Here is a 57,671-nt window from a genome sequence, read left to right as displayed (position 1 = left end):
TTATTCAAAAACCTAAAGTTAAACATTTTTATACATCCTTTGATTTATACTACAAGAATGATATGTACTAATTATGTTATTTTACTAATAAATCATGCAGGATAAGGCATATTATAATATTATTTTATCAATAAAAAATCATTTTTATTTAAAATTATGCTTTGGGCTCAGATCTCTTTTTTAATCTAAATAGGCATGTGTACTTTTTAGAAAAAGAGAAAAAACACATTAAAAGGACTAAATTAGAAAACACCAAAGAAAAAATATCAGAAAACTAGGGTTAAGATATTGCAGTACTTACTTAAAATTACATTCGAACATCTTAAGAAAATTTCGAATTCAGAATAATTTCTATTAATTTACATGATATTTGTATATTTATACATTTACATTTAGCTTGATTTAATATAAAATTACGGAACAAAAATTAAAAAGGAAAAATTATGAATATTTTAATTGTATTAACATCTCATGATAAATTAGGAGATACAGGCTTAAAAACTGGATTTTGGTTAGAAGAATTTGCTGCTCCTTATTATACATTACTTGATGCAGGGGTAAACATTACCTTGGCTTCGCCAAAAGGAGGTCAGCCGCCATTAGATCCTACAAGTGATTTACCTGATTTTCAAACAGCTTCAACAAAAAGATTTAAAGCAGATGAAAAAGCGCAAAAAATATTATCAAATACTCTTCTTTTAGCAGAGGTAAAAGAAAGTGATTTTGATGCTGTAATGTATCCAGGTGGACATGGTCCATTATGGGATTTAACAAATGATAAAAATTCAATTGCACTTATTGAAGCATTTATAGCAGCCAATAAACCTGTTGCTTCTGTATGTCATGCACCTGCTGTTCTTTTAAATGTAAAACTAAAAAATGGAGATTATTTTCTCAAAAATAAAAAAGTAACTGCTTTTAGTAATTCAGAAGAAATAGCTGTAAAATTAGAAAAAGTTGTGCCTTTTTTATTAGAAGACAGTCTAATAGAAAAAGGAGCTACATTTTCTAAAGGTGAAGATTGGAACCCTTATGTAATTACGGATAACAAACTAATTACAGGTCAAAACCCTGCATCATCTGAACCTGTTGCACAAGAGTTATTAAAACTCTTAAAATAACAAAGTTCCGGAGAGCAAGTTATTATTTAACTACTTAATAATTTAGTATCCTGTCTCCGGAATTCCCTTTGAGAGAAATGTTGTTTTCTTTTAAAAATCACCCATTAATTTATCATCATTACTTAAATAGCCCGTCATATATTCATTTTTTATTTCTAATAAATTGGAAGCATTATGAATAACATTTTCATTAGATGTAATGATGCTTTGAATACCCATTCTGTTTAACTCATGTATGGCCTTATAAATACCATCTTCATAGCTGTTTTTATTTTCATCAAAAGGGCTATCAAAAGCAACAAATTTGATAAGTCTTTTTTGTACATATGTCTCAGCTAATGCAGATGCAAAAACGAAACATAAAAGTTTTTTTATAGTAACGTCATCATTTAATCTGTCATTAGCTTTATCGTCATTATTTATTTTAAGGCTAAACTCTATATCATTTGAAGTATTTAATTCAATTAAAAATTTTAGCTCTTTATCTAATATAATTTTTCCATATTTAGAAACACTGTTTTGCAATCTATCTATAAAGTGACTGCTAATTAATGTTTTATTTTCTTCTATAACTGTTTGCAAGTCTTTTTGTACACTGTTTAAAGATGGGGATTCAAAATCTGATTTTTTAATTATTTCATCTAGTTCATACTTTTTTCTTATTTTACGTCCATCAATACCAAGAAGATTTGATACCAGTGTTTTGTACTCTATTTCATGTGCAGATGAGTATTTGTTTAATATAAATACATCACTTTGGTTGTTTTCCTCTCTTAAAAAATACCTTATATATGTTCTAAATTTATGTATAGAATAATTAACTTTATTTTCAAAATAAGATTTAGCTATACCCAGACTACCTTTTTTATTAAAATCCTTTTCATCAAGCAAGATAGATTTTTGTTTTGTGATTTTTAATTCGATATTTTTATTACCTCTGGTAGGTCTTTTAATCGTTATATATCTATTTGAAGAAATTTGAAGTTCTATATAAAAAATATAATCTTTAAAATGCTCCTTCCCTAAAAAGCTCTTATCGCCTAACAAACAAAAATCTATTAATTTAAAAAGACTACTTTTTCCGACACCATTGTTGGAAGAAAGGATAAAGTTTATACCTTTATCAAATACTATTGTTTTAAAAGTATCATTGTTTGAATACAATTTTGATATTTTCATTTAATTTCCTTATTTTCTGTATCAGAACATTCACTCTAATATTATTTTCGTTTACATATTTGTTTAGTTTTCTTGACAGTATACCTATTTAGAAACTTAGTCAATTAAGTATCGTGCCTACGGTATTTAAAAGTACATTTTTTAGCACTTCGATCTAATTTTTAATAAAATCATGAAAACTATACATATAGTACTATTACTTACCAAAAGTAGCGTAAGCAATACTTAAGATAAACAGGATTATACTGACATCAGAAAAACTGAAATGAATAGTTAGTCTTTTAGGTATTTGTTTATGCATTATACTTCTAAGTAAATTTTTATTTTGAGTATTTTAACAATATTCTAATGATTAAATAAAAAATTAATTCATTAAACAAAGGATTAGAATGAAAGCCATAGGATTTAAAACATCGCATGATATTGAGCATGAAGAAAGTATAATAGAAGAGAACATACAAAAACCAAGCGCAGAAGAGTATGACCTTATTATTGAAGTAAAAGCTGCATCAATAAACCCTATTGATTTAAAAGTACGTTCAAAATCATCTCTAAATAAAACGCTAGAACAGATCAAAGTCTTAGGGTATGATGGTCTTGGAATTATTGAAACTATGGGAGATAAGGTTGAAGGTTTTCAAATAGGAGACAGAGTTTTTTATGCAGGAGATGTCACAAAAAATGGTTCAAATGCACAATATCAAAAAATTGACTCGCGTATTGTTGCAAAAGCACCAAAATCCTTAAGTGATGCCCAAGCTGTTGTTTTACCTCTTACTTCTTTAACCGCATGGGAGGCTATGTTTCATAGAATGAATATACAAAAAGATGAAAATAAAACTATTTTGATAATAGGAGGAGCTGGTGGGGTTGCTTCAATTGCTATTCAGCTTATCAAAACACTCACCAAGTTAACTGTAATAACAACAGCCTCAAGAGAAGAATCAAAATCTTGGTGCAAAACGATGGGTGCGGATTATATTGTAAATCATAAAGATTTAGTTAATGAAGTAAAAAATGCAGGTTTCCAAAGCGTAGATTATATTTTTAATGCTGCAGATACAAGTAGCCATTGGGACGCTATGGCTGAGTTAATTGTAGCTCAAGGTAAGATTTGTTTATTAGTAGATGCAAAAGAACCCTTAGATATTAACAAATTTAAATTAAAGTCAGTAAGTATTAACTGGGAATCTATGTTTACACGAACAATGTACAAAACAGAAGATTTGATCAAACAACAAGAAATTTTAATACAAATTTCAAAACTAGCAGATGAGGGAAAAATAAAAACGACTTTAAACAAAACCTTAGAAGGTTTTTCAATAAAGACAATAAAAGAAGCTCATATACAAACCCAAAAGGGTACAAACATAGGTAAAATAGCGCTTACTTTTTAATCTCTTTTATAGCCTTACTAACATCACCCAAGCAACAGATTCCGCTTGGGTTTAGAATTTCACATTGACATCCTATCGTATCCATTTTATATTTTATATCAGCAAGTGCGATAGAACTGCCATTTTTTTCAATCTCTTTTGTAATTTTTTCTTTACTCCATTCAAAGCAATAACATAAAATTGAAGGTTTTGCACCTTTTTTAGCTCCTAAAATAACACTTATATCTTTTTGCGTAAGTATTGTATTCTCACTAAAATAAACAACTTCACAAGAGGGTGTTTTGCAATAATAAAATCCATCAAAACAAGATAATTTTGATTTTGCTTTAGGGGTGAGTAAATGCTCTACAGTTTTACCTAAAACAACTTTTGTTTTTTTCTTACATTTAGGACACTCTACTTTACCCTTTGGAGCAGAAGTGGAATTGCTGTCTTCATTATTTTGCTTATCTATTGAGCAAGTTACAAAATTATATTTTTTTGGTTTAATACTACTAAACAAAACGAACTCCTTATATGAAACTACATTAATTAAAGCCTTGTAACTAAATGATTTAAGCTAGCTGTCATCATTTATTCTTAACAATTAAATAAATTTTTCCATAACAAAATTTTTTAGTTTTTGCCCTCTAATTTCAAACTCTTGCTCTTTTTCAAGATGGAAACCAAAATGTTCATAAAAAGGTCGAGCGGTAATACTTACTTCAGAATACAAACGTTTTATACCACGCTCTTTTGCAAGAACTAAAACATGTGTCATTAATTTACGCCCAATACCTTTTCCTTGATACTCATGGTGACAAAAAAAATGATCAATCAGTCCATCGTTTTGAAGGTCTGTATAACCAACTATTGTTTCATTGATTTGAGCAACAAAGGGGGATAAACCCTTAAAACGTTTTTGCCAAAATTCTTTATCAAAGGAAGAAGGAGCCCAAGCTTCAACTTGCTCTTTGGAGTAATCCCTCGTATTAATATTATGAATAGTATTAAAATGAATACTTCTCAATGCTTGGGCATCACTGGTTATATAATTTCGAATCGTAATCAAGTTTTGTCCTTTTTAATTGTTAATTATTTATTGTTATTTGGGGACTGACATCTTTTCTATTAAGTATACTGTCTCAAAAATGCTAAAAGTTTACTTGTAAATTGTACTAAAGTAACTTATACTAGCAATACAGAAGAAAAACAACCATGACAAGTGCTTACCTCGAGTAAATAAAAATGAGACAATACCACTAATAGTAAAAACAACAGTTATTACAATAAGAATTTCAAAACGATTATTCAAACTTGGATTAGACAAAAAATATAATATTGCAGAGAATCCCCACCACGATACAGTAGTCAAGTGCCAAGCAAATCGTAATACTCGTTTAGTGAAATGATCACTCCCAAATAGTTTAGGAAGATTGTCATTTTTAAAAAGGCGTATTAAAATGTATTTCTCACCAAGATAAGAATGCACAAAACCAATAAAAATAAGTAAAAATGAAGCGATTACTAACAAATAATCCTCCAAACGTAAAAGCTTAGAAAATTTATTTCAAGGTGGCGATTGGCCACTTTTCTAGCTATTTTCAATAGATTTAACTGCTGTTGCAACTACTTTTATTTTTCCACCAAAAGGCAAAGCAGCTGCTTCATAAATTGTCCTAGCAGGTCTTTTTCCTTCAGGGAATAAATCCATATATAAAGCATTCACCTCTGGCAGTTCACTTAGATCTGAAAATGCAATATCAACATATACAATTTCAGATTTATCAAAGCCAGAAGCTTTTGCTGCTGCAAAAACATTAGCAAAAGCGAGTACTGCTTCTTCTTTTATAGTGCCAGCAACATATTGACCTTCAACATTAATGGATAATTGTCCGCTTATAAAACACATGTTATTTACAACAACAGCATGGCTAATTGGATTTGACCATTGAGGTAAATCAGCTCCACTTGTAATGAATTTTCTATCTTTCAAAATATCTTCCTTTTATAATGATTAATACTATTTTGGATCAAACCTTTTTTTAAGCTAAAGGCTGAATTCTTTTAATGCTAAAAGTGCCTTTTGTGCCTTAGATGATTGTACAAAAATATGGTCATGATAATAAGCTGCAATTACATTAGCACTTATACCTTTTTGCGTTAATTTACTAGCTACTGCGGCTGTTAATCCAACCGCTTCAAGACTTGAATGAACACTTAATGTAATTTGTTTAAAAGAACCTTCAAAGCTCAAACCAGCCCTGAGAGCTTCTTTTTTTTCTAATACTAAAGTAAGTCCCTCAGACTCACGAAATGTAGCTATTGGATTAAAAGAAACATAATCAAGTAAAGAACCTTCTACTGTACAAAATACAAATTCTGCCTCCAGTAATTTAGGCTCCATTGATTTTAATAACTCATCTAATGCTTTTATTCCTGACATATATATAATCTCCATTTTTTTAAGTATTTATTGAATACTTTATCACAATTATTTCAATATATTAATACGTGAGGAATGTAAAGTCTTTTTATAAAAGAAGAAGTATTTATTAGTAGCACTTAGTAAAAAAGAAACGCAAAATATTTTCTGTACTATTTTTAAATTGCCCCTGAGCTCGGTAATTCTTATTAAATGGATTTACTATCTCTTGGGTGCATTTCAAAGATAAAATATTATGTATTAATTAGATACTAGTTTTAATCCTATAATAGAAGCTATTAAAGTAAAAAGAAAAAAGAGTCTTAATACACTAGCTGATTCATTATAAAAGAAAATTCCAATTAGTATTGTTCCAAAAGCTCCAATACCTGTCCAAATCGCATATGCTGTACCTATAGGAAGTGTTTGAACTGCTTTTGTAAGACAATAAAAACTACTTACTGCAAAAACGGTAAATATTAGTGTTGGTACTAATTTTGTAAAACCATCTGTTAGTTTAATCATAGAAGCAAAACCTACTTCTAATACACCTGCTAATATTAAATATACCCATGCTGACATTATTTATCCTTTTTCATTAATTCAAATAAAGTATCCAAGAATTCAATAAATTCTTTTTTTATTTCTTTTTTCTCTGTCCATAATAAAACTAAAAAACCTTTTTCAAGTGCTAATAATCCATTTACTAATTTAATCGAATTATCTTTTAATTCATTTTTATTAATGCCTTCTTGTATCATTGAACTTAGAATATTTTTTAATAAAAAACTGCACTCTTTATTAAAAACAGCCATTTTCTCATTTTTACTAGTAAAACTAACACTTAAGTATTCTTTGTAAACATTTCTTTCTTGTACACTTTTTTCAGTCTCACTTAATACAAAATCAAAAAAATAAAGTACTTTTTCTTTTGTAGACGTATTTTTATTAAACTTTTTTACAAGTGTTTTTTGAAAATCTCTTAAGTCATTCATGATTATTTCAAAAACAATATCTTCTTTTGTTTCAAAATAATCATAAATACTACCTCTTGATATTCCGGCTTTTTTTACAATATCTGTAATTGATAAGTTTTTAATACCTTTTTCTAAAAGCAATTCTCTAACACTAAGCGCGATATCTCGTCTTTTTTTATCTTTATCAACGATAATTGGCATGTTGGTCCTTTATTATGAATGAACGTCGTTCATTAAAAGGATTATAATTGTTTATGCCTTAGGTTTTGCTTATGAATATAATATTATTATTTGGGATTACATCCCTTTTCTACCGAAATGTTTTTCTCTCGTAAGTTCTAGTGACAATATACCTATTTAACCACTTAGATAATTAAGTATGCTGTCATAGGAATTCTAATTAGTTTTACGTTTAAGAGCTCATACAAAGTGACCTTTGCGCTTTTTTTCTTTTTCTTAATTGTCAGAAAAAGAAACAAAAAGAAGCAACTGACGAGTTGATAAAGCCCTTCGGGTTCCTAAATATTTTTATTGTTTAACTAAGCTGCGGAACTCGTTAAAATGTGCTAAAGAGCACATTTCTTTACACTCACACAGTCCTCACTTTTTTCCGTTAAAAAATAAAAAGATTTAGCTTTATCAAAGTCAGAAGAAGAGCCGTTGAGAATGTTGTCTTACTTCATAAACACTTTTATTTAAGTTTTAACTAAGGAATTTACTATTTGGGGGGAAGGCCCCTTTTCTTAAAAGTGGAAATTCTTTCTCAGGGATGTCACTTTTAACTTTTTAAAAATTCCATTGTCCAATTTGTTTCCCAAGTTTCACCATTGTCTTTTGAAAAAGCTTGTTCCCATATTGGCTTGCTTGGATTTAAGGAAATCCACTTAAATCTAACTTTTATATTCACTCCATTGAGTACATCATCAGCGAAAAACACTCCTATACCGTCAGTAAAACTACCTACTACTGGCACATCTAATGCGTCAGGGAATCTCCCATCTAACCACCAGATAGACCATGTATTAGATACTGCATTATAAGAACGAAGAGCAACTGCTCTAAATGATGATTCGGGAAAGTGAAGATGATTGTCTTCCAAATTACCAAATCCACCCATAGTTTTTCTTGTAGATGAACTTCCTTCAAATTCAACCCATTCATCACTGCCATTTAGTGAATCTTTCAAACGACGATGTTTTACGCTCCAATCACCAATTATAAAATCAAAGTCCTTTGGTGCGTTATCTTCTATATTTTTTAACATAAATTTCCTTCGTATTAATTGCAAAAATTATATCACAAAATAAAAGTGGATTTCTTACCTTGGGGTGTAATTTTTTCACGTTTGGGAAGTCCTCGCCTATTTACGTTAAAAAATGAGAAGATTTAGCTTTATTAAAGTCAGGAGAAGAGCCGTGGTGAAGGTTGTATTATTTCATAAACACTTTTATTTAAGTTTTGACTAAGAGATTTACTATTTGGGCTTAAAACCTTTTCTCATGGCGCTAATATGCACTCCAATTCTTGAATATCTATTAGGTCAACTTCACGTCCAAGAATACGTTTGTAAGCGATTAATTCAGCTATAGAAATTACTGGTACTTCTACACCACAATAGCTTTTTATGACAGACTTCGAAAAATCAGTTTGTAGTTCATACCATAAGCCATTTTCAGATGATTTAATTTTTGTGCCAGGAAACAACCCAATTTCTATCTTTTGAGATTTATAAATTACTTGTAAGTATTCTAAGTCCCACGAACCTTCAATGCAATGATTTAAAGGTCTCGATATATAAGGAGAAAGCTGTGGTAAAATTTTTTTAACATCTGATTTTTGAATGTATAAATCAATATCTGCTACTTCACGACTTCCCCCATGAATTGTTGCTGCAAGGCCACCAACAATTTGAAATTCTACTTGCTTCAAATCACATGTGTCTTTCAACCATTCTAAGGCTATTTTTACTCTTTCATTCATTCTAAATCCTTAGATGATTAGTCCTTGAAAGGTTCTACTGACAGTATACCTATTTAACCACTTAGTCAATGAAGTATATTTTTAGAGGGTAAGACTACCTTATATCATTTTAGCGTTCTGCTGCAATTAATTCATCCGCTACAATATATGAACCCATTCCAAATAATATTGAAGAAGATACCCGTTCTTGTATAATTTGAGCTTTTTTATTTTTTGTTAACCATGATGAAACTTTACTGGAAAATAAAGCAACAGAAATATCACAAGGTATTGCAACTATGATAACTATTAAGCCTAGAATAAAAAGTTGTAAGGGAATTGAACCAGCTTCAGGTGTAACAAATTGAGGTAATAAAGCAATGAAAAAAAGTGCTGTTTTAGGGTTTGTAATTTCTACAAGAATGCTTTCTTTAAAAATAGTTAATAAAGATTTTATTTTAGGTTTTTTAACATCTTCTTTATTAGTATTTATTAAATTACTATCCTTCCAATAAGAATATCCTAAATATATTAAATAAGCAGCTCCCATAAGTTTTACTATTGTATAAAGAGTTGGTGAGTACTCAAATATTGCCGATAATCCAAGTACCGTTGCAAAGACATGAAACATACCACCAACAGCTAATCCAATAGCAGCAACAATTCCACCTTTTGCACCTTGCGCAATTGCTCTAGCAATTATATATAACATGGATGGTCCTGGAGAAATACTCATTAATAGAGCAGCCGCTGTAAATGTTAGTAAAATTTCAATTGGAATCATATTAACCTCGTCATTTTTTTATATTATTATATCCAAATATACCACTGGATTAATGCAGACAGTTGCCACCTTTAAATAATAAACTTTAAGAATTATGGGTGCCAATAAAAGGTGTTTGTTCCCATTTATTTAGTTTTATTTTTAAGAGCTCATACAAAGTGACCTTTGCGCTTTTTTTCTTTTTCTTAATTGTCAGAAAAAGAAACAAAAAGAAGCAACTGACGAGTTGATAAAGCCCTGAGGGTACCTAAGTTTTTATTGTTTAACTAGGCTGTGGAACCTACTAAAATGTGTTAAAGAGCACATTTCTTCACGCTCGGGCAGTCCTCGCCTTTTTCCGTTAAAAAATAAAAAGATTTAGCTTTATCAAAGTCAGAGGAAGAGCCGTTGATAATGTTGTACTACTTCATAAACACTTTTATTTAAGTTTTAACTAAGAAATTTACTATTTGGGGGATACCCTCCCAATTCTAAAAGTGGATTTCTTACCTCTAGGGTGTAATTTCTAATTTTTAGTTTGTTAAACGTACTCATTAACTCTTGGTTTAAAATATCATAGTTCTTCTTAGCTTTTTTTAGATTATCAATTATAATATCATATGGTTCAACAAAATGATAGTTTCTTCCCAACTTATCGTATATAGGATTATTTTCACCCGTATAGTCATCTTTGAGTTTTTGAATAAAGTCAATTAATGTATCTGTAATAAAGTTTTTATACTTTTCGCTAGAGTTTTTATCAATATTAATATCACCAGTAAAAGTAAAGTTACTGTTTGTACTGGGATATTTAGATGGATTACGTTCTAGTTCTTTGACAAATTCATTGAGTTTATTTTGGAAAGAACTACCATCGGGACCAAAGAGATGTTCATACAAAACACCTTCAAATGTACTACTATATCGTAAACCAATACTATCTAAAACTGCTTGGGATAAGATGTCATTTTTTATATTTCTAAAAATATAAGTAGCCTTATCTGTTTGATATAATTCAGTAAAAAGAGTTTGATTTCCTTCCTCTATTAATCCTAAATTTACTGCAAGGGAGATTTTTCTATACAATCCATTTAAATCACTACTTTTCCACTTTTCCTCATTTATATAGTATTCAAATTTTTCTGCATTTTCAAAAGATGATTCTATGCCGTTAAGTTCTTTATAATAAACGCTAGCAGCATGGTCACTTTCTCTATTCAATGTTGCTTTTTCATAAAGATAATTCAGATAAATAGCATAATGTCTGTCGAATTCATCAGCATCAATTTCAATGTATTCACCATCTATTCTAACTATTCCAAAAGCATCTCTTTGTCCAAAACCTCCCATTCCTATACCTATATCTATTAGTATACTATTATCATGACTTACTCGGTAATTAAACTCAGTATATTCAGTTCTAATGAAATGTTGTATTTTTTTATATCTTTCTTCTAAATACTCTTTTGTGATTGGTTTATCAGATACTATTTCCGTATAATTATCCATTATCGCTATATGTTGGAATTCTCTCCGCTTAAGTCCATAATCACCCATAACAAGTGTATATTTTTTTGTATCTGGATTATAAGTTACGCCGTCTACAAGATCTTTATTGAGCATTTTTTTATTCTCATTATGTTGCAATATTTTCTTTTCATTTTCTTCTGTTATATTCAATAAACTTTCAGAAAAGTCCATTGCGTTTTTATTCTGGGAGGAATCTATTTTTTTATTTGATGTATTATCTGTTGAGTTTGATTGAACATATTCATTATGTGATGTTATTGAGTTTAAAATCTTCATTTTAGATCCTTTTTAAATATGCTTTATCAAGATAAGTACTTATTAGTTATACATTTTATATTAATATTACTTAATAATAACTATTATTATGCATTTTTAATGAACTATTTATATTTAAGTATTGTAAAAAGTAAGGTGTTTAGTAGGTATAATATTCATAATGTACTACTAATGATTGTTTTCTGTTTAATCTAACAAAAAAGGATACATTAAGGGATAAAAACTACTTGATAGAATAATAAAGTAAAGGGGACAGGCAACTTTAACTTATACTGTCCTCTGAATCCCGTGGTCTTTTTGGCATAATAAACCCTTTAATAAATTACATCATAAATTAAAAGTGGATTTCTTACCCCTAGGGTGTAATTTTTAATTTCAAACTTTTTATATATTCCGGTGTAGTAATATAACCATCTTTTTTTGGGTCTAACAAAGCAGTCATCATTTTTTTGTATTCTAAACTTTCTCTTAAATTACTATGTCCTGCACCTTTTAACTCAATATTTTTTACATCTATACCCGTAAGCTTTAATTTATTCATGCACTGATTGTTTGATTTTTCATACAAAGATTTTTTAATATGTCTATCTTTTGTCCCTCTTCCAGCAATCACTTTTATTCCTGGTCGAATTTTATTTACATGATTAATTGGATCATAAAATTCACTTGAATATTCACCATATCCAAATTCTTTATAGACTATTTGTCTACTACAAGCACTGTTAAATCTATATATACTATCTACTGGAATTTTTAGTCCATAGTTTTTCCATATATTATTTGACAGAGCAGCCACCATTAATGCTCTATCACCCCCTCCTGAGTGTCCTACAAAATCTATATAAATTGGATTTGTTTGCTGTATGGTTTGCGCCACTGCATATGCCAAAGCTTCAAGTGGAGGTTTTCTTAAGTCACTTTGATTATATTCTTGAGGATGTTCATAATTAGCAAATATTGTATTTGCTTTTTTATATTGAGATGATCTTTTATTTTTTAATTCAGTTATTAATTCATTAAAATATTTTACACCTCCACCCCAACCATCTCCATGAAAAAATACTACTAATCTTGGATTTTTTAATTCTTCCTGTGTTTTCCAAATGACTCCTTTTACACAAAAAGGCTCACCTTCTTTAGATTTTATAGGTGTGGATATATCTACATTTCTTCGTAACTCTGATGTATTCGATGCTAAATTATTTTTACATTCTGCACCTAGTAAACTTGTACTTAATAAACAAGCACTTACTATTACTTTTGGACTTCTCATAAACGATAATATGCCATTCACTACCATGTCCTCTTTTCATGTATATATTATATAGATTATAAATTCGGGAGACAGTATTCTTATTTAACCACTTAGTCAATTAACTATACTGTCCTCGGAATTCTAAGAATTCTTAAAAAGTGGAAATTCAACCCCATGAGTGAATTCCATTTATTATTTCTACTCAATTTTACTTTTAAGAGCTCATACAAAGTAACCTTTGCGCTTTTTTCTTTTTCTTAATTGTCAGAAAAAGAAACAAAAAGAAGCAACTGACACATTGATAAAGCCCTTCGGGTACCTAAATATTTTTATTTGTTAACTAGGCTGTGGAACCTACTAAAATGTGCTAAAGAGCACATTTCTTCACGCTCGAGCAGTCCTCGCCTTTCTCCGTTAAAAAATAAAAAGATTTAGCTTTCTCAAAGTCAGGAGAAGAGCCGTGGGGAAGATTATGTTACTTCATAAACACTTTTATTTAAGTTTTGACTAATAAAAGTTACTATTTGGTGCCTGACACCTTTTCTATAAGTATAAATATAAGTGGTGCTACCAATCCTGGTAAATAAACACTGGTTAACAACAAAATTACTCCTTTTAATTTATTTTCATATAACGTTTGACTTCAGCGACGCTCTGCGTTCGCTGCTAGACTTTGTTATATTTTTATTTATTCTTTTAATAATTTGGTATTGTGTCCCCGTTATTTTTATTGCCATAATCTTTTCTTAGACCTATAATGTAGTTGTATGATAGTTTTTTGTATAAATTTCTTTTGCTTTAGTTAAATAATCTTTTTGATATCTTTCAAACTCATTTTGTATATTTTGTATATTTATATTTAGAAGAGGCATGATTCTTTCCCTAACCTTTGAATTTGCCCAATGTAAATTAGTCATACTAACAAGAAGAGCTATGCCTTCTATCCCACGTATAAGATTAATGATTCCTTCACAATTATTTTGAATAATTGAATAATCATCAATTGAAAATATTTGACCTTTAACTATTAAGGAATTTAGCTCTGCTATATTTTTCTTAGAATCTTTTAAATCGTCAAAAAGATTTTTTCCATAATCTTCACCCTTCTCTTCTAAGAACTTTGTAATAGCCTCATAATCTGAATTGCCAACTTCTTCTGATCTAGTAAGATATGAAGATATCTCAATATTCATAACTTCCATTCTACTTATAGGTTTAGATATTGATTGTAAAAGTTCATGAACTTTATTTGTTAAATCATCAATAAAATATGTGACATGATTAGCATTCTGCTGTTTCTGCCAACTATTTAAGGCTACCCATGCAATTATAAAAGCTCCAAGGGCAGCACAACTTTGTATTATTCCAGACCAATTCCAATTAGCTATATCAATCATCATGCAATCTAATTATTAGTATTTTATAGGTCATTATTTTCATTTAATTCTTCCTTTTCTCGTAGTTCTTTAATTATTTTACTTTTTTCTAAACTTTCTATAGAAGGTGATAGATTATATTCAATAAAGTCATTTACTATTTGTGATTTAACTGTTCCTTTACATGTTTTAACTTTAGTATTTAATTTTTTCAATAATTTTTGTAATAATTTTTTTTCAGAAATCAAACTCTCTTTATAAAAGTTTTTTAAATATCTTTATTCCAATATATTAACCTTGAAACTCTCTAATATTATTATATCTGTTAGATACGAGTATACCTATTTAACCATTTAGTCAATTAAGTATACTGTCCCCGGAATTCAATTCCTTTATCTTCTTTATTTATTCTTTTAATAATTTGGTATTGTGTCCCCTTTATTTACGTCCCCTTTACTTAAAAGCAAAACTTCAGTTTTAATGTGTTTAATTTGGATTGTATGCCATTCCTGTGCCATAATATATATTTCCACGACCTGTTGTAAATTTTATCCAAAAACGCTGAGCTTTTTTAGTATCTTTTACAGAAAAATGGAATAAACCACCTTCAAATTCTTCATATTGTACTGTATTTCCATAATAATCAATTCCTTGTTTTCCCAATACTTTCATTACTAATATATCAGTAAGTGTCGCATTTTTGTCCAAAGAAGATAATATTTTGTATGCTAATGGTGGTACAGTGATACCGACAAAAATATATGCAAGTCTACTTTCTCCAGGATCAAGTATAAGGGGGAATTCGATAACTTGTAATTTTTTATTTATAATTCCACCATCTATTCCTGAATAGTAGAGAGATTCTGGAGAACCTCCTCTAGTGACAGAATAATCAGTTATCGATAATTTTTGATTTCCTGTATTTGAAATAATAATCTTCCAAGAAATTTGGACTACATGTCCTAAATGACCCAAATTATAGTTCGTTAATCGTATAGAACCATCAACATTTGGATTAACTTTAATAGTAAGTTTTTCTTTTTGAAGAATTTCAAATTGTTCTTTTTGAAATTCTTGTGCTAATACTTGCTGGTAATATGAAACTACTATTGCAACGATAGCAAAAGTAAGTGATATTAAAGCAGTAGTTCGTGCAAAATAATCTGGCTTTCCAGTCATATGTTTCATCCTTGTTCTTAACGTCGGTATTTAGGGTCAAAGTAAGTAAGAGTCAACTCCATTAAATTGTAAGTATCACTTGCGAACAATAAAATCTAAAAGTTTTCTCAACTACTACCTCATTTGCCTCCAATTTCTTGTTATGTCTATTACTTTACAATTATTAGTGCAAGTACAGCAATTATGCTAGTCCATAGCCATTTCCAGTTATTTAAGTAAAATTTCCAAAAAATATGTACAGTTTTTGATGTCCAATGAAGATTATAACGAATACCTGGAAGTACACCTTCAATATAATATTCTTCACCTCTCCACCAGTTTTTAATTTTTTCTAACATCATTTTCCTTAATCATAATTTATATCATAGGCATATAACGACTGACTTGAGAAACAAGGCGATTTAACATCTTAAACTATTTGAATTTTTAAATATCTTACTGTGACACTTGAAAATTCGAATTATTACCGTGTTAGCCTTGTTCTCTCCTAGTATTTGTTATGTGTAATATTAGTAGTACTTTACGTCTATGAGTTTAAATTCGCCATGAAATTGATCTGTGTGAAAATTTGTATCCCCTTTGTGCCGTAAAGAACCAGCCATTGTGTAACCAGATGCTAAAGACTCTTGTTCAAGTTTCTCGAATGTCCCATTTGAAATATAGGAATGTTCTGTCAGCTCAAAAAATTTGTTTATTTTCACAGCATCATATTGGAGGTTGTAATCCCCGATATACATTTCCTCTCGACATTCTTCTGTGCATTCATCTATAATTTCATCATGTTTATCTATGTGAAACTGTATATAGTTAGTATCACCATCACTTGCATCAATAATATGGCATAAAGTACCTCCATCTATAATTGGTATATTCACTTCCGGAAAGAACATGCCAATGCTTTGTGATGTTATGATTAATTTATCTTTAATGACACAAAAACCATGAGGAAAAAGGCTTTTTAGATTCAACTCTTTGAAGTTAATCCTTATTAAATCTACTAAATATCTCTCACCCTGTTCAGTACTTAAAAACTCATCTATTATATCTACCTGTGAAATAGCTTTTGTAATATAACCATTTTTGGAAGATGCCTTGAGATAATCTTTAGCCCATACGGCTGGTAAGTTATTTTTCACCTCTCCTATAAATAAATGGAACCCTAGCGAAGGTTCATAAGATATTGCCAATATATCGATATCGGGTAATTTTAAGTCGAATTTGTTTAATTTAACATCACAGAGCACTCGGTAATTTTCATGTTGTTCAAAAGACTGTTTTAGTTTTAAAACCAATCCCTTACCGATGATGTGTGCAATATTAGATGAGAAATTATCTGGTTCACTTTGAGCATGTAATCGTAAAAAGTTACTAATAATATCAATTAATGTGAAAGAAAATGATGATAAGTAATATTTAGACTCTTTTTTTAAGAATATTAGCGTTGAACGAGATGATAATGATATATCTGAAATTATTTTATTTATCTTTTTAATCGATATCTCAGGGGTCTTCTGTTGAATTGCATTGGCTATCTCTTCTTCTGTGTAAGTAATAACACTTGATATACTATTAGCCATTGAGTAATGTCTTTCAAATAGGGCATAAAATATTATAACTTTGTAAACACTAATAAATTCAGAGTACAAATACCCTCTAATTTCTATTGAACTATCTTCAGGAATATACGAGAAGTAATAGCTCATTTTCCATTCAATTTCTGATTCGATGGATTCTGTAGCATCGATGACATTTTGGTCTGAAAAATCAAAGGCTATAGTATCCTTTAATAAATCAGTAGCATTAGAAAAAGTATTTTTTTTGTTTTTTGACGAAATTGAATTGAGTCTAAATGTCTGCCTTTCTGAAACAAGTTGCCGAAATATTGATTTATCATTTAATTCGATACAAATATTATTATCAGTTTTTTTCCATTTTATTGAATCATGATTTGCATAGGAATAATAAACTTTATCTCTAACTGACCAATAGTGTGCTCCAAGGAATAAGTCTGGTAAAAGATTTTCAATATCTGTTTTTTCAGAATTAGTATTTAATCCAATATTTTTTAATAGCCTTTCAGAAATAATTTCATTTCCGCAACGTAATTCTTCACCTAAAGAAAAATTACCTGACCTATAAGCTGATTCAACGGCTTCAGATAAATATAATAACGGGTCACTAGTTTTAATTAATCTATCAGTTATTTTGTTAAGTTCAGACTCAAAAGCATTTTCAATTAACTTCCTTACTTCATTCTTTTCTGGCATTATTTATTCCTTTGTAAATACTTAGGTTAAATGTTGATTTTAGATTCTGACAACTTTACATATAACGTTTGACTTCAGCGACGCTCTGCATTCGCTGCAAGATCTTGTTATATGAATATTTATTATATACTCACCGGTTTTAAAAACTCGGGAAAATCGATAAGTTCTTCTTGTTCTGACTCTGGAACTTCATCCTTCATAGGCTTAAAGGTTTTCTTAACAATTCTATCGTTATCAGACCTTTTGTAGCTATGGAACATCTTTGTTATATCTGATTCAAAATCACCTTCTATATCCAATACTTTTACATCTGATTTATTAGAATAATCAAACTCGGAAATATTTATCGACCTTATTCTTCTATTTCCCTTAGTCTTGAAATGTATTTTTGACTCACTCAAGTCAAAAACTATTTGCCAAAATGTTTGGCTTGGTGGAATCCTTTTTCCAATCCATTTAAATAATGCCTTAAATCCTACTTGGAGACTAACAGCATCCAATATATTGAATGAATTACTTATTGCATCTTTGCTGTCTTTCGAATCATTGAATTCTTTAGTCATATGAAATGCTTTTGAGGCTCTATCAAGTATTGGTTCATCTATAGAAATATCCTTAGAGTCTATCCCTTGGTGTTTTTGAGCGTGTTTTATTGAATCTTCTATACCAGCATTACTACAAGCATAATTTTCAAAAGAATGATAAGCGTATAATTTACCATTTTTGAACTCAATAATAGCATTATTGCCTTTTCTATCGCATATATTGTAATGCATAGGATACATTTCAACTTTAACACTCAGCTCAGAAAGGTTATCAATAACTTCATTAACAGTTGTATAACAATCTAATTGATACTGAATCCATTGAAGCTCAGTGATGCTATTATCAGCTTTGCTTTTATTATAATCTTCGGTGTCATGCCACATCGATGCAATTGCCAGTCCGGCTTCATTCATGCCACAAGTAGGAATTTCTCGAGCAAACTGATTGAAAGTGATACTTCCATACTTAGAAATCCATCGTGGTGTTTTTAGAGAGTCATCATAAAGATTTTGTTTGGTTAGCGAATCGCACAATGCTACTTTTTTAATGCCTCGTTTATTGACTATAACTAAACCATGCCCATAGTAAAAATCGTAACCCTGAGCCAATGTTATTTTTTCTGAGTTCTGAAGTTTAAATGTAGTGCACATTATTAATGACTCCTTTCATATAACGTTTTACTTCAGCGACGCTCTGCGTTTGCTGCAAGGTTTTGTTGTATTCTAATATTATTACTTATTGTATACGATTTTCTGAACCTTTTTTAGAAGGACTTATTTTTGGTGTACAATCAATAATTAGTGTTTTTATTTTTAACCTTGGAGGAATCTCTTTAACTAAACTATCTTCTAGTTCCTTTACTGATTCATACTTTATTGGTTTCAAAAACTTATCACACTTGTACCATAAAACTAAAAATATTCCTTCTTTTTTACCTACATCTTTTATATATAATGGTAATTGTGTATTTATTCCATGATTAAGTAAACCATGATGCGCATTTTTAAGTTCAACACATACATTCATTGAAATATCATCTTTTGTATAGTGAAAATGAAAATCTAAGCTTCCATCTGCAGCAATTGTTTCTCTAGATACACGGATACCTTTGATTTCTGCAATATCTTTTATTTGATTAAATAAAACTGCTTGTGCATTAGGTTCTGACACTGGAACTTCATTCCCCTCTTTATTCGTCCATAAAGATTTGTATAACCCAGATAATTCAATAGATTTTTTTATTGTTAATTCTAGTAGTTTATAACAAAAATCCAAAAAAATTCTATTATTTATAATTTCAACATTATAAAGTAAATCTCTTATAGGTAAAAAATCATCTTTCATATATAGCTCATTAATTTTGGTCAAAAATCTTTTTTTAATATGAAAATATGAATTAATGTTTGTTATAGTATTAAGTTTGTGATGAATTAACTTATTCTCTGGAGTTATATACGAAACAAGATAATTAGATATTAAATTAGAATTTATATCTTTTTCTTCTAATTCAAAAGGAATGAGTTTTTTTTCAAATAGATTGAAGATTATATCAATAATATAATCTTTATGAGGATAATATTTACCACCATGTTTTGCATCTTCTTTTTTAAAATCTTTATAAACAACTTCATTGTTAATTATATCAAAATCAGGATGATAGATATTTGGTACTACTATGTTAACAACAGTTGTCATCCCTACATTACCAATTGAATCAGATAAAAAAGTTAATGGCATACCGTTTATATTTAAATTAGTGCTATCCAGAAAAGAATAAATAGGGTCATCGAATAGATTATCTATTCGTATAAATTCTACATTTATATTATTTTCAATTTCGTGTGAAATATATTTATCATCACTTTGTTTTAATACAACAAAAGAAATCAAAGTTTTTATTTGTTGTATATCTTGACTTTTAAAATCTGGTTCCGCTATCTCAATACTTGTATTTCCTAATGTAAAATTTTCAGGATTGAAGTTTAATGATTCTTCTAAAAAAGACAATTGTTCTTCATTAATAAATTCTTTATATTCTTCTAATATATATTCAATTTCAACTTTTGTTTCAAATTGAAAAAGATTATTATTTAATATTAACTCATTTAATAAAGAATTAACAATTAGATTTAAATTAGCATTTTCAATATCTTTAATTGTCTCAAGACTTTTCATTTCATCTTCTAAAGTTTTAAATATATCCGTTATGTGATTATTAGAAATATGAACTTTTATTGAAAACCTTGTGTAAAATATGTATGCTTGATTTAATGAAATTATAAAATCATCTAAATTTAATTCACTTACACATACTAATGGATTCTTTAAAACTTTAATTATTAAATCTTTTCTAATCTGAAGACTTTTTTGAGCTAACTTTTCAGGTATTAATCTAATTAATTTATCCCATTCATTTGGAAAAGATAAATTTTCGCTATTTATTAAAAATATTTTTTGTTGAATTGAAATGCTGCCATTTACTAAAATAGAATTTAATAATATAACTAACTGTTCAAAGAATTCTATAGTAATACTTTTTTTTATCTCTTTTATAATATCTGTAATAAAATTTTCAGAAATATCAATAATATCTTGTATAATTTGATTACCATTGTTATCATAAGCATTAATATTTGTTGTGTAAAGTATTCCTTTTATTTTTACAGTACACCTTCCAGTTGAATATTTTTGATAATATAGAACTGTTTCAAAATAAGTTTTAATTAAATTAAGTAGTCTTTCAACATTAGTGATTGTATCCATTTTCTTTTTTACTTGAAAAAAACTATTTATTTCATTTAAATTCTCAATATACTTTGATGCTTTACACTCTTTAATCATTAATATAAATCCTTATTTATTAATAATACAACTATTTATTAGTCATACATAATATATGAATTAGTCTTAATAATAACTATTATCATACACTTTTAATGTATGTTTCTACTTTTATAGAAAGCTCATAAATAAGGTGATAATATAGATAACATTACAATGTGACATATAATTTTAGATTATTTATCATTTGTACTATTATTTGAATGTTAGATTAAGACCTATTTTAGTAGGTAAATCATACATTATGTACTAATAACAACTCGTTTCTGGCCTAATCTAACATAATGTTAGTTTACAAAGGAGATTTTATGGCCAAAAAACTACTTGATATTTTACGAGATACAATCAGAATGAAACATTATAGTTATAGAACTGAGCAGGTATATGTGGGATGGATTAAAAGATACATTTTATATCATAATAAAAAACATCCTAAAGACATGGGAAAAATCGAAATCGAACAATTCTTGAAGTTTCTTGCTGTTGAAAATAAAGTAAGTGCATCAACTCAAAATAAGCTTTTAATTCAATCCTCTTTTTATATAAAGAAATTTTAGCTATTGACTTGAAAGATCAAAACATTCAAGCTCTTAGAGCAAAAGAGAGAAAACATATTCCAGTAGTATTAAGTATTGAAGTAAAGGGGACAGGCAACTTTAATTTAATAGCTTGCAAGTAACTTTAAATTCAATAGTGATACTTCTTGCAACAAGAAATATATAATGCAAATATAAAAGTTCTATATTTAAAGTTGCCTGTCCCCTTTAATATTATTTGTGGCACTATAATTTCAATTATCCATAACTACAATTTCATTAGATAGATAACGTTTGACTTCAGCGACGCTTTGCGTTCACTGCTAGGACTTGTTATATTCTAAATAATTTTGTATCATGTCCTTATTATTTGAAATAACTATATGTTCGAAAACTTCCTTCATTTTTTTATTAATAATATCTTCAGATATATCTCTTGCATTATCAATATAATCAAGAGAACCACTACTTACTAAAGAAATATAAATTTTGTCATTTATTTTATCAAAATTTATTGCTAAATAATTTTCATTATAAGAATCTTCTTTTTTAGGTATTGTAAATTTACATTCAATAGTATCTTTGAAAATAGAATGTTGTCCTATTTCTATTTTCAATATTTCTAAATTATTAAATGTTATACATTCATCTATATTTGAATTAAATAAGTTAGCAGGAAGTTTAGGCTTTTTCCAAAAACAATTATTTTCTGAATTATCAATACCTATAATAATATGATTTACAAAGTCTAATAAATCAATAATAAATTGACGTAAAAAATCGGATAAATATCCAACCTCTTCATTTTTTTTTGAAATCTTTTTGTTAACTCTACTTTCTATTTTTCCTAAATCATTATTTAAGTCTTCAACCCATTTACTTACATCAGACCTTATACTGATTATCTCATTTCTTTGATTTTCTGATAAATTAGTTAAGTCGATATTAGAAACTTGTTTCTTTATTGACTCAAACTCTGTCTTAACAAGAATAGTTTTTCTTTGATTATCCTTTTTAATTTCTAAAAGTTGTTTTTCGTTATCCTTTCTAATAGCTAAAAGTTGTTTTATATTATCTTCCTCTGTTTCTTTCTTTTGCTTTTTATAAAAAAAATAACCAATAATAGCACTAATTAATGCCCCTCCAACTAAACCAATAAATAAATCTAACTCCATTATCTCTCCATTTTTTTATTTAATTAAATAAAATTTAAAAATAGTTTACAAACATTCTTTAAAATTACTTTTTTTGCTGATACCTTTTCTAAAAGGGATATAACTATTTATTCACGGAACACTATATCAACATTAGCATTAATTTTCATTATTAATAGACACAATTTATGTCCTTTTAATAACACAAACATTACAGTTAGTAATATTTTTACTTATTTATTCTAAAATCACTATATAGAATATGTCCTTTTAAAGGGATATATACTCTAAGTGTCTGTTAATTGTTGAATACAGTGTTAAAAGGGCATTATGTCCTTTTATAAAAGGATAAATTATGGAAAGTAAAAGGAAATTATTAGATATTGTTAGAGATAAAATCAGATTCAAGCACTATAGTATTTAACAGAAAATGTATAGAAAAATTAAAATTATCAAATCATAAATTATTAGTAAAAAGTGGAGGAAAGTATTAGCTTTTTGTTTTAATCAAGGCGGAGATTTAAATTAAAGCGGAGCGTACACGTAGTACAAGAGTTTTTACTTTATGCCATAGGGCATAAAATAAAGACGAATCATTTTATTTTTCTATCCAACGCAGAGTAAAGCACAAAGATGATGCTTTACTCCACCTTTTTTTTAGTGTAGGTCTGCGTTTAGTTTAACTTCTCTTGTAGATCTCATAGCAATAGTTTGCCCTGTACTTGAATTAACTCTGAAATGTACTCCATTAACACCTAAAAAGTCCATTCCTTTCATTACTTCTTTAATCTCTTTACCAGGATTAATTTCTGCAATTGCAGTTACTGCTTTTGCACTTAAAGTAATTTTAGTACCTGGTAAGATTGTAATACCTGCATCTAAGATACAAGAATCACCAATAGCTGTACCTGTACAAGAATTAGCTCCAAGTAGTGTATTTTCACCAATTGAAACAGGAATACCATCTGTTCCTGAAAGAACACCTAAAATAGAAGCTCCTCCTCCAACATCAGAACCAGCTCCAACAATAGCAGAAGAAGAAATTCTTCCCTCAACCATAACAGAACCAAGAGTTCCTGCATTAAAGTTAATATAAGAAGCTCCTGGCATTACAGTTGTTCCTGGTGCAACTTGTGCTCCAAATCTAACTTTTGAAGTTTCTAGGATTCTTGTATTATCTGCTAAAATTACATGAGATAATAATCTTGGAAATTTATCAACAAAAGAAATTTCTGGATATCTTCCTGTTAATTTTAATGAAATTTCATTTTCTCTTAACCAATCTAATTCAATAGGCTCATTTCCAACCCATGCACAATTGTGTAATTGACCAAAAACACCATCAAGGTTTAATGAACGTAAAGGTGCTTTTCCACTTGATAATGCATATAATTTTAAGTATGCAGTTTCTACACTTTTAACAGCAGCGTCTTCAAAAATAAATACCACTTTATAATCATCAGGTGTCATACCAGCATCTATAGGTAAAGAAGCCAATTGAGAGATAACTTGTACATTTTTGTGAGCATCTCCTTTAGCATCAGGAATAAAGGGTCTAAATGCTTCAATACAAGAAGTTAAAAAATTATCACTTAAAGAACAAACCAATTCAGATTCACTTGTATTTATTTCAATACCTGAATCTTTAAGCGCTTTTAAAAATATAGCTGCACTTCCTTGGTTTTCGTTCCAGTTAACCACAGGGTACGTTGCTTGTAAGATTTTAGAAGTATTTAGTTGGCCTCTGTCAATTCGTGTAATACCAAAACCAATTGGGTCTTTATACCAAGCCTCTGCTTTAATACTTATAACTAATTCTTTAAATTCTTTTTGTGTATAAATCATTTTTTCTCCTATAATATTCTTTTAATTTCCGCGATTATATCTAATTTTGCATAAATTTCTTATGAGATTGTATCCATATCAATGCTAACAATATTTGAGTTTATACTGTGTAAAGCATTTAAAAGCACTTTTACTTTTACAGAGCGTAAAATTATTTCAAAACGGTATTTATTTGCGATTCTCTCAATTACGCAAGGTCCAAAACCAACGACTTCTAAGTCTTGCATGTTTTTGAAAAACCTTGCATTAGCATGCATTTCATCTTGTGCTTTTAATCCATTACTTGATGCAAAAATCACTTTTGCCATTTTTAAAAAAGGAGGATAAAAATCTTCTCTTACTTCTAATTCTTCTTTCAAAAAATCTTCATAATCAATATTTTCTAAGTGATGTTGGAAAAAATGGGCATTTTTACTTTGCACAATTATATCCCCCTCGCCTTTTCTTCCACTTCGTCCAGCTATTTGTATTAACAAAGACAAAGCACGTTCACGTGCTTTATAAGAATTCATATTCAATACAGAATCAATACCAAAAATAACAGCCAGTTTAACATTGTGATAATCATGGCCTTTTGATAACATTTGAGTTCCCACTAAAATATCAATCTCTTCTTTGTTAAATTCATCCAAAACGGCTCTTAGTTTTTTATCTGTTTTTATAACATCTCGATCAAAACGTTTTATGTTCTTACTTGGAAAAATTTCTTTTAATTCTTCTTCTATTTGTGCTGTACCCACTCTTAAATTAGTAATTATTCCATTTTTACAAGAGGGGCAAGTATCAGGAATCTTTTGAGCATACCCACAATAATGGCATTTTAAGGCTTTGTCAAATTTATGTAAACTCATAGAAACAGAACAAAAAGGACACTCAACACCTTTTCCACAGCTCATACATACTTGGTATTTATAATTAGCACGCGTAGGCAAAAAAACAATGACTTGATTTTTCTGCTCCAAAGTATCATGTATTTTATTAATAATATTAGTAGATAAACCTTCTTCTTCATCAAAATAATAGTTTTTACGGCTTTCATAGAATGTTTGGGTAAGTCTTACAAAAGGCAATTTATGAAAAGAAGACAAAGATGGCGTTGCAGAGCCAAAAATAGCTTGAATATTGTGTTTTTTAGCTATATAAATACACAAATCTTTTAAGTTATATCGCGGTTTAGAATCCGCTTTATAGGATTCATCGTGTTCTTCATCCACAATGATACAAGCCAAATTAGAAAAAGGTAAAAACAAAGATGACCGTGCACCTGCAATTAATTTAATACTGCCCTCTAATAAACCTTCAATGATTTGCGTTTTTCTTTTTTTGCTTACTTTTGAATGCCAAATAGCAACAGAAGATCCAAACGCATTTTCTAAGCGTTTTTGCATTTGAGGGGTTAGTGAGATTTCAGGCATTAATAACACGGCTTGTTTATTATTGTTTAAATGTTTTTCGATACTCTTTATATAAATTTCAGTTTTTCCAGAACCTGTATTTGCAAATAACAAAGCTTGTTGTTTTTTTTGGCAAAAATCATAGGCTTTTTCTTGTTCCTTTGATAAAGTAATCTTAGAATCAAAAACATTGTTTTGATCTGTATTTGAAATATTTTTATCAAAAGGGTTATATAAAGAAAGAGCTTCTCCCAAAGAAGAGACATAATACATAGAAATAAAAGAAGATATTTCCAACATCTTTTCATCGTAATAAAAAGAAGTTATTTCTTTGATATCCACGCATTTAAAAGAAGGTTTAGAGACAACTTTCACAATAACACCAGGACTTAGTATTTTTCTATTACGAAGTTTTACTTCTACTTTGATTCCTAAGTTTAATGTTTTTTCGCATTGGTACGTAAGTGGAGATAAGGGGGATTTTAATAAGGCTACTTCATAATAATTCATTCACTAAGCTCTTTGCATAATTTTTTATCATAATTACAAGAAAAATTTCCTGTATTTTTATTGTACGTAAATACAACAGACACACCTTTTATAACTACCATATAAGTATATTTAGCTGTTTTAATCCACCTTGCATCTTTTTTAAGATTAATTGCAGAAGAGAGAATAATTTCTTTCAATAAAGGCTCTGTTTTTGTTCCTATAAACAAATACTGTTTTTCTTTATTATTAGGACTCATATCTAAAACATCAATGTATTTATTTTCTTGTTTTGATACTATTTTTTGGTGATAATTTTGATTAATTACAGTTCTAATTAAAAAAACTTCGCTTTTTATTTTGGCGATATTACTCTTATCAATACTTTGAAAAAAAACAGTATTTAATAAAACAGAAGACAAAATTATTACAATAATTACTACAAATATTAATTCTAAAAGAGTAAAACTCTTTTTCATTATAACTTAGGAAGTAAAGACGATATCTCTTCTAAATCTTGCTGTAAAGCAGTGTGTTCATTGGCTAATCTAATATATGCCAATAAAAGTTCTTTGGTAGAAATATTAGCATCTGTATTAACAAATTTAACAAGATTTTTTTCTAAACTAGGCTCAACATTAAAAGAATAAGATAAGTTATCAATATGAAAAACGAGCTCTTTTTGCATTATTTACCTTTTGTAAGTGTTAGAGTACTGTCAATTTTTAGAAGCATGTCTTGATTGTGCCTTAAAAATTCATCGTTTTTATTTTCCATGTTTTCAAGGCGTTTTCTCAATACTTCATTCTCTCCTTGGAGCTTTGAATAATCGTATTTAAGTTTATTAATTTGTTTTTGAATTTGCTCAACTATATTCATATGCAAATTTTAGCTAAATAATTCTTTGGAAAGCAATAAATAATATATTTTTTTCTTATTTGAGTAAAATAAGTGAAAATATTAATCTATTAAATTTAATGCTTGTTCATGCAAGGCAGAAACTGCTTTACCCCAAGATGAAAAATGTTTGATTTCATCGTAATGCATTTCAAATGCATCCATAATTTTAGCAAGTAAATCAACTTCTTTTATATCAAAATGATTGTCACTGTGTACTAAAATCATTAATTCTAAAACAACAATTTTTTGTGATTTTTTACTTTTAAATTTACTAAGAGTATATTCTAAATCAAATTCATTTAAATCAAAAATTTCTGAATTTTCAACACCCATTTCTGTACAATATTCTAAAATAATATGTTCTTCTGCTTCCACATAAAAACCATCTGCTCTTGCTAAATAATGTGCCAATTGTAAAAAAGCGAATTTTTGGGAACTTTCTAATTTCATCAATAACATTTATGAATCCTTTTATAATAAAAGTATAAAGAATATTAGTTAATCAATATTAAATCAGAGAAAAAAATATCGTTTTATAAAGAATTTAAACCCAAAACAGGAAAAACACTTAATAAACCAGAAGTAATAAATTCAATAGAAATAGAAGCAAGAATAAGCCCCATAACACGCGATATAATATTTATGCCAGTAATTCCTAGTTTTTTACTAATATACGTAGCCATCCTAAGCATTACAAAGATATACACAGAAATTAATACAATAATAAGTCCCATCATTAATAAATGAGAGAAAGAATTTACTTTTTGGGAATAAATAATAATAGTAGAAATAGCACCAGGACCTGCTATTAATGGAATAGCTAAAGGTACGACTGCAATTTCACTGATATTAACACTCTTTTTTTTAGCTTCTTTTCGTTCAGGTTTGGTGCTTTTTGCTTTAGGCACTTTTGCATTTAACATATTAATTGCCATTAATAATAATAGAATTCCACCTGCTATTTTAAAAGAAGAAATAGAAATACCAAAAAACAATAAAATATACTGGCCTATAAAAACAGATACTAAACCCGCAATTCCTGCTGCAAATGCTGCTGTTTTTGCAGTTTGATTTTTTTCTTCTATGCTGTGATTTGATGTTAGTGTTACAAAAATAGGAATAGCAGCAAAGGGAGAGAAAATAGTCATAATACCAATGGCTATTTGAACATATTCATTTAATGGCAACATTTGCACTCCTTAGTTCTTGAAATAGTAACTATTTTTTACTTTAAGTAGAGCGTTAAGTCTGTAATCGTTTTGAGATTTTATAAAAAGGAATAAAATATTCCTTTTTATAGGCTTTTATGCGCCTAAGTATTTTTTTCTAATTTCATCAGAAGAAATAAGATTAGCAGCTATATCTTCTAAAGCAATTTCACCATTTTCAAGTACATAAGCATAATCTGAAATTTCTAAAGCAGCGAAAGCATTTTGTTCTACTAATAAAATAGTAATACCTTCATCTCTTAAGTCTTGAATAATTTGAAATAATTCACCAATAATTTTAGGAGCAAGTCCTAATGAGGGTTCATCTAACATAAGCAGTTTTGGGCTTGACATAAGTGCACGTGCGATTGCAAGCATTTGTTGCTCACCTCCACTCATAGTACCAGCTAAATCATGTCTTTTTTGATCCAAACGTGTAAACATTTTATACATTTTTTCTTTTAAAACATTGTAGTTTTTATCGTTGTTAAAAGCACCCATTCGTAAGTTTTCTTCAATCGTTAAATTAATAAAAACCCTTCTTCCTTCTGGAACCAGTGCAATTCCACCTTGAATAATTTTGTGCGTTAACATTTTGGAAATATTATTTCCATCATATGTTAATTCACCTTTTCTTTTAACATCATTTACAATAGCTTGTAATGTTGATGTTTTCCCCGCTCCATTTGAACCAATTAAAGAAACAATTTGTCCTTTTTTTACTTCAAAATTAATACTTTTTACAGCGCGAATAAGCCCATAAAATACTTCTAAATTTTTTACCTTAAGCATGTTTAAAATCTCCAAGATAGGCTTTAATTACTTCTTCATCTTTAATAGCATCTTTTATATGTCCTGTAAAAATAGTTTTACCATAATCAAGTACCATAACTCTATCACATAATTTATTTACAAACTTCATATCATGTTCAATTAATAAAATAGTAATATCAAACTCATCTCTTATTTTAAAAAATAATTCAGCCAGTTCATGTGTTTCAATAGGATTCATACCAGCAGCTGGTTCATCCAATAATAAAAGCTGTGGATTAGCTGCTAAGGCTCGTGCTATTTCTACTTTTCTTTGTTGTCCATAAGATAAAGAAGTGGCTAATTCATCCGCATACTGTGCAATATCTAAAATTTCCAGAATTTCCATAGCTCTTGCTTTAATTCTTTTTTCTTCTTTAAAAAATCGTGGCAATCTAAAAATAGACTCAAGATAGGTATAAACCGCTTGATAATCAAACCCAATTAATACATTGTCTAAAACAGTCATTGAAGTAAACAAACGAATATTTTGGAAGGTTCTTGCAATTCCTCTGTGAACAATTTTATAAGGTTTCATTCCATTAATTATTTGCCCGTGAAATTTAATACTTCCTTCTGTGGGTTCATAATTTCCAGTAATAATATTAAACATAGTAGTTTTACCAGCCCCATTAGGACCAATAAGACCAAAGATTTCTTTTGAATTAACTGTAAAAGAAGTATCTTTAATGGCAGTAACTCCACCAAATTTTTTCGTTACATTTGATACTTCTAATATCATTTTTTAGCCTTTTTCTTTTTGAATAAATCCGTAAATTCTCTTTTTCCCATAAAACCTTCTCTTGCAAATAACATTACAAAAATAAGAATAAGTGAGAATACAACCATTCTCATACCTGGCATTGCTTCTGTTTCAAAACCAAATAAGTTCATTGGTTCATCTAAGAACCTTGCATACTCTAATCCTGCCATTACAAAAACAGTACCAATAATAGCACCAGTTGTACTTCCTAATCCACCTAATACAATAATAATTAAAAGTTGGAACGTTAAGAAAAATGAGAATAAATCGGGCGAAATCGAGGTTAATAAAGCCGCCAATAATCCACCACCAACACCTTCAAAAAAGGCTGATGTTGTAAACGCCATTGTTTTAATTTTAAACGTATTAATTCCCATAGCAGTAGCTGCATCTTCATCATCTCGTACAGCTTTCATAGCACGACCAAATTTAGAATATATAATATTAGTAATACCTAAAACAGAGGCAATAGCTAAACCGCCTGTCCAATAAAGATTTGAAGCTTCAGGAATATCATTAATTCCCAAAGAGCCATTGGTAATCTCAGGAGAATTAATAGCTAAAATTCTAATAATAAAACCAAAACCTAAAGTAACAATAGCCAAATAATCTCCACGTACTCTAAATACAGGAAAAGCTAAAGACAAGGCTAAGAGCGCTGATATCGTTCCCGAACAAAATAAAGCAAAACCGAAATCACTTTGTAAAGCTAGAATCCAAGGATAAGGATCTTCAATATCGTATTGATACAACATTCCATCCGCATCTACAGTTAAAATAGCAGTAACATACGCTCCAATGGCAATAAAACCATTGGGTTCCAGCGAAAACTGCCCAGTAATTCCATTAATTAAGTTATATGAAACAGCTAAAATAATAAAAATAGCTACATTGTTTAAAATTCGAATCGTATATTCATCAAAATTTGTTTGTGCAAAATTAATAAACCACATAGCAGTAATAATAATTGAAAGGCTAATAAGCCTCTCTCTTGTAAAGATTTTTTCTTTCATACTAGAACCTGCTCTTTTCTAAATCTTGTCCCATAATTCCAGTAGGTTTAAATAACAATACTAAAATTAGAAGAATGAAAGCAAAAGCATCTTTATATCCACCCATTTCAGGCCAAAATGCAATAACAACTACTTCAGTAAATCCAATAATAAACCCACCAATTACAGCACCAGTTACAGATCCTATTCCACCAACAACAGCAGCAGCAAAAGCTTTAAGTCCAACAAGTACACCCATCATAGGCTCAACTGAAGGATAATTTACCGCCCAAAAAATACCACCAACAGCAGCAAGACCTGAACCCAATGCAAAAACTAAAGAAATAATTTTATTGGCATCAATCCCCATTAAATTCACTGTTTTAATATCAAAAGATAAAGCTCTGATTGCCATACCGTATTTTGTTCTGTATAAAACAAATAAAATACCAAGTAATAAAATTAAAGTTACCACTGGAACTGCTAAAGAAGCAACTGTGAAAATCACACCAGAAACATTAAAAATCTGTTCCATATACTCAGGAACAGGAAAAGGTCTTGGCGTTCCACCTGCAAATACAGTAAAGGCATTTTCTAAAAAGAATGAAATCCCAATTGCTGTAATTAAAAGCGAAATTTTTGGCGCTTCTCTTAAAGGTTTGTAAGCAATTTTATCCATAAACATACCTAAAAGTGCAGATAATGTTACTGATAAAAGTACCGTTACTGGGAAAGACAGATCAAATACTGCCATAAAGGTATAGCCTAAAAAAGCACCTACCATCATAATATCACCGTGTGCAAAGTTAATTAATCGTAAAACTCCGTACACCATTGTATATCCAATTGCAATAAGGGCATACATACTACCCAAACTAAAACCGTTTACCATTTGCTGCATAAACGTTAATAAATCCATTCATTCTCCTAAAATACTGGCGCTTTGCCAGTTACAATATATATTGTAATAATCAAAATATGCCTGTGCATTATTTTGATTATAACAAGAAAAGCCCACGATTAAGTGGGCTTAGTGTTCTTCTTTTCTAATAAAAAATAGTGATTATGGATTAACTGTAGCTTTAAATGTAGCTACTCCATTTTTAATAACTTTGATTACAGCAGATCTAGTTGCATTTCCATTTTTATCAATTGAAATACTTCCAGATGCACCATCAAAGTTTGTTGTTTTTTTAATCTCTTTGTTAATACAAACAGAATTTGTTGGATCTTCACATTTATTCATAGCTGCGATTAAGATATTATAAGTATCTGCACCTAAAGCAGTAAATGAATTTAATTCTTTTTTACCTGTTTCTTTTTCATGAAAAGCAACAAAATCAGCAGAAGTTTTTGAAGGAGGATTTAAATAATCAAAAAAGTCAGTAAACATATAACCTTCAACAGATTTTCCACCTAAATCAATAAATGTTTGATTAGCAACACCATCTCCTGAAAACATTGGTTTGTTTAAACCTAGTTGTTTAGACTGACGAGCAATCATAGATGCTTCTGGGTGATATAATGGTAAAAACATAAAGTCAGGATTGATTCTTTTGATTTGAGAAACTACTGCTTTAAAATCTTTATCACCTGAAGTAACTTTGATTTTTTTAAGAATTTTTCCACCAGCTTTTTTAAAAGCTTTTTGAAAAGCTTTAGATAAACCTAAAGAATATACTTGTGCTTGATCAATAATAACAACAGCTGTTTTTAAACCTAAAGTATTGTATGCATAATTAGCAACAACTTCCCCTTGAAAAGAATCAGTAAAACAAACTCTGTTTGCAAATGTTCTTCTAGCCGTTAGTTTATCATTTGTAGCAACAGAAGCAAGAACAGGTATTTTCTTTTTATCAGCAATTGCAATTACTTGCGCAGTATTAGTAGAAGTTAGTGCTCCTAAAATAGCAACAACTTTATCAGAAGAAATTAAACGTATAGTTGCATTAGCCGTTTCAACTTTATCACCTTTATTATCTAATAAAACTAATTTAATAGTATCACCATTTGCTAGTTTTGGTTGTAGCTTGTGTGCCAGTGTAATTCCTAAATTTGTCACTTGTCCATAAGCCGCAAGTGGTCCTGACATTGGCATAACTGCCCCAATTTTTATTTCTTTCGCATTTAAAACAACCGTCGTTAATGCAGCAGCAAGTGCAATACTTAATACTTTTCTCATTCAAACTCCTTTAAATATATAAAACAATTTATTCTACAATCGAAATAAATTGTAATTTGACAATTATATTACATAAAATATATATAAAGTATCATTAATAATTAAGCGGGAGATATTAATTTAAGCATTGTTTGTGAAAAATACATAAAATAATACGAATTTCTTTATTTTAACAGATAAGGCAGATCTCTTTTTAAACTTTCTAAGAGGTCTTGATTTAAGAATAAAGAGCTGTAATCTTCATCTTGGTGTTTATAACAAAAAGCACAAATGTAACGATTGTTTTGCAATAAAAGTAAAGAAGATTTTAAATGTTCTTGTAAGTTTTCATTTTTCATATAATAATCATACATCTCTATTAAATACTCATCTACAACTATATCTTTTAATAATACAACCTGATCGTTAAAAAAATCAATCACACTGTCATTATTATTTGTATGTATAAATGCTTCTTTAATATCTTCAAAACGTAAATCAAATTTAAAACCTTCTAAAAGAAGTGTTTGAAAATTATCTAAAGAGTTTTGTTGAAAATAATACTGCATTAATAAACCCAAATAATGTTCTTTAACGTCTTCTTCACATTTGTTTAATATTTCATATACCTCTTCTAAATCAAAAATAGTATTGTTTTTGATTAGTTCTTTGTGAATAATACCAATTTGTGCAATAACTTCAGGTAACCTGTCTTTCATAATTCGTCCTATGCTCTGTTTTTTTTTAGCATATTATTACATTTTATTGGTTAGTAATAACTTCATATGATATATTTTTTTTCTTGTTATTTAAGCGTTTTTGTTTTTTCTCATTTTCCATTTCTAAAACCATTATTTTAATTAAACTTTCTTTTACGCTGATTTTTTTTATTTCTTTTGAAAAACATACAGTAAATAAACAAAAGAACAAAAAAATTTTAACAAACATAAAAGAGCCTTTAATAATAGAATTTGTTATTATATTTAAAATAACTTATAATAAAATTAAATATTATTATAAGGAAAATATTCTAAAACAAGGATATTAAAGAATCATTAACTTTAATATGCTAATATAAATTTTTTAAAGGAAAACAATGTTAAAACTAGCCATCAATAGATTCAGACTTATTTCTTATATAGAAGGAATATCATATTTAATTTTACTTTTTATTGCTATGCCCATTAAATATATTTTAGATAACCCCTACTTTGTAAAAATTGTTGGAATGTCTCACGGAGTTTTATTTATAATTTTTGTAATTTTTTTATTAGAAACAATGAGAAAAAATTCTTGGACACTTAGATTTGCACTAGAAACGTTTGTACTTTCACTTATTCCTTTTGGTTCTTTTCTTATTGAAAAAAGAATAAAAGAACTTTAAGTTACATATTCAAGTACTGTTATAATTATTTATATTTAAAATTTTAGGAAATTTATGTTTTTTGAACCTGGTTTTTTTGGAACCGCCGCACCACTTTATTTGGATTTAGCTACTAGCTATTTTTTTATTCTGCCATTTTTAATTTTGTATTCAATATCCTATGCAATTAAAAAACAATACAAAAAACATTATATTTCCCAATTTGTAATTATTGTCATTACGTTAGTTGTTGTAGTCATCTTTGAGTTAGGCTTACGATTGGATGGTGGATTCCAGAAATATTCACAAGATTCATCTTACAATTATGTCTTTTTATTGATTTATCTGCTTGCACACATTGTTTTAGCAGTTATGACTTTGTCGTATTGGACTTATTTTGTTTTCACCTCTTATAAAGCTTATAAAACAGGTAATTTAGAAAAAAAACACAAACAAAAAGGACGTTATGTTTTTGGCCTTATTCTTCTTACTTCTCTAACAGGTTTATCTTTTTATGCTCTTTTATTTATTTGACAAATAACTAACGCGTCATTTTTTTTACAAAAACGACCACAAAAAGAGCCAAAATAAAACCACCCAATAAAGCCTCAATACTAGCAAATAAGCGTGATATTCCAATAGGAAGAATATCTCCATAACCAAGAGTCGTAAAGGTTACTACAGAAAAATACAAGCTCTGCCAATACATATCAATATTAGCAGACAGACTTGCTTGTGAAGCATAAACTATAACTGTCTGTTCTGAAAGCAAACCAGTAAAAAAGAAAACTCCCGCAAAACAAAGAATAATGAACAAACTCACCAATATTATACGGGTAGGTTTTTCACCATAACCACAGGACAAATCAACCAATTTTGAGATAATTCTTTGTAAAGAAAATAAAGGCATTTTTCTACGTCTCATTTGCATCTCTTTTTGAAAAAAGAAACCAGCCGTATCCACTAACCCATCATCTTCTGTAATTTTTCGCAAATATCTGTATATTTCTTCTGCTTCTTGATATAAAATTTTTGATTCTTCTTTATTTTTAGTAAGTTTTGCTTCTTTTTCTTGTAGGATTTTCTTTCCCCAGCGTATATTTTCAAGTTTTGCATGTTTAAAATTGGTTCCTAATAAATTGCAATCACTTAAATTGGCACTGTTTAAATTAGCAAAAGAAAAATCTGCTTTCATTAAATTAGAGCCTGAAAAATCAATTTTATAACAATGTGCTTTTTGGAAATCACTTTTGTATAAATCACAATCTTTTAGTATATAACCCTCTTTACTTCTATTATTTACAAGATTAATACTTGAAAAATTACAATTGGATAATTTGAATTTAAACATAGGTTTTAGTGTTTTAGCACGATTTTCTAATAAAGTCCTTAAGTTTTCATCTTTAAAATAACGTGCTTCTTGCCAGTTTTTATCATTATTTATATCATTCATTATGAGCTCCATAGAATAATCTAAAAAAATTATTCGATAAAATAGTATAACAAATGTTTAATAAGTAAAAATATTATAAAATGAAACTACTTAATAATCTAAAGGATAGGCTTTTGGCATAACAATTTCATAGTCATTTTCCAGATATAAATAAGTATATTTTAATAAAACCTTATTAGCAAATAAGTTTCCGCACAAAATAATACTGGTAATATTTTTTTGTTCTCTTATGCTTGTATTAATAAAATAAGCCAAGGATTTAAAAAAGATATATGAAATATCAGAATTGTTGTAAGAAAGTATCTTAAGTTTTATAATATCTAACAAAACTTCTCTAAAATCCAAATAGACTTTATTATTAACCTTAAGTGTTTTAATATTAAAATATTCCAATTTCTCACTCTTACATGTTAAAGATAAATCATTAACATCTCTGTGGTTCCTAAGCCCCAGAATTAAAGCAATATGATTTAATAAAGTAGTAAAAGAATTGGAAGTATTATCAAACTCTAAATGCTCAAAATAACTAACATGCTCATTTTTATAGCGCTCAATAAGTTCTTTACTCTCAAGACTTGTTTGTGCCACTTTATCTAAGTAGTGTAAAAAATTGTTTTTAATATTCGGGATTTTTATTACATCCAAAATATTATTTTGATCTTTTATTTTAAATGCAGATTCTTTAGACTCCATAGAAAAATAAACACCTAAAAAGTTTTTTCCTTTTTCTTCATGTTTTTGCAAGATTGCATTAAATACACCTTTATTTTCATCGAAGTAATTTTTTGCAGAATAGTATTTTTCTTTGGTAAAATAATCTATCTTTGGAAATAAACCTTTATCCCCATGAATAATAAGGGTTTGATCCTTAAAAGGCATAACACGTAAAGAATATTGATGAATATCATCAGAAACACACATCAAATAATCTATTCCTTCTTTTTTTAAAGCATTTGAGAAAAGAATAGATTCTTTATCATCTGCAATTTTTGCATAAATAAAGTCTGTACTTGAATAAAGTTCTTTTGCATTTGCTTCGCTTCTTAGTCTTACTTTTACTAAAGGTCGCTCAATGGTGCATAACAAAGCAGTTTCTTTTGGCTGCAATTCTAATATTTCGCTTACTTTATAAATATTGGTTATCAAAAGACGAACTTCATGCCCACGTACTTCAAAGTCTCTTTTATGTTTAATAGAGGGTAAAAATATATTTTTTAAACCATTTCTGGTTTCAAAGCGTGAAATTCCACCTTGTTTTATTTTATTAAGGTCATTTGAAAAATCAATATTATTGTTTTTCTCAAGTGAAACTATCTCTTCATCCGTAAATAAAGAGAGATTTAATTTAACATCAAAATTATTAAGAGCTTCACTCTTATCATCATGAAAATCAATTTTTATCCATTCTCTAGCAAAAAGGGAACTTTGCATTTTTTCTTTTACAAAAGCAAAAAAATCATCCACTTTTGTTTGTTCTTCTTCAAAACGTATTAATATATATCCTAAATATTGTTCACAGTGTGCATTAATTTTAAAATCTTTTATAGTATCTTTTATAATAGTTATATAATAAGAATTGGTAGTATTAAATTCAAGTTTATAAAGCAGTTCCATATCTCTCCATTTGTATTTGTATAACAAAAGTACAATAAGATTCTTTTACTTGTCATTTAAAATCAACTATTTTTTCTAAAAATTACTTTTACTTGTATATTAGTAACGCTTATTAATTTTACTATAATTTAGAAAGTATTATTTTTCTTAAATAATTAATAAAATGAATATTATTTATTTTATTAATTTAACTATAGAGGCATTATGGAAGTTATATATTATGTCAAAAACAATAATACAAATTAAATAATTTTATGAGTTATATTTTAAGTTTATTTTTAGAAAATTTAATAATTTTATGTGTTATTATACAAAATGATAAAAATATTAATTATACTTTTTAGCCTTATTTCACTTAGTCAAGCATCTTTTATCAAGTCCTTGGGTTTAACAAACACTGATATAAATGACATTAAAACAGACAAAAATAAGAAATATATTTTCAACAGACTTCTTGCTTTCAAACGTTTAAAATATGAACTAAAAGAAGAAAAAAACAAGGAAATAATACTTATTCGAGTTAATAATTTTTTTAATAAAATTGAAGCTTTAGCTGATTTGAAAAATTACAAAAAAATTGATTATTGGGCAAGTAGAAAAGAATTTTTAATAAGAGGAAAAGGGGATTGTGAAGATTATGTTATTGCAAAATACTTTACCCTCATTGAATTAGGATTTGAAACAAAAGACTTCTCTCTTCTTCAAGTTGAATATAAAAAACAATTGCATTTAGTTCTTACGTATAAAAACAATAAAGAAAAAATGGTTTTAGACAATATTAATAAAAAGATTCTAAATATTAATGAAAGAAAAGACTTAAAAGCTTTGTATGAAATACAATCTTTAGATTTAAAAGCCTACAAAAATAAAAAAATCACTCACTTACTCGCATTCAAATGGAACGAACTTTTACAACGTTTGGAAAATTAATACTTTTAGAAAATAAGTTTATTTAAAATGTGTTTTTGTTATAAGAAAAAATGGATGAGAAGTAGCATTGAAGTATGAAAGAAAAAACAAAGAGCTTTGCTCTTTGTTTTTTAAGTATTTTAAGAATGAACTAGGTTTGTTAATTCTGCTGATGTAACTTCGTGGAAGTTTAAGTATTTATAAATATCCGCTCTTTTTTCATGAGTAATTTTCTTAGGTACCATATCTAAGTATTCTGCTTTAGTAGGAAGTCTCCCTAATAAAGCTGCTAATGCTGCAACTTCTGCAGATCCAAGATAAACTTGAGAATCTTTACCAAGTCTGTTATCAAAGTTACGTGTAGATGTTGAGAATACTACTGCTCCTTGTTTAACATGAGCTTGATTCCCCATACATAAAGAACAACCAGGAATTTCTAATCTTGCTCCTGCTTCTCCAAAGATTGCATAATACCCTTCTTCAGTTAATTGTTGTTTATCCATTTTAGTGGGAGGTGCAATCCATAATTTAGTAGGTACTGGACCTTCCCCTTTAAGAATTTCTCCTAAAGCTCTGAATAATCCAATATTTGTCATACAAGAACCAACAAATACTTCTTCAATTCTGTCTGTAATTCTTTTTGGATCAGCCAAAATGTTTGTTAATGTATCAACATCATCTGGATCATTTGGACAACATAATAATGGTTCAGTAATGGTACTCATATCAATAATAATAGTATCAGAATAAACTGCATCATCATCAGGAGTAAGTAAGATAGGATTTGCAATCCATTCTTTCATTTTATCAGCACGTCGTTGAAGCGTTCGTGCATCGTTATAACCTTCTTCAATCATTTTCTCAATTAATGCTATATTTGAAGACAAGTACTCAATAATTGGTTCTTTATCTAATTGAATACAACAAGCTGCTGCTGATCGTTCTGCTGCTGCATCTGATAATTCAAACGCTTGTTCAACTTTTAAATCAGGAAGACCTGTAATCTCAATCATTTTTCCAGCAAATACATTCTTTTTACCTTTTTTCTCAACCGTTAATAAACCGTCTTTGATAGCTTGGTAAGGAATAGCATTAACCATATCTCTTAAGGTAATTCCTGGTTGCATTTCACCAACAAACTTAACCAAAACAGATTCTGGCATAGTTAAAGGCATAGATCCAGTTACAGATGCAAAAGCAATAAGTCCAGATCCAGCAGGGAAACTCATTCCAATAGGGAATCTAGTATGGCTATCTCCACCAGTACCAATTGTATCAGGTAAACACAATCTGTTTAACCAAGAGTGAATAACACCATCCCCTGGTCTTAACGTAACACCGCTTCTTGAAGTAATAAACTCAGGAAGTGTATGTTGTAATTTAACATCTGCTGGTTTTGGATAAGCAGCAGTATGACAAAATGATTGCATAACCATATCAGCACCAAAAGAAAGTGCTGCAAGTTCTTTAATCTCATCTCTAGTCATAGGACCAGTTGTATCTTGAGATCCTACTGTTGTACAGATAGGTTCTACATACATACCTGGTTTAACACCTTCCATACCACAAGCTTTACCAACCATTTTTTGACCTTGAGTAAAACCTTTTCCATCATCTTCTGGTTGAGTAGGAATAATAAATAAATCACTAGCAGGAAGTTTTAGTGCTTCTCTTGCTTTTGCAGTTAAACCTTTTCCAATAATTAAAGGAATTCGTCCCCCTGCTCTCATTTCGTCAGGTAAAGTATTTGGTTCAATTGTAAAAGTAGAAACCACTTTTCCATCTTTAGTAATTACACCTTCACTTGGTTTAACCGTAATAACATCACCTGTTTCTAAATCATCAACTGGGGCTTGAATAGGTAAACATCCTGAATCTTCTGCCGTATTAAAGAAAATAGGAGCAATAATAGAACCAATAACAACTCCACCTGTTCTTTTATTAGGAACTCCAACAATATCTCTTCCCATATGCCATTGAACAGAGTTAATTCCAGATTTTCTTGAAGACCCTGTTCCAACAACATCACCAACATAAGCTAAAGGATAACCTTTTTCTTTAAGTTCAATCATTTTATTTAATGGATCTTCCATACGTGATTGTAACATTGACGTTGCATGTAAAGGAATATCAGCTCTTGTAAAAGCTACTGTTGCAGGTGATAAATCATCTGTATTGGTTTCACCTGGAATTTTATAAACAGTTACAGTGATTTCATCTTCTAATGCAGGTTTATTAGTAAACCACTCAGCATCAGCCCATGATTGAATAATAGAAGCAGCCATAATATTTCCATTGTCCGCTAATTCTTTTACATCATTAAAAGAATCGTATACTAAAATAGTGTTTTTTAATTGATTTGCAGCTTCTTTGGCTAAATCATCAATTTTAAGTGCATCTACTAATGGAGTTACATTAAACCCACCCATCATTGTTCCTAAAATTTTGATTGCATCTATTTTAGAAATAACAGTACAGGATACTTGTCCTTGAACAATGTCATTTAAAAAAGCTGCTTTTACATAAGCAGCATCATCAACACCTGGATTAATGTTATTTTTAAATATTTCTACAGCATAATCAGCATCAGCAACATTGTTTGCTTTTAATAATTCAACTAATTGTGCAGTTTCATCAGCAGTTAGTGCCAATGGTGGCAAAGAGCCCTCTTGAAGTCTTTCTTCTGTATGCTTTTGGTAAGCAGCGATTAAACTCATATATGTCTCCTATATTTTTATATATAAGAGTATATCATATCTTCCTTTATTGACATGTACAATTATTGTAATGACTTGTACAAGTTTTTATTGTGTAAATAAAAGTTACAAATAAATAACTTATTGCCTGAGATGTTCTGTTTTGAAGCATAATTGCCTTATTTAGCTTTCAGTTTCCATTCAGTTTATCAAAATAAAGAGATTAATATTAGGAGAAATAGCCTATTGTATGATTTTTGTTTTTACATGTACAATTACTGTACATATATATTTAAAATAATAATCACTATATTTATGATTAAATGTAAGATAAATTTTATTTAATTTAAAAAGAACTTAATATAAAAATATAAAATATTATTTTTTTTATTTTTAAATTATTTATTCTATACTTAGACTACATGAAGGAGTAAGAATGAAAACTTTACCTTTTAAAACCTATCAAGAATTATTTAAGTCTTTTACTAAAAGTGAAAATAAGTATTTTTTAAATTACCTCTTTAAAGGGGAATACAAAAATATTTCAACGAGTTTATTTAAAAATAAAGTTTTAAGTCTTGCAAAAGAACTAAAAAACATTGGCATAAAAGAAAACGATACTGTTGCAATCTGTGCAGTATCAAGCCCTTTTTGGCTTATTTTTGATTTTGCTTTGCATCAAATAGGCGCAGTATCCGTGCCCATTTTTGCTAACATTTCCATCAAAAACTTAAACTTTGAGCTTAATGATGCAAATATATCGTATATATTTATTGATGATAAAAACACAATAAAAAATATAAAAAAAGACCTTGTTTTTATTACCCATACTTTTGAAGATTCTAAAAATAACTTTTATTGTTTTGATGATCTGTTTTATTCTAATACCTTACAACAAGAAATACACGCAGATGATATTTATAAAACAAATGAAAATGATATTTTTTCTATCATTTATACCAGCGGAAATACAGGAACACCTAAAGGAGTAGTATTAAGTAATAAAAATATTATTTCACAAATAAATGATATTGATTTCCTTATTCATTTAAAAAAGGATGAAATTATTTTATCCTTACTTCCTTTGGCCCATATTTTTGAGCGAACCGTAATGTCTTATTATTTAAGCAAAAACGTTAGTATTTATTTTGTAGATGAAATAACAAATGTGGCAAACTTACTTAAAATAGTAAAACCCACCATGATGACAGCAGTGCCAAGATTATTGGAAAAAATATATAATAAAATCAAAACAAACATAGAATCAAAACCTTTAATAAGTAAAATCCTTGCAAGCTTGGCTTTTTCTTATGCAATGAGATATGACATCAATAAACAAGGTTTCATTTATAAACTTTTTGACAAAATAGTTTATATAAAATTCAGAGAGATATTTGGCTCACGCTTACAAAAACTTGTTTCAGGAGGCGCTCCTTTAAACAAAGATATCTGTAATTTTTTTGTAAATATTGGAATTAATATTTACCAAGGTTATGGTTTGAGTGAATTTTCTCCTGTTATTTCCACAAATGCTCCTGATGCACAAAAAGTGGGTTCTTGTGGAAAATTACTTAAAAGTGCTGAAATTAAATTTCTTGACAAGGAGATATTAGTAAAAGGCCCTTCTTTAATGAGAGAGTATCTTAATCAAAAAGAACTAACTAAAAATACTATTGATGATGAGGGCTGGTTACATACGGGAGATATTGGACATATGGATGAAGAAGGTTATTTATATGTAAGCAGTAGAAAAAAAGAAATATTTAAAAGCTCCACAGGAGAATATGTCAATGCTGTTTTTTTAGAGCAAGAACTTTCAAAAAACAAATACATTGAATTTAGTATTATTATTGCTAATAATAAAAAATATGTAAGCGCTTTACTTTTTGTTGACAAAGACAAATATCTTTTAGAAAAACAAAAGAATACGGACTTAAGCATTGAAGCTTATTATGCAAATAGGAGTATCATAAATGAGATAGATAAACATATTAAAAAAATCAATAAAAATTTAAACTCATGGGAACGTATTGTTAAATATACACTCATTCTAAATGATATTTCAATTGAAACGGGAGAATTAACACCTTCAATGAAAATATGTAGAAATAAAATAGAGGAATTATATGAAGACCAAATAAGCACAATGTATTAGGAGATTTTTATGAAAGAAAAAATTGTAATAATTGATGGTTTAAGAAGCCCAATATCAAAAGCTGGTTTTGAATTAAAAAACATTCAAGCAGATACTCTGGGTGCTATTATAACAAAAGAACTGGTTCTAAGAACAGGTATTTCTTATGATGCATTTGATGAAATAATACTTGGAAATGTTGCTCAACCGGCACATGCAGCCAATATTGCAAGAATCATTGCAATAAAAGCGGGTTTTTCACAAAAAACACCTGCGTATACGGTTCACCGTAATTGTGCTTCTGGAATGCAAGCCATATCTTCAGCAATTGAGAAAATAAACAGCGATCAAGGTTCTTTGTATCTTGTGGGGGGAGTTGAATCTATGAGTAATATTCCCCTACTTTATCAAGATGCTTATAAAGATTTTATTACGCAAATAAGCTATAGTAAAAGTCTTGCTCAAAGGTTAAAAATCTTAAGCACTTTTAAACTAAGTCACTTAAAACCTGTTATTGCTTTACTTTTAGGATTATCTGACCCTATTTCTGGTCAAATCATGGGTTTAACCGCTGAAAATCTTGCAAATGAATTTGGAATTTCAAGAGAAGAACAAGATGAATATGCGCTACTCTCACACTTAAAAGCACAAGCGGCACAAGAGAAAAACATTCTTGATGATGAAATACATGCAATAATTACCAAAGAAACATCTTTTTTTAAAGACAATGGAATACGTTTCAATCAAAACATGCAAGCCTTAGAAAAACTAAAACCCATCTTTGATAAAAATGCAGGAACAGTAACTGCTGGAAATTCATCTCAAATATCAGATGGTGCTTGTATGTTAATACTAAGTACCCAAAGTAAAGCAAAAGAATTAGGCCTTAAAGTACTTGGCTGTATTAAAGATTATGCTTATGTTGGACTTGAAGCTAAAAGAATGGGATTAGGTCCTATTTATGCTACAAAAAAACTTTTTGATAAAACAGGAACTTCTTTAAAAGACATAGATCTTATTGAATTAAATGAAGCTTTTTCAGCCCAAAGTTTGGCCAATATTAAAGCTTTCAACTCCAATAGTTTTTGTAAAAAGACCTTTAACTCTCCTGCTCTTGGAGAAATAAATCCGGACATTTTAAATGTCAATGGAGGAGCTATTGCGTTAGGTCATCCTGTTGGAATGAGTGGAGCACGTATTGTATTAAGTGCACTTAAACAATTAAAAAGAACAAATAAAAAAACAGCCCTTGCTACTTTATGTGTAGGTGGTGGACAAGGTGCAGCATTTTTATTGGAGGCTTATAATGACTAATATACTTTTAAAAATACAAAATAATATTGCCACGCTAGAAATTGATTGTAAAAATGAAAAAGTTAATATTTTAAGTTTGCAAGTACTTAATGAATTAGATGAAAAACTTAATGAAATTATTCAAAACAAAAGTATTAAACTTTTACTTATACAAAGTGGCAAAAAAAACACTTTTATAGCAGGCGCTGATATAAAAGAAATTCAAACTTTTAAAGATGAAGAAGAAGTATTAGGCCTTTTAGAAAAAGGGCACAGCATATTTAACAAATTGGAAAACCTAAACATTCCTTCTGTTGTTTATATTAATGGTGCTTGTATGGGGGGAGGATTAGAGCTTGCTTTGGCTTGTACCTATAGAGTAATAAGTGCACAAAGTAAACTTGCTTTTCCAGAAGTGAAACTTGGTTTTTTCCCAGGGCTTGGAGGAACACAAAGAGCACCTAAAGTTATGGGATTAATTAATGCTTTGGATTTAATCTTAAGTGGGAAAACCATTGATGCAAAAAAAGCCTATCGCATTCAATTAGCGGATGCAATTTTTGATGAAGGACAAAAAGAGTTTAAATTAAAAGCGTTTATTAAAAATGTGCTTAATCATAAAATTAAAAAAAGAAAAACTTTTTCTCTTCTTGAGTCTTGGCCTCTTAGAGAATTAATTTTTAGCAAAGCGCTTAAAACCCTTAAAAGAAAAGTAAATAAAGATTTTAAAGGTCCTTATATTGCGCTTAATATTATAAAAAAAACCTATCAAAAAGATTTTAAACACGGTTTAGAATTAGAAGCCAAAGAATTTTCAAAACTTGCTGTTTCCAAAGAAGCAAAATACATGATAGAGCTGTTTTTTATGTTTGAAAAATACAATAAAAACTTTACAAAAACAAAAGATCCCCTTTCAAAAGTTAGTATTTTAGGCTGTGGAGTAATGGGACAAGGAATTATCTGGCTTTTCTCAAAATATCTTAAAGAAGTAAGAATTAAAGATATTTCTTTGGATTATATACAAGGCGCTTTAAAAAAAATAGCCAAACTTTATGATTTCGCATTACAAAACAGATCTCTTAGTAAAACACAAGTTGATTTTAATATGAATAAAATTTCTTATACAAAAGATTTTTCTGGAATGAAGGATATAGAGTTTGCGATTGAAGTGATTTTTGAAAATGAAAAAGTTAAAAAACAGGCCTATAAAGAATTAGAAGAAGTATTAAACCCTGATGCAATAATTGCAAGCAATACCTCTTCTATCTCAATTGAGACCTTAAGTCAAAATATAAAAAATAAAAAGAACTTTTTAGGTGTTCATTTTTTTAATCCTGCAAACTTAATGCCTTTGGTTGAAGTAATACCAAGCTCACATACTTCTAAAAAAACAATAAATAGAGTTTTGGAGTTATTGGTTTCTTGTGGAAAAACACCTATTGTTGTAGGAGATTGTGCCGGTTTTGTAGTCAATAGAATTTTACTTCCTTATCTTAATGAAGCTGCTTTTATTTTAAAAGACAGTTCCAGTATTACTCAAATCGATAAAGTTTTAAAAGATTTTGGAATGCCAATGGGACCTTTTGTTTTAGCAGATACTGTTGGTATTGATGTGGGTTATGAAGTAAGTAAGATTTTAAATAAAGCCTACGGGAAAAGAATGCCTATAAGTGATATTTTAATAAAACTGCATGAATTAAAACTCTTTGGGAGAAAAACACAAGAAGGTTTTTATACCTATGAAGGCAAAAACATACAAGAAAACCAAAGTATAGAAAGCATGATTAATGAAAACAGAAAAGACATTTCAAAGAATGAAATATTAGATCGGTGTTTATTAATTATGATTAATGAAGCAGCACGATGTTTAGAAGAAAATATCGTGCAAGATGCGAATACTATTAATTTTGCAATGATTACAGGAACAGGTTTTCCACCTTATAAAGGAGGACTTTTATCTTATGCCAATGATTTGGGTTTAGAATACATAGTTAAAACCTTAAAAAAACTTCAAGAAGAACAAGGTTTACGTTTTAAACCCTGTAAGTTATTATTGGCTTTAGAAAAAAACAATCAAAACTTTAATACAGGAGATACATTATGGAAAGTTTAATTTTTATATTTATTTTATTATTATTGGCATATTTTTCTTACCCCTTATATTTATGGTGTACTGTAATTGTGATATATGCTTATGTCTCAGATGTAAGTTTGAGTTTAATAATGGTTTTTATTTTCTTTTCTTTGTTTTTTATTATTAAAGATTTACGTCTTTCTTTTATTTCTAAAAACTTGGTTCTATTAATAAAAAGAAAAGCTTTACTGCCTAAAATATCTTCTACTGAAAAAGCAGCCCTAGAAGCTGGTACAAATTGGGTGGAAAGCAATTTTTTTAAAGCACAAGTTGATTTCGAAGCCATCAAAAATCAAAAAATTACGCACTTAAGTAAAGAAGAAGAAGATTTTTTAAACAATGAAGTTAATACCTTATGTGAAATGAGTTCTGATTGGGAGATTTTCCAAAACAGAGATTTAAGCCCAGAAATTTGGACATATATAAAAGAGAATAAATTCTTTGGTATGATTATTCCCAAAGAGTACGGAGGCCTTGGTTTTTCGGCAACTGCCCATTCTCACATAATTGAAAAACTCGTTTCGCGCTCACAAGTACTAGCAATTACTATTATGGTTCCCAATTCACTAGGACCTGCTGAACTAATATTAAAACACGGTACTCAAAAACAAAAAGACAAGTACTTAAATAACTTAGCGTTGGGAAGAGAAGTTCCTTGTTTTGCTTTAACAGAACCCAATGCAGGGAGTGATGCTACTTCGATTACTTCAAGTGGTATTTTGTTTAAAGATGAAAATAATACTATAAAAATCAAACTAAATTTTACTAAACGTTATATTACTTTAGCAAATATAGCTACATTGATTGGTTTGGCTTTTGTTTTAAAAGATCCTGATCATTTATTAGGAGAAAAAGAAGATTTAGGTATTACTTTTGGATTAATTAATGCTAATACAAAAGGAGTTGATAATTCAAAACGTCATGATCCTTTAAATATTCCTTTTGTCAATTCTCCTTTAGATGGAAAAGATGTCATTATTGATCTAGGAGACATTATTGGAGGACAAGAAGGAATAGGACAAGGCTGGAAAATGCTTGTTGAGTCTTTATCAATAGGACGCGGTATTTCTTTGCCTTCCGTCTCTCTTGGTGGTTCTAAACTTGCATTAAGTGTAAGTACTTATTATACTTCTCTAAGAGAACAGTTTGGTTTAAGTCTTAGTCATTTTGAAGCAATAGAAGAAAAAATTGCCAAAATTGCTTCTTATACTTATATGTTAAATGCTGCTAGAAACTATACGCTGGATGCTATTGATGCGGGTGAGAAACCAGGAGTGGTTAACTCTATTATGAAATACCATGCAACAGAAAAATTCAGAGAAATAATAAATGATTCTATGGATATTTTGGGAGGAAGTGCGATTATGAGGGGACCTAATAATCTTTTAGCCCATGCTTATTTTGCTCTTCCAATTTCTATTACTGTTGAGGGTGCTAATATTTTAACACGAAATCTTATGCAATTTGGACAAGGTTTAATAAAATCACATCCCTTTATTACCAAAGAAATACAAGCCATTGAAGAAGAAAACATTGAAGCTTTTGATAAGGCTTTTTTCTCTCATATTTCTTTGGTTTCTCATGCTTTTGCTAAAACTGTTTTTTGTTTTTTAAGCAGAGCTTCTTTTGTAAGAACAAAAGGTGAATTTAAAAACTACAAAAGAAAACTTCTTTGGGCTTCTGCGCAATTCACTTTATTAACAAATATTGTTTTAATAATAGTAGGGCCTGCTTTGAAAAAAAGAGAAAACTTATCCGGACGTTTTGGGGATATACTTTCTTATTGTTATTTAATAACAGCAACCTTACGAGAATTTGATAACAATCCTAAAGAAGAAAATAAAGCTTTGGTTGATTATTTTTGTTTGTATGCTTTTAATGAAATTCAAAAAGCTTTTGAAGATATAATCAGTAATATAGGTGTTTTAAAAATATTCTTGCCAATTTTACGATTAAATCCTATTGCATTAAAAGCAAAAGATTCTTTAAACAATACCATAGTAACAAACCTTAAAAAAGAAGAGCATTTAAATGCTTTATGTAAAAATATTTTTATAAGTAAAGATAAAAAAGACCGTCTACATCTTATGCAAGAGGCTTTTATTTTAAATAAAAAATACGACAAACACTTTAAAGAAATTAAAAAATCTGTAAAAGAAGGGAAATTAAAAAAGGATACAATGAACAATATCTTAGAAGAAGCGCATCAAAAAGAAATGATTAATGCTTCAAGTTTACGAGCAATGAAAAGAGCTTATAAAATGAAACAAGAAGTTATTTCTGTGGATTCTTTTAAAGTAAAAGAATATAAGGCTAATAAATGAAAAAAAATGATTTGTTATTAGATTCTACGGGATATGTTTTAAATTTATTAGAAAAAATATTGGATGCTAATATTGAAATAAAAGGAATAAACAATATTCCTAAAGATCATCCCAGAATCTTTGTTGCTAATCATTTTACACGTACAGAAGCTATTTTAGTTCCTTTTGCTATGTACAATTTAAACAATAAAAAAGTAAGCGTTATTGCAGATGATTCGTTATTTCATTCTGTTTTTGGTAATTTACTTAAAAATATAGGAGCACTTAAAAAAACAGATCCTTCTAGAAACAATATTATGCTTGGGAATCTTTTAAGTGGTAAACAAGATTGTATGATTTTTCCAGAAGGTTTGATGGTAAAAGCAAAAGATATCAGAAAAGAAGGCAGTCATTATTGTGTTAATGTGGATGGGGCGTGCAAAAGAGTGTATACAGGCGCTTCCTTTTTTGCTTTATATTCTCAATTATTAAGAGAAAAATATTTAAAACACGATATTAAAAACCAAAAAAAGTTCCAAAGAAAGTATTTTCTAAAAGATCTCTCTTCCATTAGCCAAAAAGAAACAATGATTGTTCCGATTAATATTTCTTATTCAAAAATCAGAGCAGGCGAGAACTTCTTGATGCGAATGATGGACAATATTTTTCCAGAAATAACAGAAGAACTCAAAGAAGAAATAGAAATAGAAAGCAATATTATTTTAAACTCATGTATGACTATACAAATTTTAAAACCTATTTCTTCTAAAGAAATTTTATTTAATGCCTATGACAAAGAAAAAAACCATAACAAAATTATAAACACCTACCGTTATGATTTAACACAACAATTTATGACTCAAGTGTATGAAAACTTATGTATTTCTTTTGATCATATTTTTATTCTAAGCCTCTTTTTATATGCAAAAAAAGAAATCCATATTAACCATTTTAAACGTTTATTGTATTTAATTATCATGGATATAAAAAACTCCAAACTTTCTTTTCACAAAATACTTACAAATAGATCTTTAGATTTAATCGCTTATGAAGAACATGAACATTATGAAGATGCTCTAAAGCAGTGTTTAAAAGATGAAATAATTACTATTGATCAAGATATCATTTCAATTAATAAAGCAAATCTTTTAAATACTTTTACTCACGATAGCATTCGTTTAAAAAATATTATGCATGTTGTGCTTAATGAGATTCTAATTATTAAAAAAGCCAATGATATTGTAAAAAAATATGCCAGTAAAGATTTTGATGAAATAAACAAAATTTTATACACACTCTTACTTACAGAAGAAAAAAATGAATACGAAGAAGATTATAATTTTTACTCACAACATGAAGGAATAAAAGATAAAAAAATTGGACAGCCTTTTTTATTAGAAGCAAGTACCCAAACCTGTGTTATAACTGTGCATGGTTTTTCTTCTGCCCCTAAAGAAGTAGAGAAACTCTCCATTTATTTGTATAAAAAAGGTTTAAGTGTTTATGCTCCAAGACTAAAAGGACATGGAACAATGCCTCAGGATTTAAAAAATATTGCTTGGACGCAATGGTATGATTCTGTAAGTAAAGCAATAATAATAGCAACCTTAAAATATAAAAAAGTATTTGTTTTGGGCTTTTCCACAGGAGGTTTGTTATCCATTTTATCAACCAAAAAAAACTATAAAGAATTTGCAGGTTTGATTTGCATTAATGCTGCTTTAAATTTAAATGATATTAGAATCAAAGCATTAATCCCAGCTGTTTCTTTTTGGAATGATTTACTAAATTCTTTTAATGCACATACGTATACGCTGGAGTATCTAAACAATAAAGCACAAAATCCACATATAAACTACGATAAGTATTATATTAGTTCTATTACTCAATTAAGTTATTTAATGAAAGAAACAAAAATATTTTTAAAAAACTGTAAAACACCTATTTTTGTTATTCAATCAAAAAATGATCCAGTTGTTAATCCAAGCTCTGCTTATGAAATTTATAATGCGGTTGAAAGTAATGATAAAAAACTGCTAATTATTGATTCTTATTTGCATGTAATAATTACCCATGACAATGAAACTCTTTTTGAAGAAATCAAAGATTTCATTCTAAAATAAATGTAATTTTAAACTCTGTTCCCACATCTACCATGGAGTTACATTTTATGCTTCCTTTTAATTTAGACGTAACAATATTATACAAAATATTTAAACCCAAACCACTACCACCTTCTTCTCTTGCTGTTGTAAAAAAAGGATCATATATTTGTGCTAAATATTCTTTTTTAATACCTATACCGTTATCACTGTAGCTAATATGAATACGTTTCATATCTTGTTCTAGGTGTATATTAATAATGCCTTCTTCTTTGTTTTTAAAAGCATGTGAGATAGAATTCATTACAAGATTCGTAATGATTTGAGAAATGGCACCTGGGTAAGAAGATATTATTATCTTCTTCTTACATATTATATTTATTTTATGTTTTGTTTTTTTGGTTTTATTCCGAATACTTAATAAAACTTCTTTTACATACGCTTCTAAATCAAAAGTTCGTATCTCCTCACTGCTTTGATCCACTGCAATTTGTTTAAAACTTTTAATTAAATCAGCGGCTCTTATTAAAGAAGTAGTTATGGTATTGGCTAATTCATTGGATGTCTCTAAATAAAGCTCAAAATCTTTTTCATCCAGTTTATTTTCTTTATAGGACTTTTCAATATCGCAAGTAATATCACTAAAATGTGTAATTCCCATCAAAGCCAAACCTATAGGCGTATTTATTTCATGAGAAACACCTGCTACTAAAGAGCCCAACGATGCCATTTTTTCGCTTTGAAGTAAATGTTGATGGCTTTGTTTGGAACTAGAAATTAAGCGCTGTAACTCTTTATTGGATTCTTCTAACTCTACTGTACGTTCATACACAGTGTGCTCCAAATTGGCATTTAATTTCAAAATCTTATTTTGAGCTTGGCTTAGTTCTGTAATATCAGAAATTGAGCCTTCTATAGCTATTAGTTTATAAGAAGAGTCGTAAACACCAATACCTATTTCATATACTGTTTTAATTTCATCGTTAAAAGTTTTTATTTCATATCGGATATGATAGGGGCTTTTATTTTCTATTGCTGTTTTAATTTTTTCTTTATACTCTTTTTTATAAGAAGGCAAAATAATATCCAAATAAGAGGGTTTTGATTCTAAAATTTGTTCTTTGGTATAGGCAATTAATTCAAAAACTCCTTTACTTAAATACTCGATTTCATCAAAATAAATATTCTTACTTCTGTATACAATACCGGGAAGATTATCCAGTAAAGAAACAACTTGAGCTTCACTTTCTTTAACAACAATGTTAACATCCTCAATTTCTAATGTGCTTTTTTTCATTTTAAGCATTTTATTAATCAAAAAAATCATAAAAAATAAAGAACAACTTATAAAAAAGAGTAAAAAAGTAAATACATATTCATCTTCATGAAAAAGATTATGTCCTATTTCTATTTTATTTAATATGATAGAGTCTTCTGGAAAAATATCTCTATAGATATTAAAATCAGAAAGTTTTTGTTCATTAAAGGTAAATATTCTTAAGTCATATTTTACAATTGATTTATCTAAAATATTTCCTTTTAACAATACTTTTATCAATAAAGCATAACTTCGTCCCAACAGTTCATTGGAATAATCCAAAGATCCCAAAAAATTATTCTTTTTTAGTTCATAAGATGACATAGCATAAACTAAATTATCATCAAACAAAGATTTAAAAATATTTTGATAATTTGTTATTTTCTTGTTATTTATAAAATTAAAATCATATATAATAATAATTGTATCTTCTTTTAAAGCATGTATTTCTTTTCTTATATTTTGAAGACTAGTACTCTTGCTAAATTCAAAACTATAATCATAATCATTTAAAAAGATATCTTCTTTTATCTTTTTTAGTTTATCTTGTGTTTGTTTTTTTTGATCACTTAAAATGTATATGTGATTAATATTTTCATGATGATCTTCAATATATGCAATCATTTTATGTATACTGTTTTCTTCTTTTATAAAAGAGAACTTACTATTTTTATCATCAAAAACAATATTATTAACTTTTGAAACAATCACTTTTGCATTAGGAAAGAGTTTGTGTTTGTATTCTCGTAAAAATTCATAGGAGATTTGATTCGTAGCAAGGATTAAATTAATATCTGTATTTTTATACTTATCTAAATAAAATTTGCTTAATAATTCAAAATACTCTTTTTGTTCAAAATTCTTATAGTTTAAATACTCATTGTATAAAACATAAGGCATGTTAACACCCGCTAATTCTTTTTTAAGACTTTGTTTGATTTCAAGCGAATTTTTATTTAGATTATCATAAGAATAAAGATTTAAAATTCCAAAAACCTTAAGTTCAGGTGTAGTATTAGCAAAAAGTGTTCCCATAAATATGATATATAAAACAAATAATTTAATTTTTATGTTACGCCTTTTAATTTTTTGCATCATATAATATTATATAACAATTTAATAAATTATTCAATTATTTTTTATCAGCTCTTTTATCAAATCTTTTGAAGATAATAAAGAACCAGAAACAATTAAAAAACAAGCCCAAAGTATACTATCATTAACACTCGCAAAAGAAAAAACAACCAATATTAAAGTAGATAATAAAGGAATAAGATAAGCCAAAGAACCAAGTAATTTTATATTCCCTTTTTTTAATGCATGATCCCAAAGGTAAAAAGCACCTCCAACAGGGCCTAGTCCCAAAACAATCGCAGCTAAAAATTCTACCAAACTGGGAAATACACTTTCTTCAAATAATAAATGACAGGCCAATGCCAATAAAGACGTTAACATACAAAAACCACTTACACTATAAGTAGGTATATCATGAAACGTTTTTGAAATAACAGAATAAGAAGACCAAGTAAGGGCAGCTGCAAAAGCAAAAGCATAACCATACAAATACTGCCATTCAAAATCAAAACGGCCATTTTTACTTAATAATATAACAGCGGCAAGTAAACCCAATAAGGAACCCAAAATATGATGCCATTTAAGTTTTTCATTGGGTAAAAAAGCGGAAAATAAAACAATAAATAAAGGCCACAAATAATTAATTAAGTTTGCTTCAAGTGCTGGTGCATTTTTTAATGCAAAAAAATAAAAAAAGTGATAACCAAATAAACCAAAAACGCCTACTAGCCAAACTTTAAGAGGAATTAAAAATAAATCTTTAATGTTTTTTTTGGCTTTTTTAAGCATTACATAACCAATTAAAGAAGAAACAAAAAAAGAAATACTTACCAATTCGAAGGGAGGGATATTACCTGTTAGGACAGTAAATGCAGCTAAAGTAGACCATAATATAATTGCAAGTAATCCAGTAAAATTACCATTTTTTCTCATAATTACTCTTTAACATTTTATTTTACAGTAAAAAAGAAAACTCTTTGTTTACTGTAGTTTTATAAAGGATTTTATCTAAGCGATATTAGTAAAAACAGATTGTACATCTTCATCGTCTTCTAATTTGCCGATTAATTTACCAATCTCTTCTAATTGTTCTTCACTAAATTCTTGAGGGTTATTTGAAATTCTTTGTAAAACAGCTTTTGTTAATTCAATGTTTAATGCTTCAAAAGCAGTATTTAATGAACCAAAGTCTGTGTAAGAAGAAGTAACAATTACCACACCATCTTCTTCTTCTATTTCTTCTAAACCTGCATCTATGAGTTCTAATTCTAATTCTTCAATATCCATATTTTCTGGTTTATTAAATTCAAAAATAGCTTTTCTATCAAACATAAATTCTAAAGAACCAGTTGGTGCTAAAGAACCTCCATTTTTATTAAAAATAACTTTAACATTTGCAACAGTTCTTGTATTGTTATCTGTTGCAGTTTCAACAAAAATCAAAGCCCCATGAGGACCTTTTCCTTCAAAGTTAACTTCTGCAAAATTTGTTGAATCTTTTGCACTTGCTCTTTTAATTGCAGACTCAATATTTGTTTTTGGCATATTTTCAGCTTTAGCATTTAAAATTGCAGTTCTAAGTGCTGAATTCATTTCAGGATCAGGAACGCCTGCTTTTGCAGCCATAGTAATTGCTTTTCCTAGTTTAGGAAAAATTCTTGACATTGCTCCCCATCTTTTTAATTTTGATGCTTTTCTGTATTCAAAGGCTCTACCCATCTTAACTCCATTTTGTCAATAATATAAATTTATGCGATTATATCAGGTTTGTAATAATAGTTGTATAAACCATGTTTTTATCTAAACAATATTTACGTTTTAATGAAAAGATTTCTTAAATAAAAATAACTTTTTGTTTATTGTAAAAGCACAGTTCTTAATACTATTTCTTATTTAATAAATAAAATATGCGTTTTTAGCTTAAGAATAAAAAGGCTTTATTTGGCAAAAGTAAATTATAACTATTATTTTAATACAATTTGTATATCAAATAATAAGGGTCAATAATGAATGTAATAGCTGAAATTTCTATTTTTCTTCTTGTAGTTTTTGTTGCTTATGGAATATATTCTTGGTCTACTGATAAAAGAAAAGAAAAGAAAAAAATGCAATTTAAATAAAAATTGTTAATTATTTTGTTAAAATGTTTTATGAAAAATTTTAAACAAATAATATGTCTTTTGATCCTAACTTCAAGTTTATACGCCAATGTACCCACCTTTAAAGTCTATAATACAAGCGCTAACAACGCGCAAACAGTATTAATTACCATAAATACAAGTAATAATATAAAGGATGTAAAACTCTCTTTAAATAAATTACATTTAAATTTTTTTAAAAATCCTTTTAAAAAAAATGAGTATTATTCTTTATTACCTCTTTCTTATTATAAAAAAATAAAAGAACATCGAATTATTTTCTCTTATGTAAAAGAGGGGAAAAGAATATTTACTTCTGAAAAAATAATTATTACAAAAGGCTTATACAAAAAAGAAATAATAAAAGTAAATAAAAAAAGAGTCAGCCTAAATAAAAAAGACAGTAAAAGAGCAAATAAAGAATATAAACAAGCTACTAAGATCTATAAAACAGTAAATAAAAAGATTCTGTGGCAAAAAGATTTTATTCTTCCACTTGAGAGTAAAATAACAAGTCCTTTTGGAACAAAAAGAATTTATAATGGTTCATTAAAGTCTTATCATTCAGGAACTGATTTTAAAGCCCCCAAAAATACAAAAATTCTAGCATCAAATGCAGGTAGAGTTGTTATTTCGCAGAAAAGGTTTTATGCTGGGAATTCTATAGTTCTTGACCATGGACATGGAATTTATACAGGTTATTACCATTTATCTACTTTAGAGAAAAAAGTAGGAGAGAGCGTAAAAAGAGGTGAACTTCTTGGATTATCTGGAAGTACAGGAAGAGTAACAGGCCCTCATTTACATTTTTCAGCCAAAGTACATGGGATTACAGTTGACCCCTTACAATTACTAAAAGTACTCAATATTTTAAATAATTAGTTTATTCTAATTCTTTGTAGGCTTTGTTAGCTTTTGCTTCTTGATATTGCGCCGCTTTATTATTGTAAGAACTTCTATCTTTAGAAGTACAAGCAATAAAAATAAATACTATAAAAGAAATACAGAAGATATTTTTTATCATTTTTTATCCTTTTAAATATACTTAATATCTTCAAGTGTACACTTGTTTTTTATAATATTTTATTAAATAAAGTTTTTTAAGCTTTTATTCTAGTACAATTCAAGAAAAAGACTTTTAATGAAAAAATATATTCTCTTTGATAATGATGGTGTCCTTGTAGAAACTGAAATTTGGTATTATGAAGCCAATAAAATAATACTAAAAACACTGGGTTTGGATTTAGAACTGCCTTATTATTTGAAAATTATGGCTAAGGGTGGAAATGCTTGGCAATTGGCTTATGAAGCAGGAATCTCTGAAGAAACCATTGTTCCTTATAGAAAAAAAAGAGATCTCATTTACCAAGACTTTTTACAAAATAAGAATATAGAAATTTCTGGGGTAACAAAAATACTTGAAGCTTTAAGTAAAAAATACAAAATGGCTGTCATTACTACCTCAAGAAGAGTAGATTTTGATCTTATTCATAAAAACAGAGACATCCTTCAGTATATGGATTTTACCTTATGTGTAGAAGAGTATGAAAAAGCAAAACCCCACCCTGCTCCTTATTTAGCAGGTCTTAAAAAATTTCAAGCCAGCAAAGAAGAAAGTATTGTAGTAGAAGATTCGCAAAGAGGATTAAGCTCAGCTTATGCTGCTGGAATTGATTGCATAATGGTAAAAAATGATTTTACCTCTAGCCATGATTTTTCAAATGCCCAATATTTTATTAATCAATTAAATGATTTAGAAGAGTTATTAGAAAATAAATTACACTAGTAAAAGAAGAAAAAAAATGTTAAAAGTTAGAA

Annotated in this window: 56 protein-coding genes and 1 pseudogene (2 of these 57 only partly in view); 14 read left to right on the top strand and 43 right to left on the bottom strand. The window is 28.5% G+C overall.

Annotated elements, in window-relative coordinates; translation table 11 throughout:
- Window positions 1-26, bottom strand: the beginning of a protein-coding gene (locus HRT41_03095) for a nitrate- and nitrite sensing domain-containing protein (protein ID NQY22988.1). It extends 3,394 nt beyond the left edge of the window; 26 of the gene's 3,420 nt are visible here — the first part of the coding sequence; its start codon is at window positions 24-26; its stop codon lies beyond the left edge, outside the window.
- Between the two features lie 417 nt (window positions 27-443).
- On the opposite strand from HRT41_03095, the gene HRT41_03090 reads away from it, so the two are divergent.
- On the top strand, window positions 444-1,121 hold the full coding sequence (locus HRT41_03090) for a type 1 glutamine amidotransferase domain-containing protein (GenBank protein ID NQY22987.1): 678 nt from the start codon (window positions 444-446) through the stop codon (window positions 1,119-1,121).
- A gap of 90 nt (window positions 1,122-1,211) precedes the next feature.
- Here the strand turns inward: HRT41_03090 and HRT41_03085 are convergent, their stop codons facing one another.
- Window positions 1,212-2,300, bottom strand: coding sequence for a hypothetical protein (locus HRT41_03085; GenBank protein ID NQY22986.1), 1,089 nt, complete (start codon window positions 2,298-2,300; stop codon window positions 1,212-1,214).
- A gap of 389 nt (window positions 2,301-2,689) precedes the next feature.
- On the opposite strand from HRT41_03085, the gene HRT41_03080 reads away from it, so the two are divergent.
- Entirely contained in the window at window positions 2,690-3,697 is a 1,008-nt protein-coding gene (locus HRT41_03080; protein NQY22985.1) for a zinc-binding alcohol dehydrogenase family protein, read from the top strand.
- On the opposite strand, the gene HRT41_03075 is transcribed toward HRT41_03080, so the two are convergent.
- From HRT41_03075 to HRT41_02985, 19 genes are all read right to left on the bottom strand, one after another.
- Window positions 3,687-4,151 (bottom strand): copper chaperone Copz family protein, encoded by a 465-nt coding sequence (locus HRT41_03075; GenBank protein ID NQY22984.1) that lies wholly within the window; start codon window positions 4,149-4,151, stop codon window positions 3,687-3,689. The two genes, HRT41_03080 and HRT41_03075, sit on opposite strands and share 11 nt — an antisense overlap.
- Window positions 4,152-4,283: 132 nt before the next feature.
- Window positions 4,284-4,748: a GNAT family N-acetyltransferase gene (locus HRT41_03070; GenBank protein NQY22983.1), complete on the bottom strand. Its 465-nt coding sequence runs from the start codon at window positions 4,746-4,748 to the stop codon at window positions 4,284-4,286.
- 90 nt (window positions 4,749-4,838) lie between these two features.
- Complete coding sequence (locus HRT41_03065) at window positions 4,839-5,210, bottom strand: hypothetical protein (GenBank protein NQY22982.1); 372 nt, start codon at window positions 5,208-5,210, stop codon at window positions 4,839-4,841.
- Window positions 5,211-5,270: 60 nt separating this feature from the next.
- On the bottom strand, window positions 5,271-5,672 hold the full coding sequence (locus HRT41_03060; GenBank protein NQY22981.1) for a RidA family protein: 402 nt from the start codon (window positions 5,670-5,672) through the stop codon (window positions 5,271-5,273).
- A 54-nt stretch (window positions 5,673-5,726) separates the two neighbouring features.
- A complete protein-coding gene (locus tag HRT41_03055; GenBank protein NQY22980.1) occupies window positions 5,727-6,122 on the bottom strand; it encodes an ACT domain-containing protein in 396 nt (131 codons plus the stop codon).
- Window positions 6,123-6,362: 240 nt separating this feature from the next.
- Window positions 6,363-6,683 carry a multidrug efflux SMR transporter gene (locus HRT41_03050; protein NQY22979.1) on the bottom strand — a complete coding sequence of 107 codons (321 nt, stop codon included), beginning with the start codon at window positions 6,681-6,683 and terminating at the stop codon, window positions 6,363-6,365.
- The gene (locus HRT41_03045; GenBank protein NQY22978.1) at window positions 6,683-7,279 is read right to left on the bottom strand and encodes a TetR/AcrR family transcriptional regulator; all 597 of its coding nucleotides are present in this window, start codon (window positions 7,277-7,279) and stop codon (window positions 6,683-6,685) included. Before HRT41_03045 ends, HRT41_03050 begins: the two co-directional genes overlap by 1 nt.
- A gap of 577 nt (window positions 7,280-7,856) precedes the next feature.
- Window positions 7,857-8,342 (bottom strand): DUF1579 domain-containing protein, encoded by a 486-nt coding sequence (locus HRT41_03040; protein ID NQY22977.1) that lies wholly within the window; start codon window positions 8,340-8,342, stop codon window positions 7,857-7,859.
- Between the two features lie 233 nt (window positions 8,343-8,575).
- Entirely contained in the window at window positions 8,576-9,058 is a 483-nt protein-coding gene (locus HRT41_03035) for a MazG-related protein (protein ID NQY22976.1), read from the bottom strand.
- Window positions 9,059-9,167: 109 nt separating this feature from the next.
- The gene (locus HRT41_03030; GenBank protein ID NQY22975.1) at window positions 9,168-9,821 is read right to left on the bottom strand and encodes a LysE family translocator; all 654 of its coding nucleotides are present in this window, start codon (window positions 9,819-9,821) and stop codon (window positions 9,168-9,170) included.
- Between the two features lie 429 nt (window positions 9,822-10,250).
- Entirely contained in the window at window positions 10,251-11,606 is a 1,356-nt protein-coding gene (locus HRT41_03025; GenBank protein ID NQY22974.1) for a hypothetical protein, read from the bottom strand.
- 355 nt (window positions 11,607-11,961) lie between these two features.
- Window positions 11,962-12,900 carry a hypothetical protein gene (locus HRT41_03020; GenBank protein ID NQY22973.1) on the bottom strand — a complete coding sequence of 313 codons (939 nt, stop codon included), beginning with the start codon at window positions 12,898-12,900 and terminating at the stop codon, window positions 11,962-11,964.
- 713 nt (window positions 12,901-13,613) lie between these two features.
- Window positions 13,614-14,261, bottom strand: coding sequence for a hypothetical protein (locus HRT41_03015; protein NQY22972.1), 648 nt, complete (start codon window positions 14,259-14,261; stop codon window positions 13,614-13,616).
- Window positions 14,262-14,281: 20 nt separating this feature from the next.
- Window positions 14,282-14,485, bottom strand: a complete 204-nt coding sequence (locus HRT41_03010) for a hypothetical protein (protein ID NQY22971.1) — start codon at window positions 14,483-14,485, stop codon at window positions 14,282-14,284.
- Between the two features lie 238 nt (window positions 14,486-14,723).
- Window positions 14,724-15,416, bottom strand: a complete 693-nt coding sequence (locus HRT41_03005; GenBank protein ID NQY22970.1) for a hypothetical protein — start codon at window positions 15,414-15,416, stop codon at window positions 14,724-14,726.
- Window positions 15,417-15,565: 149 nt separating this feature from the next.
- The gene (locus HRT41_03000) at window positions 15,566-15,757 is read right to left on the bottom strand and encodes a hypothetical protein (protein ID NQY22969.1); all 192 of its coding nucleotides are present in this window, start codon (window positions 15,755-15,757) and stop codon (window positions 15,566-15,568) included.
- 168 nt (window positions 15,758-15,925) lie between these two features.
- Window positions 15,926-17,683: a hypothetical protein gene (locus tag HRT41_02995; GenBank protein NQY22968.1), complete on the bottom strand. Its 1,758-nt coding sequence runs from the start codon at window positions 17,681-17,683 to the stop codon at window positions 15,926-15,928.
- Window positions 17,684-17,805: 122 nt separating this feature from the next.
- On the bottom strand, window positions 17,806-18,879 hold the full coding sequence (locus HRT41_02990; protein ID NQY22967.1) for a linear amide C-N hydrolase: 1,074 nt from the start codon (window positions 18,877-18,879) through the stop codon (window positions 17,806-17,808).
- Window positions 18,880-18,964: 85 nt separating this feature from the next.
- Window positions 18,965-21,070 carry a hypothetical protein gene (locus HRT41_02985; GenBank protein ID NQY22966.1) on the bottom strand — a complete coding sequence of 702 codons (2,106 nt, stop codon included), beginning with the start codon at window positions 21,068-21,070 and terminating at the stop codon, window positions 18,965-18,967.
- 308 nt (window positions 21,071-21,378) lie between these two features.
- On the opposite strand from HRT41_02985, the pseudogene HRT41_02980 reads away from it, so the two are divergent.
- Window positions 21,379-21,749 (top strand): annotated as a pseudogene (locus HRT41_02980) (phage integrase N-terminal SAM-like domain-containing protein).
- A 180-nt stretch (window positions 21,750-21,929) separates the two neighbouring features.
- Here the strand turns inward: HRT41_02980 and HRT41_02975 are convergent.
- From HRT41_02975 to HRT41_02905, 15 genes are all read right to left on the bottom strand, one after another.
- Window positions 21,930-22,781: a hypothetical protein gene (locus tag HRT41_02975; GenBank protein ID NQY22965.1), complete on the bottom strand. Its 852-nt coding sequence runs from the start codon at window positions 22,779-22,781 to the stop codon at window positions 21,930-21,932.
- Window positions 22,782-23,417: 636 nt separating this feature from the next.
- Entirely contained in the window at window positions 23,418-24,605 is a 1,188-nt protein-coding gene (locus HRT41_02970) for a tetrahydrodipicolinate N-succinyltransferase N-terminal domain-containing protein (GenBank protein ID NQY22964.1), read from the bottom strand.
- Between the two features lie 59 nt (window positions 24,606-24,664).
- Complete coding sequence (locus HRT41_02965; protein NQY22963.1) at window positions 24,665-26,509, bottom strand: primosomal protein N'; 1,845 nt, start codon at window positions 26,507-26,509, stop codon at window positions 24,665-24,667.
- Window positions 26,506-26,967: a hypothetical protein gene (locus HRT41_02960; protein ID NQY22962.1), complete on the bottom strand. Its 462-nt coding sequence runs from the start codon at window positions 26,965-26,967 to the stop codon at window positions 26,506-26,508. The genes HRT41_02965 and HRT41_02960 overlap by 4 nt, the downstream gene beginning before the upstream one ends.
- Window positions 26,967-27,179: a hypothetical protein gene (locus tag HRT41_02955; GenBank protein NQY22961.1), complete on the bottom strand. Its 213-nt coding sequence runs from the start codon at window positions 27,177-27,179 to the stop codon at window positions 26,967-26,969. The genes HRT41_02960 and HRT41_02955 overlap by 1 nt, the downstream gene beginning before the upstream one ends.
- Window positions 27,176-27,367 (bottom strand): hypothetical protein, encoded by a 192-nt coding sequence (locus HRT41_02950; protein NQY22960.1) that lies wholly within the window; start codon window positions 27,365-27,367, stop codon window positions 27,176-27,178. Before HRT41_02950 ends, HRT41_02955 begins: the two co-directional genes overlap by 4 nt.
- 81 nt (window positions 27,368-27,448) lie before the next feature.
- Window positions 27,449-27,847 carry a TerB family tellurite resistance protein gene (locus HRT41_02945; protein ID NQY22959.1) on the bottom strand — a complete coding sequence of 133 codons (399 nt, stop codon included), beginning with the start codon at window positions 27,845-27,847 and terminating at the stop codon, window positions 27,449-27,451.
- Window positions 27,848-27,921: 74 nt separating this feature from the next.
- On the bottom strand, window positions 27,922-28,578 hold the full coding sequence (locus HRT41_02940; protein NQY22958.1) for an NAAT family transporter: 657 nt from the start codon (window positions 28,576-28,578) through the stop codon (window positions 27,922-27,924).
- A gap of 114 nt (window positions 28,579-28,692) precedes the next feature.
- Window positions 28,693-29,388 (bottom strand): ABC transporter ATP-binding protein, encoded by a 696-nt coding sequence (locus HRT41_02935; GenBank protein NQY22957.1) that lies wholly within the window; start codon window positions 29,386-29,388, stop codon window positions 28,693-28,695.
- Window positions 29,381-30,148, bottom strand: coding sequence for an ABC transporter ATP-binding protein (locus HRT41_02930; protein NQY22956.1), 768 nt, complete (start codon window positions 30,146-30,148; stop codon window positions 29,381-29,383). The genes HRT41_02935 and HRT41_02930 overlap by 8 nt, the downstream gene beginning before the upstream one ends.
- Window positions 30,145-31,182, bottom strand: a complete 1,038-nt coding sequence (locus HRT41_02925; protein NQY22955.1) for a branched-chain amino acid ABC transporter permease — start codon at window positions 31,180-31,182, stop codon at window positions 30,145-30,147. Before HRT41_02925 ends, HRT41_02930 begins: the two co-directional genes overlap by 4 nt.
- 1 nt (window position 31,183) lies before the next feature.
- Window positions 31,184-32,080 (bottom strand): branched-chain amino acid ABC transporter permease, encoded by an 897-nt coding sequence (locus tag HRT41_02920; protein NQY22954.1) that lies wholly within the window; start codon window positions 32,078-32,080, stop codon window positions 31,184-31,186.
- Between the two features lie 144 nt (window positions 32,081-32,224).
- On the bottom strand, window positions 32,225-33,343 hold the full coding sequence (locus HRT41_02915; protein NQY22953.1) for an ABC transporter substrate-binding protein: 1,119 nt from the start codon (window positions 33,341-33,343) through the stop codon (window positions 32,225-32,227).
- Between the two features lie 164 nt (window positions 33,344-33,507).
- Entirely contained in the window at window positions 33,508-34,041 is a 534-nt protein-coding gene (locus tag HRT41_02910; protein NQY22952.1) for a hypothetical protein, read from the bottom strand.
- Between the two features lie 43 nt (window positions 34,042-34,084).
- The gene (locus HRT41_02905) at window positions 34,085-34,270 is read right to left on the bottom strand and encodes a hypothetical protein (protein NQY22951.1); all 186 of its coding nucleotides are present in this window, start codon (window positions 34,268-34,270) and stop codon (window positions 34,085-34,087) included.
- Window positions 34,271-34,418: 148 nt separating this feature from the next.
- Between HRT41_02905 and HRT41_02900 the strand changes: the two genes are divergently transcribed.
- Complete coding sequence (locus tag HRT41_02900; protein ID NQY22950.1) at window positions 34,419-34,706, top strand: DUF3817 domain-containing protein; 288 nt, start codon at window positions 34,419-34,421, stop codon at window positions 34,704-34,706.
- Window positions 34,707-34,760: 54 nt separating this feature from the next.
- Window positions 34,761-35,219, top strand: a complete 459-nt coding sequence (locus HRT41_02895) for a DUF420 domain-containing protein (GenBank protein NQY22949.1) — start codon at window positions 34,761-34,763, stop codon at window positions 35,217-35,219.
- A 7-nt stretch (window positions 35,220-35,226) separates the two neighbouring features.
- Here the strand turns inward: HRT41_02895 and HRT41_02890 are convergent, their stop codons facing one another.
- Window positions 35,227-36,138, bottom strand: a complete 912-nt coding sequence (locus HRT41_02890) for a pentapeptide repeat-containing protein (GenBank protein NQY22948.1) — start codon at window positions 36,136-36,138, stop codon at window positions 35,227-35,229.
- 90 nt (window positions 36,139-36,228) lie between these two features.
- A complete protein-coding gene (locus HRT41_02885) occupies window positions 36,229-37,752 on the bottom strand; it encodes a hypothetical protein (GenBank protein ID NQY22947.1) in 1,524 nt (507 codons plus the stop codon).
- Between the two features lie 315 nt (window positions 37,753-38,067).
- On the opposite strand from HRT41_02885, the gene HRT41_02880 reads away from it, so the two are divergent.
- Window positions 38,068-38,682 carry a transglutaminase-like cysteine peptidase gene (locus tag HRT41_02880; protein ID NQY22946.1) on the top strand — a complete coding sequence of 205 codons (615 nt, stop codon included), beginning with the start codon at window positions 38,068-38,070 and terminating at the stop codon, window positions 38,680-38,682.
- Between the two features lie 119 nt (window positions 38,683-38,801).
- Here the strand turns inward: HRT41_02880 and HRT41_02875 are convergent, their stop codons facing one another.
- On the bottom strand, window positions 38,802-41,378 hold the full coding sequence (locus tag HRT41_02875; protein ID NQY22945.1) for a bifunctional aconitate hydratase 2/2-methylisocitrate dehydratase: 2,577 nt from the start codon (window positions 41,376-41,378) through the stop codon (window positions 38,802-38,804).
- A 415-nt stretch (window positions 41,379-41,793) separates the two neighbouring features.
- On the opposite strand from HRT41_02875, the gene HRT41_02870 reads away from it, so the two are divergent.
- From HRT41_02870 to HRT41_02850, 5 genes are read left to right on the top strand one after another with little or no spacing between them, the layout of a single operon-like run.
- Complete coding sequence (locus HRT41_02870; GenBank protein NQY22944.1) at window positions 41,794-43,512, top strand: long-chain fatty acid--CoA ligase; 1,719 nt, start codon at window positions 41,794-41,796, stop codon at window positions 43,510-43,512.
- A gap of 9 nt (window positions 43,513-43,521) precedes the next feature.
- The gene (locus HRT41_02865) at window positions 43,522-44,805 is read left to right on the top strand and encodes a thiolase family protein (GenBank protein NQY22943.1); all 1,284 of its coding nucleotides are present in this window, start codon (window positions 43,522-43,524) and stop codon (window positions 44,803-44,805) included.
- Window positions 44,798-46,897: an enoyl-CoA hydratase/isomerase family protein gene (locus tag HRT41_02860; GenBank protein ID NQY22942.1), complete on the top strand. Its 2,100-nt coding sequence runs from the start codon at window positions 44,798-44,800 to the stop codon at window positions 46,895-46,897. Before HRT41_02865 ends, HRT41_02860 begins: the two co-directional genes overlap by 8 nt.
- Window positions 46,885-49,242 carry an acyl-CoA dehydrogenase gene (locus HRT41_02855; protein NQY22941.1) on the top strand — a complete coding sequence of 786 codons (2,358 nt, stop codon included), beginning with the start codon at window positions 46,885-46,887 and terminating at the stop codon, window positions 49,240-49,242. Before HRT41_02860 ends, HRT41_02855 begins: the two co-directional genes overlap by 13 nt.
- Complete coding sequence (locus tag HRT41_02850) at window positions 49,239-51,344, top strand: alpha/beta hydrolase (GenBank protein ID NQY22940.1); 2,106 nt, start codon at window positions 49,239-49,241, stop codon at window positions 51,342-51,344. Before HRT41_02855 ends, HRT41_02850 begins: the two co-directional genes overlap by 4 nt.
- On the opposite strand, the gene HRT41_02845 is transcribed toward HRT41_02850, so the two are convergent.
- The 3 genes from HRT41_02845 to HRT41_02835 all read right to left on the bottom strand — a co-directional run bounded on the left by HRT41_02845 (window position 51,331) and on the right by HRT41_02835 (window position 55,434).
- A complete protein-coding gene (locus HRT41_02845) occupies window positions 51,331-53,676 on the bottom strand; it encodes a PAS domain-containing sensor histidine kinase (protein NQY22939.1) in 2,346 nt (781 codons plus the stop codon). The genes HRT41_02850 and HRT41_02845 overlap by 14 nt on opposite strands.
- A 93-nt stretch (window positions 53,677-53,769) precedes the next feature.
- Window positions 53,770-54,648 carry a DMT family transporter gene (locus tag HRT41_02840; protein ID NQY22938.1) on the bottom strand — a complete coding sequence of 293 codons (879 nt, stop codon included), beginning with the start codon at window positions 54,646-54,648 and terminating at the stop codon, window positions 53,770-53,772.
- 75 nt (window positions 54,649-54,723) lie between these two features.
- The gene (locus HRT41_02835) at window positions 54,724-55,434 is read right to left on the bottom strand and encodes a YebC/PmpR family DNA-binding transcriptional regulator (protein ID NQY22937.1); all 711 of its coding nucleotides are present in this window, start codon (window positions 55,432-55,434) and stop codon (window positions 54,724-54,726) included.
- Window positions 55,435-55,865: 431 nt separating this feature from the next.
- Here HRT41_02835 and HRT41_02830 point away from each other — a divergent pair, with 431 nt between their 5' ends.
- The gene (locus tag HRT41_02830; protein ID NQY22936.1) at window positions 55,866-56,735 is read left to right on the top strand and encodes a M23 family metallopeptidase; all 870 of its coding nucleotides are present in this window, start codon (window positions 55,866-55,868) and stop codon (window positions 56,733-56,735) included.
- A gap of 1 nt (window position 56,736) precedes the next feature.
- On the opposite strand, the gene HRT41_02825 is transcribed toward HRT41_02830, so the two are convergent.
- Window positions 56,737-56,877, bottom strand: a complete 141-nt coding sequence (locus tag HRT41_02825; GenBank protein ID NQY22935.1) for a hypothetical protein — start codon at window positions 56,875-56,877, stop codon at window positions 56,737-56,739.
- A gap of 117 nt (window positions 56,878-56,994) precedes the next feature.
- On the opposite strand from HRT41_02825, the gene HRT41_02820 reads away from it, so the two are divergent.
- A complete protein-coding gene (locus HRT41_02820; GenBank protein NQY22934.1) occupies window positions 56,995-57,639 on the top strand; it encodes an HAD-IA family hydrolase in 645 nt (214 codons plus the stop codon).
- Window positions 57,640-57,655: 16 nt separating this feature from the next.
- Window positions 57,656-57,671, top strand: partial view of an alpha/beta fold hydrolase gene (locus HRT41_02815; protein NQY22933.1) — the start only. 749 nt of this gene lie beyond the right edge of the window; 16 of the gene's 765 nt are visible here — the first part of the coding sequence; it begins with the start codon at window positions 57,656-57,658; its stop codon lies off the right edge, out of view.

Source organism: Campylobacteraceae bacterium (assembly GCA_013215945.1).
Taxonomy (GTDB): Bacteria; Campylobacterota; Campylobacteria; order Campylobacterales; family Arcobacteraceae; genus NORP36.
Note: the sequence above shows the minus strand (reverse complement) of the source record. Positions and strands in the feature narration are given on the sequence as shown.

What these genes read in the sequence shown, in the direction of transcription:
- HRT41_03090 (NQY22987.1), top strand. Translation starts at nt 444, where the DNA reads ATGAATATTTTAATTGTATTAACATCTCATGATAAATTAGGAGATACA.
- HRT41_03085 (NQY22986.1), bottom strand. Translation starts at nt 2,300, where the DNA reads ATGAAAATATCAAAATTGTATTCAAACAATGATACTTTTAAAACAATA.
- HRT41_03080 (NQY22985.1), top strand. Translation starts at nt 2,690, where the DNA reads ATGAAAGCCATAGGATTTAAAACATCGCATGATATTGAGCATGAAGAA.
- HRT41_03055 (NQY22980.1), bottom strand. Translation starts at nt 6,122, where the DNA reads ATGTCAGGAATAAAAGCATTAGATGAGTTATTAAAATCAATGGAGCCT.
- HRT41_03050 (NQY22979.1), bottom strand. Translation starts at nt 6,683, where the DNA reads ATGTCAGCATGGGTATATTTAATATTAGCAGGTGTATTAGAAGTAGGT.
- HRT41_03045 (NQY22978.1), bottom strand. Translation starts at nt 7,279, where the DNA reads ATGCCAATTATCGTTGATAAAGATAAAAAAAGACGAGATATCGCGCTT.
- HRT41_03040 (NQY22977.1), bottom strand. Translation starts at nt 8,342, where the DNA reads ATGTTAAAAAATATAGAAGATAACGCACCAAAGGACTTTGATTTTATA.
- HRT41_03035 (NQY22976.1), bottom strand. Translation starts at nt 9,058, where the DNA reads ATGAATGAAAGAGTAAAAATAGCCTTAGAATGGTTGAAAGACACATGT.
- HRT41_03030 (NQY22975.1), bottom strand. Translation starts at nt 9,821, where the DNA reads ATGATTCCAATTGAAATTTTACTAACATTTACAGCGGCTGCTCTATTA.
- HRT41_03025 (NQY22974.1), bottom strand. Translation starts at nt 11,606, where the DNA reads ATGAAGATTTTAAACTCAATAACATCACATAATGAATATGTTCAATCA.
- HRT41_03015 (NQY22972.1), bottom strand. Translation starts at nt 14,261, where the DNA reads ATGATGATTGATATAGCTAATTGGAATTGGTCTGGAATAATACAAAGT.
- HRT41_03005 (NQY22970.1), bottom strand. Translation starts at nt 15,416, where the DNA reads ATGACTGGAAAGCCAGATTATTTTGCACGAACTACTGCTTTAATATCA.
- HRT41_03000 (NQY22969.1), bottom strand. Translation starts at nt 15,757, where the DNA reads ATGATGTTAGAAAAAATTAAAAACTGGTGGAGAGGTGAAGAATATTAT.
- HRT41_02995 (NQY22968.1), bottom strand. Translation starts at nt 17,683, where the DNA reads ATGCCAGAAAAGAATGAAGTAAGGAAGTTAATTGAAAATGCTTTTGAG.
- HRT41_02990 (NQY22967.1), bottom strand. Translation starts at nt 18,879, where the DNA reads ATGTGCACTACATTTAAACTTCAGAACTCAGAAAAAATAACATTGGCT.
- HRT41_02985 (NQY22966.1), bottom strand. Translation starts at nt 21,070, where the DNA reads ATGATTAAAGAGTGTAAAGCATCAAAGTATATTGAGAATTTAAATGAA.
- HRT41_02975 (NQY22965.1), bottom strand. Translation starts at nt 22,781, where the DNA reads ATGGAGTTAGATTTATTTATTGGTTTAGTTGGAGGGGCATTAATTAGT.
- HRT41_02970 (NQY22964.1), bottom strand. Translation starts at nt 24,605, where the DNA reads ATGATTTATACACAAAAAGAATTTAAAGAATTAGTTATAAGTATTAAA.
- HRT41_02965 (NQY22963.1), bottom strand. Translation starts at nt 26,509, where the DNA reads ATGAATTATTATGAAGTAGCCTTATTAAAATCCCCCTTATCTCCACTT.
- HRT41_02960 (NQY22962.1), bottom strand. Translation starts at nt 26,967, where the DNA reads ATGAAAAAGAGTTTTACTCTTTTAGAATTAATATTTGTAGTAATTATT.
- HRT41_02950 (NQY22960.1), bottom strand. Translation starts at nt 27,367, where the DNA reads ATGAATATAGTTGAGCAAATTCAAAAACAAATTAATAAACTTAAATAC.
- HRT41_02945 (NQY22959.1), bottom strand. Translation starts at nt 27,847, where the DNA reads ATGTTATTGATGAAATTAGAAAGTTCCCAAAAATTCGCTTTTTTACAA.
- HRT41_02940 (NQY22958.1), bottom strand. Translation starts at nt 28,578, where the DNA reads ATGTTGCCATTAAATGAATATGTTCAAATAGCCATTGGTATTATGACT.
- HRT41_02935 (NQY22957.1), bottom strand. Translation starts at nt 29,388, where the DNA reads ATGCTTAAGGTAAAAAATTTAGAAGTATTTTATGGGCTTATTCGCGCT.
- HRT41_02930 (NQY22956.1), bottom strand. Translation starts at nt 30,148, where the DNA reads ATGATATTAGAAGTATCAAATGTAACGAAAAAATTTGGTGGAGTTACT.
- HRT41_02925 (NQY22955.1), bottom strand. Translation starts at nt 31,182, where the DNA reads ATGAAAGAAAAAATCTTTACAAGAGAGAGGCTTATTAGCCTTTCAATT.
- HRT41_02920 (NQY22954.1), bottom strand. Translation starts at nt 32,080, where the DNA reads ATGGATTTATTAACGTTTATGCAGCAAATGGTAAACGGTTTTAGTTTG.
- HRT41_02915 (NQY22953.1), bottom strand. Translation starts at nt 33,343, where the DNA reads ATGAGAAAAGTATTAAGTATTGCACTTGCTGCTGCATTAACGACGGTT.
- HRT41_02910 (NQY22952.1), bottom strand. Translation starts at nt 34,041, where the DNA reads ATGAAAGACAGGTTACCTGAAGTTATTGCACAAATTGGTATTATTCAC.
- HRT41_02905 (NQY22951.1), bottom strand. Translation starts at nt 34,270, where the DNA reads ATGTTTGTTAAAATTTTTTTGTTCTTTTGTTTATTTACTGTATGTTTT.
- HRT41_02900 (NQY22950.1), top strand. Translation starts at nt 34,419, where the DNA reads ATGTTAAAACTAGCCATCAATAGATTCAGACTTATTTCTTATATAGAA.
- HRT41_02895 (NQY22949.1), top strand. Translation starts at nt 34,761, where the DNA reads ATGTTTTTTGAACCTGGTTTTTTTGGAACCGCCGCACCACTTTATTTG.
- HRT41_02890 (NQY22948.1), bottom strand. Translation starts at nt 36,138, where the DNA reads ATGAATGATATAAATAATGATAAAAACTGGCAAGAAGCACGTTATTTT.
- HRT41_02885 (NQY22947.1), bottom strand. Translation starts at nt 37,752, where the DNA reads ATGGAACTGCTTTATAAACTTGAATTTAATACTACCAATTCTTATTAT.
- HRT41_02880 (NQY22946.1), top strand. Translation starts at nt 38,068, where the DNA reads ATGATAAAAATATTAATTATACTTTTTAGCCTTATTTCACTTAGTCAA.
- HRT41_02875 (NQY22945.1), bottom strand. Translation starts at nt 41,378, where the DNA reads ATGAGTTTAATCGCTGCTTACCAAAAGCATACAGAAGAAAGACTTCAA.
- HRT41_02870 (NQY22944.1), top strand. Translation starts at nt 41,794, where the DNA reads ATGAAAACTTTACCTTTTAAAACCTATCAAGAATTATTTAAGTCTTTT.
- HRT41_02865 (NQY22943.1), top strand. Translation starts at nt 43,522, where the DNA reads ATGAAAGAAAAAATTGTAATAATTGATGGTTTAAGAAGCCCAATATCA.
- HRT41_02860 (NQY22942.1), top strand. Translation starts at nt 44,798, where the DNA reads ATGACTAATATACTTTTAAAAATACAAAATAATATTGCCACGCTAGAA.
- HRT41_02855 (NQY22941.1), top strand. Translation starts at nt 46,885, where the DNA reads ATGGAAAGTTTAATTTTTATATTTATTTTATTATTATTGGCATATTTT.
- HRT41_02850 (NQY22940.1), top strand. Translation starts at nt 49,239, where the DNA reads ATGAAAAAAAATGATTTGTTATTAGATTCTACGGGATATGTTTTAAAT.
- HRT41_02845 (NQY22939.1), bottom strand. Translation starts at nt 53,676, where the DNA reads ATGGGAACACTTTTTGCTAATACTACACCTGAACTTAAGGTTTTTGGA.
- HRT41_02840 (NQY22938.1), bottom strand. Translation starts at nt 54,648, where the DNA reads ATGAGAAAAAATGGTAATTTTACTGGATTACTTGCAATTATATTATGG.
- HRT41_02835 (NQY22937.1), bottom strand. Translation starts at nt 55,434, where the DNA reads ATGGGTAGAGCCTTTGAATACAGAAAAGCATCAAAATTAAAAAGATGG.
- HRT41_02830 (NQY22936.1), top strand. Translation starts at nt 55,866, where the DNA reads ATGAAAAATTTTAAACAAATAATATGTCTTTTGATCCTAACTTCAAGT.
- HRT41_02825 (NQY22935.1), bottom strand. Translation starts at nt 56,877, where the DNA reads ATGATAAAAAATATCTTCTGTATTTCTTTTATAGTATTTATTTTTATT.
- HRT41_02820 (NQY22934.1), top strand. Translation starts at nt 56,995, where the DNA reads ATGAAAAAATATATTCTCTTTGATAATGATGGTGTCCTTGTAGAAACT.